General features: G+C 37.5%; 38 protein-coding genes and 1 tRNA gene. 25 read left to right on the forward strand and 14 right to left on the reverse strand.

Features of this window, described 5'->3' with window-relative positions; all coding sequences use genetic code 11:
• A partial coding sequence (locus IPH52_10060; protein MBK7055383.1) for a hypothetical protein occupies nt 1-6,025 on the reverse strand: 6,025 nt, incomplete at its 3' end.
• Nucleotides 6,025-7,410: a caspase family protein gene (locus IPH52_10065; protein MBK7055384.1), complete on the reverse strand. Its 1,386-nt coding sequence runs from the start codon at nt 7,408-7,410 to the stop codon at nt 6,025-6,027. The genes IPH52_10065 and IPH52_10060, both read right to left, overlap by 1 nt.
• Before the next feature lie 766 nt (nt 7,411-8,176).
• Between IPH52_10065 and IPH52_10070 the strand changes: the two genes are divergently transcribed.
• Nucleotides 8,177-10,456 carry a hypothetical protein gene (locus IPH52_10070; protein ID MBK7055385.1) on the forward strand — a complete coding sequence of 760 codons (2,280 nt, stop codon included), beginning with the start codon at nt 8,177-8,179 and terminating at the stop codon, nt 10,454-10,456.
• Nucleotides 10,457-10,517: 61 nt separating this feature from the next.
• Here IPH52_10070 and IPH52_10075 read toward each other — a convergent pair whose 3' ends face one another.
• Nucleotides 10,518-12,008, reverse strand: a complete 1,491-nt coding sequence (locus IPH52_10075) for an IPT/TIG domain-containing protein (protein ID MBK7055386.1) — start codon at nt 12,006-12,008, stop codon at nt 10,518-10,520.
• A gap of 78 nt (nt 12,009-12,086) precedes the next feature.
• On the opposite strand from IPH52_10075, the gene IPH52_10080 reads away from it, so the two are divergent.
• The 3 genes from IPH52_10080 to IPH52_10090 all read left to right on the forward strand — a co-directional run bounded on the left by IPH52_10080 (nt 12,087) and on the right by IPH52_10090 (nt 15,915).
• Nucleotides 12,087-12,326 carry a hypothetical protein gene (locus IPH52_10080; protein MBK7055387.1) on the forward strand — a complete coding sequence of 80 codons (240 nt, stop codon included), beginning with the start codon at nt 12,087-12,089 and terminating at the stop codon, nt 12,324-12,326.
• A 140-nt stretch (nt 12,327-12,466) separates the two neighbouring features.
• On the forward strand, nt 12,467-12,631 hold the full coding sequence (locus IPH52_10085; GenBank protein ID MBK7055388.1) for a hypothetical protein: 165 nt from the start codon (nt 12,467-12,469) through the stop codon (nt 12,629-12,631).
• 11 nt (nt 12,632-12,642) lie between these two features.
• On the forward strand, nt 12,643-15,915 hold the full coding sequence (locus IPH52_10090) for a caspase family protein (GenBank protein ID MBK7055389.1): 3,273 nt from the start codon (nt 12,643-12,645) through the stop codon (nt 15,913-15,915).
• A gap of 949 nt (nt 15,916-16,864) precedes the next feature.
• On the opposite strand, the gene IPH52_10095 is transcribed toward IPH52_10090, so the two are convergent.
• Nucleotides 16,865-17,719, reverse strand: a complete 855-nt coding sequence (locus tag IPH52_10095; protein MBK7055390.1) for a hypothetical protein — start codon at nt 17,717-17,719, stop codon at nt 16,865-16,867.
• Nucleotides 17,720-17,844: 125 nt separating this feature from the next.
• On the opposite strand from IPH52_10095, the gene IPH52_10100 reads away from it, so the two are divergent.
• The 12 genes from IPH52_10100 (at nt 17,845) to IPH52_10155 (ending at nt 30,142) form a co-directional block, all read left to right on the forward strand.
• Nucleotides 17,845-19,443 (forward strand): FAD-dependent oxidoreductase, encoded by a 1,599-nt coding sequence (locus IPH52_10100; protein ID MBK7055391.1) that lies wholly within the window; start codon nt 17,845-17,847, stop codon nt 19,441-19,443.
• A 151-nt stretch (nt 19,444-19,594) separates the two neighbouring features.
• Nucleotides 19,595-20,134: a 5-formyltetrahydrofolate cyclo-ligase gene (locus tag IPH52_10105; GenBank protein MBK7055392.1), complete on the forward strand. Its 540-nt coding sequence runs from the start codon at nt 19,595-19,597 to the stop codon at nt 20,132-20,134.
• A 63-nt stretch (nt 20,135-20,197) separates the two neighbouring features.
• The gene (locus IPH52_10110; protein MBK7055393.1) at nt 20,198-20,650 is read left to right on the forward strand and encodes a purine-binding chemotaxis protein CheW; all 453 of its coding nucleotides are present in this window, start codon (nt 20,198-20,200) and stop codon (nt 20,648-20,650) included.
• A gap of 14 nt (nt 20,651-20,664) precedes the next feature.
• Nucleotides 20,665-23,883, forward strand: a complete 3,219-nt coding sequence (locus IPH52_10115; GenBank protein ID MBK7055394.1) for a chemotaxis protein CheW — start codon at nt 20,665-20,667, stop codon at nt 23,881-23,883.
• Between the two features lie 19 nt (nt 23,884-23,902).
• Nucleotides 23,903-24,970 (forward strand): chemotaxis response regulator protein-glutamate methylesterase, encoded by a 1,068-nt coding sequence (locus IPH52_10120; protein ID MBK7055395.1) that lies wholly within the window; start codon nt 23,903-23,905, stop codon nt 24,968-24,970.
• Between the two features lies 1 nt (nt 24,971).
• Nucleotides 24,972-25,334: a response regulator gene (locus IPH52_10125; protein MBK7055396.1), complete on the forward strand. Its 363-nt coding sequence runs from the start codon at nt 24,972-24,974 to the stop codon at nt 25,332-25,334.
• 11 nt (nt 25,335-25,345) lie between these two features.
• Nucleotides 25,346-26,119, forward strand: coding sequence for a segregation/condensation protein A (locus IPH52_10130; GenBank protein MBK7055397.1), 774 nt, complete (start codon nt 25,346-25,348; stop codon nt 26,117-26,119).
• A gap of 2 nt (nt 26,120-26,121) precedes the next feature.
• Nucleotides 26,122-26,712: an SMC-Scp complex subunit ScpB gene (gene scpB, locus IPH52_10135; GenBank protein ID MBK7055398.1), complete on the forward strand. Its 591-nt coding sequence runs from the start codon at nt 26,122-26,124 to the stop codon at nt 26,710-26,712.
• On the forward strand, nt 26,705-27,784 hold the full coding sequence (gene pheA, locus IPH52_10140) for a prephenate dehydratase (GenBank protein ID MBK7055399.1): 1,080 nt from the start codon (nt 26,705-26,707) through the stop codon (nt 27,782-27,784). Before scpB ends, pheA begins: the two co-directional genes overlap by 8 nt.
• On the forward strand, nt 27,781-28,686 hold the full coding sequence (locus IPH52_10145; GenBank protein ID MBK7055400.1) for a prephenate dehydrogenase: 906 nt from the start codon (nt 27,781-27,783) through the stop codon (nt 28,684-28,686). The genes pheA and IPH52_10145 overlap by 4 nt, the downstream gene beginning before the upstream one ends.
• Nucleotides 28,687-28,735: 49 nt before the next feature.
• Nucleotides 28,736-28,809, forward strand: a tRNA-Ile gene (locus IPH52_10150).
• A gap of 151 nt (nt 28,810-28,960) precedes the next feature.
• Nucleotides 28,961-30,142 (forward strand): hypothetical protein, encoded by a 1,182-nt coding sequence (locus IPH52_10155; protein MBK7055401.1) that lies wholly within the window; start codon nt 28,961-28,963, stop codon nt 30,140-30,142.
• A 4-nt stretch (nt 30,143-30,146) separates the two neighbouring features.
• Here the strand turns inward: IPH52_10155 and IPH52_10160 are convergent, their stop codons facing one another.
• A complete protein-coding gene (locus IPH52_10160; protein ID MBK7055402.1) occupies nt 30,147-31,061 on the reverse strand; it encodes a hypothetical protein in 915 nt (304 codons plus the stop codon).
• 74 nt (nt 31,062-31,135) lie between these two features.
• Here IPH52_10160 and IPH52_10165 point away from each other — a divergent pair, with 74 nt between their 5' ends.
• Nucleotides 31,136-31,717, forward strand: coding sequence for a bifunctional nuclease family protein (locus tag IPH52_10165; GenBank protein MBK7055403.1), 582 nt, complete (start codon nt 31,136-31,138; stop codon nt 31,715-31,717).
• A gap of 10 nt (nt 31,718-31,727) precedes the next feature.
• On the opposite strand, the gene IPH52_10170 is transcribed toward IPH52_10165, so the two are convergent.
• Both IPH52_10170 and IPH52_10175 read right to left on the reverse strand, forming a co-directional pair.
• On the reverse strand, nt 31,728-32,843 hold the full coding sequence (locus IPH52_10170) for a hypothetical protein (protein MBK7055404.1): 1,116 nt from the start codon (nt 32,841-32,843) through the stop codon (nt 31,728-31,730).
• Nucleotides 32,836-33,435, reverse strand: a complete 600-nt coding sequence (locus IPH52_10175; GenBank protein ID MBK7055405.1) for a hypothetical protein — start codon at nt 33,433-33,435, stop codon at nt 32,836-32,838. Before IPH52_10175 ends, IPH52_10170 begins: the two co-directional genes overlap by 8 nt.
• Nucleotides 33,436-33,604: 169 nt before the next feature.
• Between IPH52_10175 and IPH52_10180 the strand changes: the two genes are divergently transcribed.
• Entirely contained in the window at nt 33,605-35,218 is a 1,614-nt protein-coding gene (locus IPH52_10180) for a fumarate hydratase (protein ID MBK7055406.1), read from the forward strand.
• 250 nt (nt 35,219-35,468) lie between these two features.
• Here the strand turns inward: IPH52_10180 and IPH52_10185 are convergent, their stop codons facing one another.
• Both IPH52_10185 and IPH52_10190 read right to left on the reverse strand, forming a co-directional pair.
• Complete coding sequence (locus IPH52_10185; protein MBK7055407.1) at nt 35,469-36,230, reverse strand: hypothetical protein; 762 nt, start codon at nt 36,228-36,230, stop codon at nt 35,469-35,471.
• A 105-nt stretch (nt 36,231-36,335) separates the two neighbouring features.
• Nucleotides 36,336-38,276 carry a hypothetical protein gene (locus tag IPH52_10190; GenBank protein MBK7055408.1) on the reverse strand — a complete coding sequence of 647 codons (1,941 nt, stop codon included), beginning with the start codon at nt 38,274-38,276 and terminating at the stop codon, nt 36,336-36,338.
• Nucleotides 38,277-38,433: 157 nt separating this feature from the next.
• Between IPH52_10190 and IPH52_10195 the strand changes: the two genes are divergently transcribed.
• The 4 genes from IPH52_10195 to IPH52_10210 all read left to right on the forward strand — a co-directional run bounded on the left by IPH52_10195 (nt 38,434) and on the right by IPH52_10210 (nt 44,589).
• Complete coding sequence (locus IPH52_10195; protein ID MBK7055409.1) at nt 38,434-39,441, forward strand: NAD(P)-dependent glycerol-3-phosphate dehydrogenase; 1,008 nt, start codon at nt 38,434-38,436, stop codon at nt 39,439-39,441.
• Nucleotides 39,442-39,742: 301 nt separating this feature from the next.
• Nucleotides 39,743-41,530 (forward strand): mechanosensitive ion channel, encoded by a 1,788-nt coding sequence (locus IPH52_10200; GenBank protein MBK7055410.1) that lies wholly within the window; start codon nt 39,743-39,745, stop codon nt 41,528-41,530.
• Nucleotides 41,531-41,786: 256 nt separating this feature from the next.
• Nucleotides 41,787-42,941 carry a DUF1577 domain-containing protein gene (locus tag IPH52_10205; GenBank protein ID MBK7055411.1) on the forward strand — a complete coding sequence of 385 codons (1,155 nt, stop codon included), beginning with the start codon at nt 41,787-41,789 and terminating at the stop codon, nt 42,939-42,941.
• 67 nt (nt 42,942-43,008) lie between these two features.
• Nucleotides 43,009-44,589 carry a CAP domain-containing protein gene (locus tag IPH52_10210; GenBank protein ID MBK7055412.1) on the forward strand — a complete coding sequence of 527 codons (1,581 nt, stop codon included), beginning with the start codon at nt 43,009-43,011 and terminating at the stop codon, nt 44,587-44,589.
• 45 nt (nt 44,590-44,634) lie between these two features.
• Here IPH52_10210 and IPH52_10215 read toward each other — a convergent pair whose 3' ends face one another.
• A complete protein-coding gene (locus IPH52_10215) occupies nt 44,635-46,197 on the reverse strand; it encodes an NHL repeat-containing protein (GenBank protein MBK7055413.1) in 1,563 nt (520 codons plus the stop codon).
• A 148-nt stretch (nt 46,198-46,345) separates the two neighbouring features.
• Here IPH52_10215 and nifJ point away from each other — a divergent pair, with 148 nt between their 5' ends.
• Nucleotides 46,346-49,936, forward strand: a complete 3,591-nt coding sequence (nifJ, locus tag IPH52_10220; protein MBK7055414.1) for a pyruvate:ferredoxin (flavodoxin) oxidoreductase — start codon at nt 46,346-46,348, stop codon at nt 49,934-49,936.
• Entirely contained in the window at nt 49,932-50,936 is a 1,005-nt protein-coding gene (locus IPH52_10225) for a dihydroorotate dehydrogenase-like protein (protein ID MBK7055415.1), read from the forward strand. Before nifJ ends, IPH52_10225 begins: the two co-directional genes overlap by 5 nt.
• 170 nt (nt 50,937-51,106) lie before the next feature.
• Here IPH52_10225 and IPH52_10230 read toward each other — a convergent pair whose 3' ends face one another.
• The 4 genes from IPH52_10230 to IPH52_10245 form a co-directional block, all read right to left on the reverse strand.
• On the reverse strand, nt 51,107-52,501 hold the full coding sequence (locus IPH52_10230) for a hypothetical protein (GenBank protein MBK7055416.1): 1,395 nt from the start codon (nt 52,499-52,501) through the stop codon (nt 51,107-51,109).
• A gap of 61 nt (nt 52,502-52,562) precedes the next feature.
• Nucleotides 52,563-54,080 (reverse strand): AAA family ATPase, encoded by a 1,518-nt coding sequence (locus tag IPH52_10235; protein MBK7055417.1) that lies wholly within the window; start codon nt 54,078-54,080, stop codon nt 52,563-52,565.
• Between the two features lie 5 nt (nt 54,081-54,085).
• Nucleotides 54,086-55,024 carry a 5-bromo-4-chloroindolyl phosphate hydrolysis family protein gene (locus IPH52_10240; GenBank protein MBK7055418.1) on the reverse strand — a complete coding sequence of 313 codons (939 nt, stop codon included), beginning with the start codon at nt 55,022-55,024 and terminating at the stop codon, nt 54,086-54,088.
• Nucleotides 55,025-55,027: 3 nt separating this feature from the next.
• A complete protein-coding gene (locus IPH52_10245; GenBank protein ID MBK7055419.1) occupies nt 55,028-56,071 on the reverse strand; it encodes a toxic anion resistance protein in 1,044 nt (347 codons plus the stop codon).
• Nucleotides 56,072-57,010: 939 nt separating this feature from the next.
• Between IPH52_10245 and IPH52_10250 the strand changes: the two genes are divergently transcribed.
• On the forward strand, nt 57,011-57,601 hold the full coding sequence (locus tag IPH52_10250; GenBank protein MBK7055420.1) for a chalcone isomerase family protein: 591 nt from the start codon (nt 57,011-57,013) through the stop codon (nt 57,599-57,601).
• Nucleotides 57,602-57,671: the final 70 nt, after the last annotated feature.

Raw genomic sequence — 57,671 nt, forward strand, 5'->3', positions numbered from 1 at the left:
CAACCGTGTTGATAGTTGCAGTGGCTGGACCTAAGTCTACACCACTTCCTGTAATTGTGACTGCTTCAGAAATAATATTCGCATCACTAACGCCGGTCATCGTAACTGATTGCGGCACATTCCAGTTAGTCGCATTGAATGTTAAAGTAGAAGTTGAAAGGGTAATAGCGAGTAGGTTACTAGAAACTAGATTGAGTGTTCTTGCTCCATTTGGATTTCCGGAAAGTTGAACCATTAACACTGACGTTCCGTTTTCAGTGACAGTAGTTGCACCCGTAAATACAGCCCTACTGTCGTTATCCGCTGTGTCGATATTGAAAGTTGCGTTTGGTGTAGCAGCTGCGGTCGCTGTAATTGCAACTGTCTCTGTTGTTTCATTTACATCTTCAACACCAGTCATTGTCACTGTCTGCGCTGTGCTCCAACAATTTGGTCCGGGGCAAACGTTATCGAATGTAATACTAGCAGTTCCTAACGATACAGAACCAACTGTTCCTGATGCAAGTGAAACAACAAGAGAAGGAGTAGGCTCAGCGCCAAGCTTCACGGTAAAGTTCGCAGTCCCACCTTCGTTAATGCTAGTTGGATTTCCCGCGAGGATAATGCTCATTGTGTTCACATCGACTGTGTTGACAACGGTGGTTGCAGATACAAGTCCAACTCCGCTTCCTGTGATAGTGACTGCTTCGGCGATTATATTTGCATCGGAAATTCCTGATACAAGAATTGATTGCGGTATATTCCAATTAGTCGTATTGAAGGAAACAGTCGTTGGTAACACGGCTAAAGCAAGAGTGTTTGATGACGAAAGGTTTAAAGTTCTTGCTGCTCCTGGATTTCCCGTTAAGGCAACAGATAGAAAGGCAACCCCACCTTCTGTAACAGAAGTCGCACCGGTAAATACCGGTCTAGTATCATTTTCAATGGTATCGAATGCAGAGCTTGCACTTGTGACTGATGGTGCAGTTGCCGAAATGGTTACGTTCTCGGAAGTTTCGTTTACATCTTCGACGCCAGTGAGTGTTACCGTTTTGTTTGTGCTCCAGCAATTCACACCGGGGCAAACGTTGTCGAATGTTAATGTTGTAGTGGATAACGAGACGGAACCTACGTTGCTGGTTGCGAGTGTGACTGTGGTAGAAGGGTTTGGCTCTGCACTTAATTTAACATCGAGAGTCGAAGTTCCCCCTTCTGCAACTGTCGTTCCACTAGGTGTGAGGATAATAGCGATTACAGTGGAGTCCACTGTCGAAACGTTAGTAGTTGCCCCACCTAGGTCAACTCCACTTGCTGTGATGGTAACAGTTTCGGCAGAAGTATTTGCATCCGCTACTCCAGTCATTAATACAGCCTGTGGTATATTCCAATTAGACGCGTTGAAGGTAAGTGTAGCAGGTGTGATTGTGATTGCTGCTGTGTTTCCCGAAACTAAATTCATCGTCCTAGTTCCATTCGGATTTCCGGAAAGAGCAACGGAAAGTAAAGCCGTTGAGCCTTCGTTGACCGAAGTCGCACCGGTGAATACAGCCCTACTGTCGTTATCCGCAGTGTCGATGTTGAATGTCGCGTTTGGAGTAGCTGGCGCTGTTGCAGTAATCGCAACTGTTTCCGTTGTTTCATTCACATCTTCGACACCAGTCATTGTCACAGTCTGTGCTGTGCTCCAACAATTTGGTCCGGGACAAACGTTGTCGAATGTAATTGAAGCTGTTCCGAGGGAAACTGATCCAACTGTTCCTGATGCGAGAGATACAACAAGCGAAGGAGTTGGCTCAGCACCAAGTTTTACTGTGAAGTTAGCAGTCCCGCCTTCGTTAATGCTTGTCGGATTTCCAGCGAGGATAATACTCATTGTGTTTATATCGACTGTATTGATTGTCGCAGTGGCGCTTCCTAAGTCGACGCCGCTTCCTGTAATCGTGACTGCTTCTGAGATAATATTTGCATCACTAACGCCGGTCATTGTAACTGATTGCGGCACATTCCAGTTAGTCGCATTGAATGTCAGGGTAGACGTAGAGAGTGTAACAGCGAGTAGGTTACTAGAAACTAGATTGAGTGTTCTTGCACCATTGGGATTGCCTGAGAGTTGAACCATTAACACTGATGTTCCGTTTTCAGTGACTGTAGTTGCGCCTGTGAATACAGCCTTACTATCATTATCGGCTGTGTCGATGTTGAATGTTGCTGCTGTTGTTGCCGGTGCAGTCGCAGTAATCGCAACTGTTTCCGTAGTTTCATTTACATCTTCTACACCAGTCATTGTAACTGTCTGTGCAGTGCTCCAACAATTTGGTCCGGGGCATACATTGTCGAAAGTGATGCTGGCTGTTCCGAGGGAAACTGATCCAACTGTTCCAGATGCCAGCGACACGACAAGAGAAGGAGTAGGTTCTGCGCCTAGCTTCACGGTGAAGTTAGCCGTCCCGCCTTCGTTAATGCTAGTAGGATTTCCCGCGAGGATAATACTCATTGTGTTCACATCGACTGTGTTGATTGTTGCAGTTGCTGAACCTAAGTCTACCCCGCTTCCTGTAATTGTCACCGCTTCTGAAATAATATTGGCATCGCTGACGCCGGTCATTGTGACCGATTGCGGCACATTCCAGTTAGTCGCATTGAAAGTTAGAGTAGAGGTTGAAAGGGTAATAGCGAGTAGGTTACTAGAAACTAGATTTAGAGTTCGTGCGCCATTTGGATTTCCTGAAAGCTGAACCATTAACACTGACGTTCCGTTTTCGTTCACAGTAGTTGCACCCGTGAATACAGCCCTACTGTCGTTATCCGCAGTGTCGATATTGAAAGTTGCGTTAGGTGTAGCTGGTGCGGTTGCAGTAATCGCAACTGTCTCAGTAGTTTCATTTACATCTTCGACTCCAGACATTGTAACAGTCTGTGCTGTGCTCCAACAATTTGGTCCAGGGCAAACGTTGTCGAAAGTAATTGAAGCTGTTCCGAGGGAAACTGATCCAACTGTTCCAGACGCGAGTGATACGACAAGAGAAGGAGTAGGCTCTGCGCCAAGCTTCACGGTGAAGTTAGCCGTCCCGCCTTCGTTAATGCTAGTAGGATTTCCCGCGAGGATAATACTCATTGTGTTCACATCGACTGTGTTGATAGTTGTCGTTGCGCTGCCTAAATCAACTCCGCTGCCAGTAATTGTCACTGCTTCGGAAATAATATTTGCATCACTAACGCCGGTCATTGTAACCGATTGCGGCACATTCCAGTTAGTCGCGTTGAATGTCAGGGTAGACGTAGAGAGTGTAACAGCGAGTAGGTTACTAGAAACTAGATTGAGTGTTCTTGCGCCATTTGGATTTCCGGAAAGTTGAACCATTAACACTGACGTTCCGTTTTCGGTTACCGTAGTCGCACCAGTAAATACCGCCTTAGCGTCGTTATCCGCTGTGTCTATGTTGAAAGACGCTGCTGTTGTCGCAGGTGCCGTTGCATTAACAGCAACGGTTTCAGTTGTTTCGTTTACGTCTTCTACGCCAGTCATTGTAACTGTCTGTGCTGTGCTCCAACAATTTGGTCCAGGACATACATTGTCGAATGTTATGGAAGCTGTGCCTAAAGAAACAGATCCAACTGTTCCTGATGCGAGTGATACGACAAGCGAAGGAGTTGGCTCTGCGCCTAGCTTCACAGTGAAGTTTGCTGTCCCTCCTTCGTTAATGCTGGTCGGATTTCCGGCGAGGATAATGCTCATTGTGTTCACGTCTACTGTGTTGACTACAGTGGTTGCGGTTATTAAACTTACACCGCTTCCGGTAATTGTGACTGCTTCGGCAATAATATTTGCATCAGAGACACCTGTAACTAATACCGTTTGTGGTATATTCCAATTAGCCGAATTAAAAATTAATGTGGCTGGAGTTAGAGTCATAGCAAGTGCATTGGAAGAAACTAAGTTGAGTGTCCTTGCCGCTCCCGGATCTCCTGATAAAGCAACAGTGACTAATGCTGTGCTATTTTCGGTAACTGTGGTAGTACCGGCAAACACTGGTTTTGTGTCGTTTTCAATCGTTGCATAATTTTGTGTTACACTCGTTACCGCTGCGGCAGAGGCTGTGACGGTTGACGTTTCTGATGTTTCATTTACATCTTCGACACCGGTGACTGTAACGGTTTGTGCTGTGCTCCAACAGTTTGCACCCGGGCAGACATTATCGAAAGTAATACTTGCTGTGCTTAAAGAAACAGAGCCTGCAATACTAGAAGCAAGATTTACTGTTAAGGAAGGAGATGGTTCTTGGGTTAAACGAACAGTAAACGCCGTTGTTCCCCCTTCTGATACTTGGTTTGTTCCGGCAGTGAGTAGTATATTCATTGTGTCATCGTCTACTGTAGATATATTCGTATTAGCCGCAGCAATTAAAGGAGTTCCTGATGTTGCAGAAAGAGTAACTGTCTCGCTGACTATATTTGCATCTTGAACTCCACTAATTGGAATGGACTGAGAATAATTTCCAGGACTAAAGGAAAGACTTGTTGTGCCAAGAGTCATTGCAAGTAAGTTACTAGAGCTCAAAGTGACTGTTCTTGCGATTCCGGGATCTCCCGAAAGAGAAACGGTTACAATAGATGAGTTGCCTTCATTTACAGAAGTAGCACCGCTGAGTAAAATCTTTGTATCATCATCAATAGTTGTAACGTTATACACTTGCATAGGAGCACTCGGAGATGTGAGGATAACAGTGAGATACTCCGCAGTTTCATTTACATCATTCAAGGCACTCACTGTTATTGTTTGGTCTATATTGTAATTAGCCGCATTGAATGTAAGTGTAGAAGGAGAAACGCTGAGAGAAGTGCCATTGCTAGTTGTAACATTGACTGTTACATTCGAAGAAGGAGAATTAGTAAGATGAACTAGAATAGGTCCACTTGTATTTTCATCTAGAGTTGGTATGGCTCCTGTGACGACTAAGTTTTGTGTGTCAATGTCTATCGTAGTTACCACAATTACAAGGGGTGCCATGCCTGTAGTGGTTAATGTCAAACTGACTGTTTCGGATACAAGGTTTGCATCTAGAACGGCTGCGAGGGTTACGATTTGGTCACTTGTGGAAGATAGAGGAGTATAATTGAAAGTAGCCGATGCACCTCCGTCTACTGTGATTGCCGCGGGATTGCTACTTGTAATTGTAATAGAATTATTTGTGAGTATAGATTTTGAAAATCGAATTCCCATTGTAGCAGAAAGACCTTCTGTGATGGACGAGGGTGGACCTGTTAATTGAATTACGTTGTCATCTATAATCGTTAGATTGTAGGTTACGTCTGGTATGCCGGTCATCTTAAAAGTCAAAGTCGTTGGGTCATTGGTAGAGTTAGCATCTATCAATGCTAAAATAGAAATGTCCTGCGAAGTATTATAATTGCTTGGGGTAAAGGTAAGAGAAAGAGAGGTTGTTCCGTTGATTGTAACTGCATTGTTGTTGAGGCTAACAAGAACAGTTGCATTGCCTGAAGGCTTTCTAGAAAGTCGAACTCCGATGGTAACATTATTTCCTTCTTGCAACGTGGGAATAGTGCCGGAGAGGATAATACCTGCTGTATCCGAAACCAGAATACTTGTAATTACCTCCGTGAGTTCAGGCGCCGTGCATTTTAAACTTGCTGTATCACTTATATCATCATTGTCAACGACTGTAGTGAGGCTAATGCTCTGTTGCTGCGAATAATTAGACGGAGTAAAAATAAATTCTGCTTTTTGGGAACCATTGATTAATAAAGAAGGGTAATCGGTCTGGCAGGTAACAGTGGTTTGCTTGTAGGGATTGTTTTCTAGTAAAATTCCCATCGTCGCAGATTCACCTTCTTGAATTGTGTTGATTGGAGTAAGCATAATGATTTTACTTTTAGGCGGAGGATTTAGTTTGAATGGATCAAGGCTTAAATAAAATCCTAAAAAGCTTTTTGGATCTAAAAGACTTTTTTTGATTGCTCCAACACAACTAGATGTAAAGAAAAGAATCAGTAAAAATAAGCCTACTTTCTGCGTTTTACTTTTCATTAGAACCTCACTGTCATTTGGATGTCTGTCTTTTTATCGAATTCAATTGGCGAGTTTGCGTAAACCGATGGATTCGTGGTAGGCGCGACACGGAAATTGATCGCCCAAAAGAAATTATTCCCCTTATAGAGAAATAAATCAAGCACATTCCATGCCCAAAACGCCCCAACTAATCCTATAGATAAATTAAAATTATTTCTGGCATGATTGACTGCTGCATACTTAGGCTGAAATAAAAAGTAATTTAAAGCGAGTGTGTCTCCCTGACCGGGAGTTGCGGGTAGTAGAAGCGTGCTTTCGTAATCTGATTTTGCTTTTGCATAAGGTCCATATTGATAGGCAGAGTTTCCGAGTAAGATAAGGAAAATAGAAAAATAGCTGAGTCCTTTTTCATTACCACCGTTATACCACTGCCCCCATCCTGGAATGAGCGAAGAACGGATAACGGCTGATAGCCTTGAATTTGATCTGGGTAAATTATTTTCCTCTACTAGACTTGTTACTTTGTCTACACTAACTGTAATTGGAATTTTTCCCTGTTTGTCTCGGTGATAATTTACAAATGGCTTTTGTTCTTTGTCGTTTTGATCTGACCAACTAACGACTCCTGCTCTGACAAATTCTTCTAGCTCAGAAAATGTTACGATTCCATCTTGATTTGCATCTGCCTTACCTTCCATTCCATGGGCTAGGTATTTTGTGAATACACCGAAATTTGATTTTGGATCTTCATAACTATAATAGCCTGTGCTAGTAGAAAAAAAAGTAACCGGTATATCTCCGCTTGCATATTTTTCTGACTTGAATCCTTCTTTAGCAAATCCTTTTGCGTTTGAACTCGATAGATCGCGACAGGCATCTAAGAATAATATGGATTTGCTCACATTTCTAGATTTAATTTTGCGCATAATATCATTTACCTGTATGGAAGTAATTAGAGATTTGTCGATCGAAGTATCAACGGATAATAGATAACCATTTCCACTTGAGTCAGAAATTCCATGACCGGAAAAGAAAAATAAAATAGTATCTACAGGAGTGGAATAGTCTAGCACATGATCGATCTTAGCCTCAATATGAGCGCGGGTAGGATAGAGAGGACTCTTAGGGGAAATGTCATCTGTCATTAGATGGACTTCTTCGAATTGACCCTGCTCTTCTAAAATTTGCGCAATTAATTTAGCGTCATTTCTCGCCTTCTGTAAAGGGGAGATGTCTTTGTCAGTGTATTCATTGATGCCTACAACAATCGCCCATCGTTTAGCACCCATTTCATTTCCTGCTAGAGATTTTTTCTTTTCGACCGGTTTTTCAGGCTCTTGCGGGTGTAAATCTAAAGCAAGGAATGAAAGTAAGAAAGCCAATATTAGAAAATAGATATTCATTTTTCGATCCTTTATGATAACAGAAAGGTCTGCTTTTCTATGTCACATTCCTTTCAAACTAAATATTTCTCTTACTTATTTAATGACTCATTTTATACACAGAATATGGTTCGTCAAGATAAGAATTTCGTCGCCGGATTTTGTCACCGATGATTCGCGGCTTTGCGTGCGGACTTTCTTTTACCTATGAACTAGAGCCTACCGTTATGGAAACCTTCACTCTTCAAGCGAGGTAGAAGGGACGTAAGAGCCACATAGAAGCCGAAGTTGGCTTGAAGATAAGTCTTAATTTCGATTTACCTTGCTTTTAGACTAATCGCCTAACACAAATTAAAAGTATGTAACATTCAATCAATAAATTATTTGCGACATAGTTCGATTGTCGCCGGGTAAGTTGAAGAGCAAAAGTAGGAAGTTTGAGAAGATAATAGTGAATAACCTTTTTCCGTTTTCACATACTTCGTTTTCTTTGCGGTTAATATGTCTTATTCCATATTAATATTTGTTGTTTGGAATCTCTATAAACGTTAGTGGAAAGAGGATTATAGTGACATAACATTTTGATAAGAAAAATTAATTAAAATATTATTATTGTTGACCTTTTTGGTATGTGATTTAGAACCCTGAGAGTAAGTACAAATTCTGCATTTTTTAACAATACTTTAGCCAATTTTTAAGGTTTTTGAAAAAAATCCTAATGAGGCATTTTTTGGATTATGTCGATATAAGTACAAATAGTTAATTTAACACTAGAGGTTTTTATTCAATGAGTTTAGCAGTCAAAGTCGAAAAAAAAAATAAAGATATCAATACAGATGTGATACTCGGGGCTGTTAAGAGCAATAAGCCAATAACTATTAAAATATATTATCTCACCGAATCAACCGAAGAGCATCTACGAATTATCATTGGACTGGCTCTAAAGAATTTTGGAAGAACCGATTCAATTGAGACTTGTTATAACTCTGTTCGGGGGCTAGTGGCTAATGCGACTAGGGCTAATATCAAACGAGTCTTATTCAAACAAATGGGTCTTGATATTTCTAATCCAACAGAATATTTAATTGGAATGGAAAAAATTGAAAAGCAATTAGTAGAGACAAATTTTCCAAAATTTAAAAACGAACTTACAAGACAAAAACTAACTGTAGAAACTACCTTTCATTTTAGCTCGGAAGTTTTTACTGTGAAAGTAAAGAATAATTTCATTTTGCTCCCACATGAATATCAACTCCATGCCAAGTCTGATTTCGAGAAGCCAAATAATACAGGATCGGATTCAGCCATCCGAGTCAAAGAAGTAATTGCCAACGGGCAAATAGCGCATACCCCCTCAAAGGTTGTATCTCTCAATCAATACAAAATGGATCAGCAGATTTTCAGTCATGTCTCTAACGAAGACACGAAGGAAACTATTTTCAAGCTAGACATTGTATTAAAAGATAAAAATACATTTAACACAGAAAACTTTGGAACGGAGATGAGTGCTCTCTTCAAAAGTTATAAAGAAAAATTTGACCAGGCATTCAAAGAAAATATCGGAAATGGATTTGATGAAAAGAATTACCTTACTGTTTCCAAAAATCTATCTGGAAGTTTAGGTGGGGGACTGCGTGGTCGTGGGGAATTTCATAACCTATACAATCGAATTCAAAATCTAGATGCACAATTGTTTAAAGAGCAACAACAATTACTCGCTAACTACGGGGAAAATGTTTTCAAGACAATTCAAGAAAAGTTAGCAAAGGCAAAAACTGAGTCAAGCGAGTATGTTGCGCATATACAAAAAGTAGGACAAGAAGTATTTGAAATAAACAAAAAACAAATTGAAGCATTTATACAAACAAGAGATGCAGAAATTGAAAAGCAAACTTCTGAGCAAATCGAAAAGCATAAAAAGAAACTCGAAGAATTTAATACTAACTTAGATAAGAGAATTGATAATCAAAGTGTTATTTTAAAAAGCCAGTTAACCCAACATCTAGATCATATGAGTAAAGCTAGCATTGATCTAATCGAGACTGCAAAGCAAGATATTACAAAGGCAAAAGAAGAATTGAAGGCTGACTTACAAAGTGAAATCAATATAGCCGAGTTAATGAAGCATGATATTTTTACAGAAATCAATTCAGAAAAAGAAATTCTCGAAAAGTCTCTTAAGATTGTAACAGAAGAAATTCGAAAGGTAGAAAAATTCAATACCAATCGAGATGTAATGGAAAACTTATCCAAGCAATCAGAAGAAGCCTTCTGGAAGATGTCTTCGAATATTGAAATCATCAAAGCAAAAGAAGAAAACATCAACACCTTCATGAATAATATCAATTTGCTTGAGACAGCTATTAAGAATACAGAACAAGAAATCAGAGAACTAGATCACGAAAAAACAGAATTCTTAACCGAAAAAGGAAAAGTAGTTCAAACGATTGATTCACGCATTAAGCAGATGGAAAAATTTGGAGACGAGATCAAACAAAAGCTAGTAGAGATCAATAGCTTCGAGCGCAAACTCAATGTTATCTCCGGTGCGTTAACAGAGCAAGTAAAAAAGACTAAGACTGTAGACGATCAATTAGTTAAGTTTACGAAAGAAGTTTCTACATTAGAGTCAAAAAGAGATGAACTCAGTCACTTCGTATCCCAAGTAGATCAAAAAGTTGCATTGATTAACAGTAAGACTGCTGATATTAAACTTCTTGAATCTAAGTTTAATAATATTGAAAGTATGATGATTGATCTTTCCGCTCGTCACAAGCAAATTGCGACAATGGAAGTTAGACTCGACGAAGTTAAGTCTAATATCGAAAAGCTCCTCGGACAAGCAGAAGAGAAGATGAATCAAATGAGTGCAATCGTTATCTCTGCTGATGCAAAGGGCAACGGAAGAGGTCGTCCTAAGAAATCTAATGGTAAGTATTCTGATATTGTTAAAGACATGAAGGAAAGCGTTCTTAACCTTAAAAAGAAAAAACTATCTAACCAAGAAATCGCATCAAGTCTTGACATAGACGAAGAAATGGTTTCTTTAATTTTAGGGATGCAATAAGCTCCAACGGAGCGCAATACCTTTCTGCATAGCCTGCAAGGGCTATGCAGTGTATTCCTATCTAAACTTCCTTCTTCTCTTCTACCGGTTTATCTTCGTTAGCCTTTACAGGTTCAACGGTTTCTTTTTTGTCTTCTTTTTTATCATCTCCAGTAATTGCTTTACTTCCTAGATAACCGCCCTGACTTGTGAGAAGCATGGTGTGTAGGGTTTCAGGAATTCCGGGAAGACCGTTTAACACATTGGCTTTGAATAGATAAAAGATATATACGATAATGGAAATGAGGGTAAAGCCGAGTAGCTGCAAGCGGGAGAGGCTAATTCCACCGTCTGGATCAGAAATTAAATCTTTTAGTTCCGGTTTGTGTTTTACAGTTCCTGTATCTTTCTTTTTTCTATCTAAATAACTAGAAGTTAAAAGTCCTCCGTAGCTAATACCCATTAGCCCGATGAGGGAAAAATTAAAATCAGGAAGCTCTGATTTGTCTAGGATAATTCCTGAACTAATCGCTACATAAAAATAACTTCCGATAAATACAATCGTCCAGGCAAAGGACTGAAAATTAGAAAGGCTATAAGAATTTGTCTTTGCATCTAATAAAATTTCATGAGTGAAATTTACTTTCTTTAAGACAAAGGCAATGCTTATTAGAAAAGAAGCTGTGACAAATATACTAAAACTTCCTGCAATCCATTTCCAATACGATTTAAGTAATACAAGATTCTCAGTTGTAGACGGACGGTAATTCGCCATTAGCTTGATAGACATTTTCTTTCCGAAAATCTTTTGGTTGAATTTATATCCATCGTATTCGCTTTTTAAATCATAAGCAGGAATTGTAAATTTTAGTTCTTGGATTCCTTTTTCGTTTTTTTGGGAGAGATAAAAAGGCAGTATCGTATACTTTTCCTTATCCCCATATTCATATACAGGGTCTTGGTCTTCGTCAATGATGTAAATGTAAATATTGTCTAGATTGTCCTGAAAGTTTTTGCCTCGAATTGTAATTGTCTCTCCAATGACTCCAGCGTTCGGAGTAATCTCAGTAATTAATGGTTGTTCGCCTGCATTTTCATTTCGATCAGGAATTGTATACGGAAACGTAGCGAGTAATTGGTATTTGTCGTCGTAGAGAGAAATGCATGTCGCACCGCTTTTATCGTTGATTGCAGAAATAATTTCATAGGAGAGAACAGATGAATCTTTTTTATGAAAGTAGCTTCCCGAAATTCTTCCTGCTTCATACGAGCCAATTTTTGTGATAAACTTTACCTTCTCAATGCTAGTAGCTCTTGGGTCATTGTTTTCTTTGGCTCTATCAAAATCAGTTCTATCCTTTTCCGTTTTAAAATCAATTAGACCTGGAAGGCTTTCTTTATTTTTTGCTTTGATTGCGATGTGAAATAAGTTTCTAGAAAAATCTTTTACATAAAAATCTTTGATAAAGAAATTACTTTCTACTTTTTCACAAGAGACATTTCGTTCAACGTCTTGTGCGAGCATGGGGCTAACAGAAATTAGGAAGGTTAAAAACAGGAATCGTATATTCATAAACACTAATTACATTTCCACTTGTAAAAAATCATCCTTAATTATAATCTGGAAGAAATTTTTTTAAAAGAGGTTTCTATGAAACAAGTATCCACCTTACTTATGAGCCTAAGCTTATTGACTGGCTCTCTACTTTTCGCACAGGAAGAAGATTCCTGCAAAGCATTTACCAATAAAAAACAATGCCATAAAGAAGGAAAATCAAAATGCACATGGCTTGAATCCAAAGAAATGTGCAAAAGCAAAGATGCAATAGCCAAGGAAAAAGAAGCCGAGAAAAATCTAAAACGTGCTAAGTCGGGAAGTGGGGATGAGTAGGTAATTGTTAATTGTTAATTGCGAGGAAACTCTTAGAACAAAAGCTCCAACGGAGCGAAATACCTTCTGCATAGCCTGCAAGGACTATGCAGGTAGTTATATAAGTTTGACAAAAACAAACTACCTTTCATCGTCTATCCATGAAACTCTTTCGACTATCGTTTTTCCTTGTTCTATTTTACAGTATCGAGTCAGGCATTATAGGAGTAGATACAGGTCTCAGACCTGTATCTACGCAAACAACAACGGATACCAATACCAACGTAGGGAACGGTTTGAAACCGTTCAGTTCAACGATTAATTAACAAAATCCCGCATCGCTTTCCTTGTAGGGATTAACAGTTATAAGGCGACGACTTCGCTGAAATATGCGGTAGGCGACAGCGAAGCAATTGAAGACTTGCTTCTAAGAACAGGTAAGTATGACAAGCTGATAAAGTTAAACGATAGTGGAAAGATTATTACCACCTATGATCCAAAGACAGATTCTTATAGCAGTAAAAACAATCCCACAATCAAACCAACCAAAGCCAATATCGAATCGACTTACAAAGAAGTTTTAGCGGATAATCCAGATATGCTACTCTTCTATTATTCAGGACATGGATTTATAGAAGGGGAGGGTGGAGAGAACTACATTGCACCGAAAGATGTAGATGTGAAGTTTGAAAAGAAGAAAGTCGGAAAGGAAGAAGTTAAAATTCCAGTTCCCTTAAATGGAATTTCTCTTAAGAAGATGGGAGTCGATGCGGCTAAGGTTAAAAAGGTTGTGTTCTTGATTGATGCTTGTCGTAGTCCTTTGCCCGAAGAGGAAGAAGCTGATGTAGCTCCAGCAAAAGATGCGGGGAAAAAAGAATTAGGAATTAACGAAAGTGATGGGGGGAAGGACACGAAGAGCACGAAGGAAGCAAAGAATGCGAAGACTGCTTCTTCTAAAGATGCCAAGATAGAAGAAGAGAAAGAAATCATTCGTAAAGCTAACTTTTTAAGAGAAGGGGAATTGCCTAGACGAGTTCTTGAAGCCGAAGGTATAACGATGTTAATCGGTGCTGCTCCTGAGGTGAGTAGCTTAGAAGATGAAGATTTTAAAAGTGGAATCTTTACTCATTTTCTAAAGAAAGCATTTAACGGTGGAGTCCAAGACGAAAACCAAGAAGAATACATCACCGAAGAAAATCTTTCGCGTTATATCGAAGACCGGTTCAAACACTACTACGAACTTCGTAAGAAAGAATCAGAATTAGCCGCAGAGCCAAAACTTTACAATCTGACGTTTGATCGTGGTAAGAAGGGGGAAATCCTGATTACCTACCACAGACCGATTGTAGGAGAGCAGAGAATTGACAAACCGGTTTATTTTGATGAAGTAAGAGAGCGAGAGGTAAATGGCAAACTAGTCTACAACGAAAAAGGAAAACGAGAAGACCTACGCTTTTTCGCAAAAGACAAACAACGCGACCAGTTCTATCCCGATAGCCTTAACGGTGTCCACAAAATGAAATACGCATTCGAAAACGACAACAAAGGCGAATTAAAAAAATTCGAAGCCAAACAATTCAATCTAGAAAACCAAGAAGTATTCCAATTTGGCACAAAGCTCATCCCCGACAAAGGCTGGGAATATCGTGGGGTGTATGATGTCGGTAATACGGTTGCTCATCGTAAGGACTTGATTAATCAAGTCCCTACGATGATGCAACCCGTCCATACGATAACGCAACCCCAAGATACTACGACCAACAAAATCCGATACGAACGCCAAATCTTTGATTTCAACGGAAACAATATCTTACAGGAATACTTTGATAACAAAGGACAATTATTAGAAATAGACGGAGTAGCGACAGTCGTAAGAGCCTGGGATTTCAACGGAGAAAAGACACTCGAAGAAACCTACGACAAAGACAAAAAGCTCATCGACAAAGACGGATTTGCCCGTTATACTGCCGTCTATAAATCAAAAGGAAATCCAATCTCCGAAAACTGGTATGGAAAGAACGGCGAGTATGCGAACAATAAGTCCGGCTATGCAAGGATACATTCTATCTACGACGAACAGGGGAGACTGACTAAAAAACTTTTCTATGACAAAGACAGCAAACTCGTTGGCGACAAATGGGGAGTAGCCACATATACTTATTCCTACAATCCAGACTGCATCCGATTCTATGAATCCCAACTCTTTGCAAAAGACGAAGAAGGAGACGAAGACCCAAACAAAGAACAATCCAGAACAGAATGGAAACTAGGAAAATACAGACTCTGTCTCGCCGAAGAAATCCACACAGACAAAGAAGGAAAACCCGCTGGAGATGAAAAAAAGATTTATAAAAAGCTAAGAACCTTCAACACAAAAGGCTTCCTAGTCTCCGAAGAAAACTACCGCCCCGATGACGAGAGACGACACCTAGAAAACGGAGTGGCTAAGGTAGTGTATTCGCACGATGAAGAGGGAAATATTATTTCCAAAAAGAATTTCGGTGAATACGTAGATCCAAATACCAAAGAGCCAACACCAGTCTCCGATGGAAACGGAGTGCATGAATATAGATATACGTATTTAGAATACTATAAAGATGGAACTCCGCTTTTAAACGAATGCATGTATCATCGAAAAGATAAAGGAATTCTAATAGAGCCTTACGGCTGTGCGTTGAAGATAGAACACTTTGGAATCAATGGCAAGCCAATTGAGGATAAGCGGGATGTGTTTAGGACTAATATTTATTATACGGGTGCTTATCAGGTGGAAGCGAATAGGCATTATTATTCCATAAATAGTAAATGGTTATCGGTAGAAAAGAAATCACAAACTTATAATCCCTTTGGAAGCAAAACTTTAGATGCAGGATACGAAACGAAAAAGGAAAAAGAATTTCTTGTTTGGAAAGAAGAATATAAATATGATGAAAGAAATAATATGATTTTATTGGCTTACTACGAAACGAAAGAAGGAAAAGAATATCTTGTTTGGAAAGAAGAATATAAATGTGACGAAAAAAAAAACATTATTCTACGTAAAAGATACCAAAATAAAGACGGAAAAGAAGTTCGAAAATATGAGTATAAATATGATGAAAAAAATAACATGATTCTATTTGCTTACTACGAAACGAAAGATGCAAAAGAAGTTCCTGTAAGTAAAGAAGAGTATCAATACGACGAGAATAATAATAAGACTTTATCTGTATATTATGAAATCAAAGGCGGAAAAGAAGTCTCCGTCAGTAAAAAAGAATATAAATATGACGGGATAAATAAGAAGATTTTATTCGTAGACTATGAAATGGAAGAAGGAAAGGAAATTCTTAATAGCAAGGAAGAATATAAATACGACGAGAGAAATAACATGATTCTGCGTGCAATGTATGAGAATAAAGACGGAAAAGAAGTTCTTAATAGCAAGGAAGAATTTCAATACGATGAGAGAAATAACATGATTTTGGGTGCAATATATGAAAAGAAAGAAGGAAAAGAAGTTCTCGTTATGAAATCCGAATATAAATACGACGAGAGAAATAACATGATTATATGCATACTACGTAAACAAAGAAGGCAAAGAAGTTCTTATTTGGAAGACAGAATATAAATTTGGTAATGGTAACAACAAGGTTTTATATGCATATTATGAAACGAAAGAAGGAAAGGAAATTCTTGTTAAGAGATCTGAATATAAATACGACGAAAGAGATAACAAGACTTTAGAAGAATTCTATGAAACGAAAGAAGGAAAAGAAGTTCTTGTTGAGAAAACAGAATATAAGTATGACAAAAAAAATAATAAAATTCTAGAAGCAAAATATGAAAGAAAAGGAGGAGAGTTGGTTCCTAGTTATAAAAACAGTTTTGATTATAGATCGGATGTTTTCGCAGGCGCGGTGAGTCATTATAAGCCACAAATCAATGAAACGGAAGCACGTTTTGTAAAGACAAGATACAGCAAAGACCCCAAAGACGAATCCGAAAAAAAATCTCTCAACCAAAAACTAGAAGACCTCAAAAAAGAATTCGAATCTAAAAAGAAAAATACACTCTCACGGAAGAAAAGTTTGGCGAAAACGAAAAGCTTGAGTCTGCTTCCTACAAGCTACTCTTCTTTAACCCCCGCGGTCCTGCTGAGAAGCGTCTAATGCGTGTTGACCTCGATCAGTTCTATCGTCCTGTGAAGGTGGGGTTTGAGGAGAAATAATACCAAACCAACCGAATCGTATTTGTTTCATCTAACCGAAATTACCCCCCAAGACTTCACAAGGCAGGGGTGACTCTTTATTAATCTCGTTTATAATAAACGGAAAGAGGACTTTTTAGTTTAGAATTTGCAAGTAGTAGAATACTTTCGGCAAATACTAATTAGTCACATCTTTCCTCTTAGGAAAGGGGTTTTAAGCGTAAAGAATTCGGCAATAACGGAAAAGTTGGGGATAGGTAGAATTCGACAACAACAGAAATATTTGCCTGGAAAAATAAAAGCTCCAACGGAGCGCAATACCGCCTGCATAGCCTGCAAGGACTATGCAGATTGTTTATAAAAGTTTAATTCAATCCCCGTAAGGGTTCTTAAACTTATACAATATCCATGCAAATAAAGCAAGTGAGATGGTAGAAAAAATTCCGAGCAGGATAATTAGATAAGGGCGGATGAGGTTAATCCTTAGTATGTTCGGCTTGTAGACTAATGTGATTTTCTTAGTTCCCGGAATGATTAGTTTTGCCAGGCTATAAGAGTCGTAGATATTGAGAGGAATTTCTTCGCCTTCCATGATTTCTATTTGTAAAGGGAATAGGGTGCTTGTGGTGGCGATAAAATTGTCTAGTTCATTGGCAAATATCATTATTCCGTCAATCATTGGTTTACCATGATTATCCGCTAAACACGTAGTTGTGACGAGGTAGTGTTTTTCATTGAAGAATATGATATTATTACTTACACCTTCTTTTCCACTTTGCAGGCTAAATAGATGAGCGATTAGTTTTCTTTCGGGCATTCTCTTTTGTCCGGAGCCTTCGCTCCATTTGGTTATAAAATCTTCGTTTGGATTTAAGTAGATTGCGAAGAAATCAAATTGTTTATCAATGCTTGGATCGAGTTGGAAATTTAGATAGGCTTTGTCATTTTTCTTTGTTTTGATTAAATCCCAGACATCAGGCCAGTAGGCATAGCTTCTGACCTGGCTCAGATGTAATTTCCAGGTTTCTTGGAAGGAAGCGTCTATTCCTTTTACATATTCCTTTTTGCGCTCTATCTCTAATCGTTCAGCGAGTAGATTTCCGATTATTTTTTCTAGACTAATCGATGTGGTTAATAGGCAGAAGGCGAATAAGAAAAAATAGGTTTTGTATTGGTTTTCTTCTATTTTGAGACGAATAGTTGTTACAAATGCGCTAGTGTTCATAGGGTTACTCTTTTTTTAGAGATTCTATTCAATGTAAAACTCGTGACTAAAACAACTTAGCCCGTATATAAACATTGACCTAAGGAACTTTTCTGTGTTTTTAGTCTAAGTCAAGGGATTATTCGGTGAATCGTAAAAATTTTTTAAGTCTAAGTGCTATGGCTTTCTCTATGGCTGCTCTTTCAGGGAAATGCAATCCGTTATTTGGTCTACCCAGAAATGAATACGCGGGAAAGTTTACTGGTGATAATTTTTCTACAGCCCATAAGCTTCTCTGGAAAATTGATGAGAAAGACTTTCAGGATTTAAAATCAGAAGCGGAATTTGATTTAATTGTTGTAGGTGGGGGCTTGTCCGGATTATCCGCCGGTTACCTGTCTAACGCGGAAAGGGTTCTAATCTTAGAGCAGGCGGCAAGCTTTGGTGGAAATGCAAAATCGCAAACTTGGGGTGATGTTCGATACTCAATTGGCTCTGCTTATATCACTGAGCTTTCTAATACCGATCCGATTTATAAGTTTTATATTTCCCTGGGGCTTGATAAGCACTGGAAAAAAATCGGCGAAGAGGATGAAATTTATTTTCATCCCAAAGGAGTTTATCGAAAGCTACAGGGCATAGATGATGTTCAGTTAAAAAAGCTTCCCGAAATTATGAAGAAATACACAGGCTCTCTTTTTCCTGAACTTCCCTTTAGTGGTAATTCGATATTAACCAGAAAAGTATTTGAAAGCCTGGATGACTTTTCTTTAATTGATATTTTAAGAAGAGAGTTTAATGCCAATTTGTCTCCAGACTTGCTTTCCTATTTACAAGCCTATGCGAGGGCTTCATTTGCTTCCCGTGCAGAAGATCTTTCTGGATACGCAATGTTAAACTTTCTAAGTCCCGAATTTGAAACGAGTATTTATTGTTATCCCGGTGGCAATAGTTTTATGGCGCGCGTGATGGAAGAGAAATTGATTGAGCGAAAGTATAATCTTAAAGCTTCAAATCCTGTTCTATCTGTAAAGAATACTTCAGAAGGAGTAGAGGTTATTTCCTATGATATTTCTAATCATCGTTATGCGAAATACAAAGCTAAAAAGGCAATCATTGCCTCGCAGAAGTTTGTTGCCAAGAGAATTGTAAAAGATATTTCCATTGATCAAAGAAATGCAATGGATTCGCTTAAGTATAAGACTTATTTCGTTGCTAATATTCTCTTGAAGAATCGTCCCAAGCAAAGTTGGTATGATTCCTATTTTTTAACTTCTAATGATAACTGGGCGAGTGATGTTGTAATGGCTGATTATCCGATTTCCCCTGAAAAAAGAAAAGAGTATTCCGTTCTTACCGCCTACATGCCATATACCTCTGATACGAAGAGATCAGAAGTTTTATCTAAATCAGCAAGTCCTGAACTAGAAAAAAAATATTTTACAGAGTTGAGTGATATGATAACAACGGAAATCTCTCAATTGCAAGACAAATATGGATTTGCCGCTAAAGACATTTACGATATCAACTTAACTAGATGGGGTCATGCGTTAATTTTTTCAGGAAAGGGAATGTTTTCGCGAAATATTTTTGAGAAAGCATCTGCATCAGTGGATAATATCCATTTTGCGAATCAGGATAGAATAGGCACACCCTCCGTCGAATCGGCATTTACCGCATCGATGCTTGCTTTAAAAGAAGCAGGGATGCTGCAGAAAGCATTTACCACAGATGAACACGGATGAACACGGATGGGTTTTATTGCAGTCATTTCGAACATCGTTATACGATTCAGCTTGGCGCTCGATGGAAATGGTTATGTGAGAAATCTATCTTGCTTAGAACGAGAGTATGCGAACGGAGGACGATGAAGATGTTCGATGTGGGAGAAAAACCATGACAAAAGAAGAGGCTAGAATTTTTCAGAAGAAAAGAATATTAGAAATTAAAGATCGAAATTTAAAAGAAGATTTGATTCGGAGAAAATTGATAAATCGTTTAGCTGGAAACAAAAAAGTAATTTGTTATCGAGCAGATAAATGGGAAGTCGATTTGGATTTGGTTTGGAAGAGTCTCGAATTGGAAGGAATTGATTTTTACTTTCCGCGTGTGATTTCTAAATCAGAAAGGCTTATGGAATTTGTAAAACCGACAGAATGGAAAACAGGAAGTTATGGAATGCAAGAGCCAGTGGGAGATGATTTGCTAATTCCTGAGGAGGCAGATGTTTCCATCATTCCCGCACTCGGGTTTCATAAAGAAGGTTTTCGATTGGGAAGAGGAGCTGGATTTTACGACGGGGCGTATGCAAGTGTAAATCCTAAAAAAATGATAGGAATTGGCTTTTCGGAACTTTTTTCGATTGATTTTCCCTATAGTGATTATGATATTCGAGTGGGCGAGCTTATCACTGATACAGATGTTTTATTTTTCTAGACTAACTGTAATGTTTGACCGATAATTAAAGAAGCCTAGGCTTTAGAAGGATTTGCATTTTCAATGGAACAAACAGAAATAATTCAATCAGAAGAAGTAATCCAGTTCTTATCTTTTTCTGTCTCAAATGAAATTTTTGGTATAGAACTAGTGCATGTTCACGAAATTTTGCGCCCGGTTTTTATTACGCGCATTCCGAATGTGGAAGACTATATCTTAGGTGTCGTCAATCTTCGCGGCGAAATTATTCCCATCGTTGACTTAAAGAAAAAGTTCGAGCAAGGTTTTGTTGAAATTAACAAGAACACTCGTATTGTGGTCTTAGAAAACAATGGAAAGCGTTTTGGCTTAGTCGTTGAAGAAGTGAAGCAAGTTATAAAAATTGTAAAAAGTTCCGTTAGTGGCATCAATAATCATATGTCCTCGTCTTTTAATAACATGATTGATTTTGTTGGTAGAAGCGGTGAAACCATTGTATTGATTGTAGAATTAAAAAAATTAATCAGTTTTGAATAATCAGGAGCGAAAAATTGTCCGGCATTTTAGGTGAATATACAGAAATTTTTCTCGAAGAATCGGAAGACCAGATTGAAGAGTTGAATGCTAATCTCCTGCGACTCGAAACCGATCATAACAATCCCGAAATTATAAATGATATTTTTCGCGCAGCTCACTCTTTAAAGAGCTCTGCTGCTTTCGTAGGATTATACAATCTTTCAGATCTTTCTCATAAGATGGAAAACCTTCTTCAAAAAATTAGAGAAGGTAAACTATCTATCAATGTCAATCTAGTGAATCTCTTATTCGAATGCTTTGACTTAATCAAAGAAGTAATTGATGCAGTGGGTCGAGGTGAAAAAAAAGATAATTCCTATTCAGAAATGATTGGAAAGCTTGAATCCTACGAAAAGTCACAGGAAGCCCAGGGCGGTCAAGTGATTTCATCTGGTGCAAGGCAATCTATTCAAACAAAGGAAGAACCAGTCGCTGTTATCCCTGAGCCTGTAACTACAGTTGCTAATGTATCTTCGTCGTCATTAAGTTCAGACCCTCATGTTCCACTTAAATTAGAGGAAGATGAATTAAGAGAACTAGAAGAAGAATTAAAAATCAGAAATGCCAAGGCTTATGATGTGAGAGTAGCTCTTAAGAGTGATACTCCGATGAAAGGCTTACGGTTTACACTGATTCTTCAGAACTTAAAGCTAAACGCTGTTATCTACAAATCTGTTCCTGATGTAGAATCTCTTGAAAGAGGAATCGATCAAAATTTTATCAACTTTATTTTGATTACGCAAATCTCGGATGAAGAAATTCACAAACTCATCATGGTGGACATGGTGGAATACATTGATATTTCGCTTCGAAATATCCAAGCCCCTGTTTCTACAACGCAAGATAAGACCGAGAAAATAACGCAAGAAGCTAAGAGAGAAAGAACTGCAATTCAAGAAAAGGAATCAGACAAAGCACTTACTAAAAGTATAAAAGTTTCCTCTGAAAAATTAGATCAACTCATGAACAATGTGGGCGAGCTTGTGATTACAAATTCGGGCTTCCAAAAAATCTATGATGATTTAGTTCGTAATTTTGGAGATGATACTATCTTCTCTGAATTGAAAAGTAAAATTGATCAGATCAATCGGATTTCAAAAGATTTACAATCTGGAATTATGAATACTCGAATGGTTCCGATTGGATCTGTATTTAACAGATTTTCTCGCTTGGTTCGAGATTTATCAATGGAGACAGGAAAGAAAGTTCATCTCAACTTAATGGGAGAGAACACAGAACTAGATAAGAAAGTTGTTGATATGATTGGGGAGCCGATGCTTCACCTGATTCGAAATTCTATTGATCATGGAATAGAGACTCCTGCTGAGCGAGCAAAGGCTGGTAAACCCGAATATGGAACTGTTGAACTAAACGCATACCAAGGTGGAAACAACATCATGGTAGAAATCAAAGACGATGGAAAAGGACTTAATAAGAGTAGAATTCTGAAAAAAGCGATTGAGAATAATCTAATCTCTGCTTCGGATGCTCAGAATTTAGCAGACAACGAAGTATACCAGTTCATATTTGCTGCCGGATTTTCTACTGCTGCTGAAGTAACTGATATTTCCGGACGTGGTGTTGGAATGAATGTTGTTAATAAACTCATTCAGGATTTTAAAGGTAAAATTTTAATCAATACTACGGAAGGGTTTGGAACATCGTTTACTCTTTGTTTTCCGCAAGCGTTAGCCATTATCCCTTCGATTCTTGTTTCTATGGAAGAAGAGATTTATGCATTTCCTTTGTCCGAAGTATTTGAGACCATTCGAATTAAAAAGGATCAAATCAATACTCTTGAAGGGCATGAGATCATTAACCTTCGCGGGGAAGTGTTGCCTATTTACCGCTTGAATAAAATTATCGGGCTTGCAGATAAGCTTGATATGGAAGAAGCGCCTGTAGTGATTGTAAATTATAATTCTAGAAAGTTGGGTTTTATTGTCGATGAGCTAATCGGTAAACATGAGACTGTAATTAAAACTCTCGAAAAGAATTATAAAAATATCAAAGGTCTAACCGGTGCATCTATCATGGGTGATGGGACTATTATTCTCGTCTTAGATATTGGTGGACTCATTGATATAACGACAGCTTCTTCTGTATCTTCTTCGCACTTAGTAGGCAAAGAAATGATGCGGCTGAATACGAGTAGATCTATCGATGTAAATACATCGAATGTGATATTTAAAACGCAAAGCTCGACGAACCTTTTCAATAATAGTTTACTTGGTTTACAATTAGTAGATAAAACTAAGAGGAAGAAAGATAAATCAGAGCGAAAAAAAGTTGTATATGAGCCGGAGCAAATTACACGGGTTGCAGAAGTTTCCGAGCCTCCTTCTGAGGAAATAACACCTGTTCAACCTACTAAACCAGAGGAAATTAAAAAGGAAAATCAATATTTAATAGTGCCAGAGACAAATCTCCCGGAAAAGAAAAATATGAATGTGGAACAGAAGCAAGTTAGTAATAGTGTGAATATTGAAAATTTAGCAGACTCTTCAGAAGATGATCATGTAAAGGCGAGAGAATTACTAAAAGGTTTTTCTGACCAAACAAAGAAGCGAGTAGAGCAGCTAATTCCAGATAGACCGATTAATGAGATGCTCAGCAAGGAAGAAATTCGTAAATTAGAATCAGTAGTTAATACTGGAATGATGAATGCAGGTCTTGTTCTATCTCAATTGGTTGGCTCGAATGTGGAATTGTTTATGCCAGAGATTATGCTTACAGATAAGGACGAACTTGTAAATGAGGTCAGAGATTCAAATGAGCATTTCTTTGGAATGAAAGTAAGAATGAACGGAGATTTAAACGGAAATCTTTTAATGATTTTCTCGGAAGCACGCGGAAAAGAACTAGCAGGCAAGTTATTAAAAGAAAACGAAACATCGGATTTGGCGAAGAAGCTTTCTGATGATTCTCTTTCTGTTTTAATGGAAATTTCTAATATTGTTTGCTCAAGTGTAATGAATTCGCTTTCCAACAAAGCTAAGGCACAGATAATGCCTTCTGTTCCTGAGCTAGTTACTGGAAATTTCAAAGAAGTATTGGATGTAGTGAAGCCAGAAAAGACAAAGTTCTTAAGCATGAATACTGAGTTTATTTATGAAGGTGATAATTTAATTGGAAACTTATTGTTCTTACCGGACTTTGATGAGCTAGTTAAGTTAATATCTAGATTGGCTTAAGTAATGAAAGGAAGTTCAGTTGAATAGTGTAGATTTTAGCAGAAAAATTAGAGCAATTGTAATTGATGACTCTGCATTAGTTCGAAGCATTTTAACTGACCTCCTTCAATCGGATGGGACAATTGAAGTAATTGCAACTGGTAAAACTGGTTTAGAATGTGTTCAGTTGGCTGAAAAACTTTTGCCAGATGTAATTACACTAGATATAGAGATGCCGGTAATGGATGGCTTAACTGCACTTGAGAATTTGAGTAAAAAAAATATTAGAGTTGCAGTTATAATGCTTTCTGTATTAACTCAACATGGAGCGAAAGCAACGTTTCAAGCATTAGAGTTAGGTGCCATTGATTTTGTGCCAAAGCCTTCGAGTGCTATGCAAATGGATCTACAAGAGATTGGTTCGATCCTAAAAGCTAAAATACTAGGTTATTTTGATCATGAAGTAAAGCGAAAAGCCCCTAGAGTAAAAGTTAAAGTTGGAAATTTTCCAGAAAAGAAACATGTGCCCATTCGAGCTGTTGCTATTGGAACTTCAACAGGTGGTCCGAATGCGTTACATAGTCTTTTTAAGCAGATACCGGCGGATTTTCAGCGTCCAATTTTTGTAGTGCAGCATATGCCAGCAGGATTTACAAAGGCTTTTGCTGAAAGATTGGATGAATTTAGTAAGATCAAAGTAAAAGAAGCGGAAAATGGGGAAAATGTAGTTTCGGGCACTGCCTATATTGCTCCTGGAAATTATCATATGAAAATTCAAAGAAAAGATCAAACTGTTTCTATTGAATTGGAACAAGGACCCTTAGTAAATGGACATAGACCATCAGTTGATGTAACATTTGACAGTTTAAGGGCTTGTTATGGTAATGCATTAGTGGGAGTAATTATGACGGGTATGGGAAAGGACGGAGCGGATTCTATAAAAAGAGTCAAAGAAGTAGGAGGGGTTACATTGGCACAAGACGAAAAAACATCTGTGATTTATGGAATGAACAGGCAGGCGATTGAAGGCGGTGGGATTGATCAAGTTCTTCCATTGGCGGAAATTGTTCCTAATATTATACGTATTATTAAAGAAAGAGGAAATTAAAATGGCCAAGATTTTGGTTGTGGATGACGCTAAATTTATGCGAACCCTAGTAAAGGATGCCTTGACAGCAGTAGGTCATACCATTGTTGGAGAAGCGGAAAATGGGAATATTGCGATAGAGCAATATAAACTCTTACGTCCGGATCTTGTTACTATGGATATAACGATGAGAGAGAAAGATGGTATTGTTGCTACCGGAGAAATTATTAAAATGGATCCAAAGGCAAAGGTCATTATGGTAACTGCTCTTGGTCAAGAAGATTTATTAGCGAAAGCTATTAAGATGGGAGTTAAAGACTTTGTAGTAAAGCCATTCCCACCAGAGAGATTACAGCAGGCGGTAGCTAAGGCGCTTGGAATTTAGAAATTGAATCAATGGAAGTTACAGATGCACAAGAAGAAAAAGATTCTCTTCCATTTACAATCCGATGGAGTAATCCAGAAGGGGGTTATTCCGAAGGTCCTCTCTCACTTTTATGGAGTCTAATCGAAAGTTATAAAGTAGATATCTTTGATGTTTCGCTTTCTAAAATTACGGAAGACTTCATTCAATTCATAAAGCTATCTAAGACAATCTCCATAGAACTTAGCACTGAATTCATCAAAATGGCGGCTAATCTCGTTTATCTCAAGTCCAAGTCGCTATTACCAAATCCTGGCTTTGAAGAAATTGAAACGGATACAAAGCTTCCAAAGGAATTAGTAGAAAAACTTTTAGAACATAAGAAGTTTCAATTGGCGGGCAGAAAGTTAGGTGAGATAGATGAAATTAGTGCAGGAGTATTCAGAAGAGAATCAAATCAAATATTAATCGATTTTCCGACCGATGAAAATTGGTTAGATTTAGATTTACTTGATCTTATTTCTGCATTTAATAATATTCTTGAGACAAGAGCGGTTAATGAAGAAATCCCCAATTTATTAGTAGCGGATCAAGATTATTCTATTGATACAAAAATTAAGACGATAGAAGAGCTATTAGATAAAAGAAGAGAAATTGATTTTTCTGATATATTTGATTCTACTGAACCGGATACATATGATGTCGTCTTTTCTTTTCTAGCGCTTTTAGAGATTGTTAAATTAAAAAAAGTTGGAATTAAGCAACATAAAATGTTTGGAAATATCAAAATATATTTGGTCAGTTGATATTGGAAAATAATCAAAATACAAGAGAATATAACAAGGGTTTAATCGAGGCATTGATTTTTCTTTCGGGGGAACCTGTAAAGCTAGCCAGCCTTGCTGATTCAATTAAACTGGAAAAAGCATTCGTCAGAGAACTACTCGATGAACTAATACTTGATTATTCTGAAAAGAACGGTGGATTTCTACTAAAAGAAATTGCTGGAGGCTATCAGTTCTTAACCAACGAAGTATACTATAAAATCTTAGGCAATATTTTTAAAGAAAAAAAAAGAGAGACACTTTCTCGTGGAACTCTTGATACATTAGCCATTATCTCCTACAAACAACCAATTACTCTTCCTGAGATTGACGAAATACGCGGAGTATCCTCTCGTAACATGGTATCTACTCTGATTGCTAAAAAGTTAGTAAAAGCGGTAGGTCAAAAAGAAGTTCCCGGTAGACCTACCTTATACGGAACTACGAATGAATTTTTAATTCATTTTGGACTCAATAAACTTTCTGATTTACCAATGCCTGTCGAAGTGAAAGAATTAAAGTTTGAAGATTTAGATGACCTAAAGCCTGAAAAGGAAGAAATATTCGATGAATGAAGACCTATCAAATTTACGATCTAGAATAGATGAACTTGATACAGAGATTGTAAATAAAATTCAAGAACGAGCTGCTATTGCCAGTAAAATTGGCGAAGTGAAGAGAGCAAAGGGAGAAGAAATATTTCGTCCTGATAGAGAGAAGGATGTGTATAAGAAGGTAACAAAGAATAACCTCGGACCTCTTCCCGATCAAGCATTAATTTCTATTTACCGCGAAATCATGTCAGGCTCTATAGCAATCGAGAAGGCTTTAGATGTTGGCTATCTTGGACCGGAAGGATCTTTTTCCAATCAAGCAACTAGAGAAAGATTTGGAGCATCTATTAAATCGACTCCCTTTTCCTCTATTCCTGAAGTCTTTAAGGCGGTAGAAGCTAGAAAATGTGATTATGGTGTTGTCCCGATTGAGAATTCTACGGAAGGTCTTGTCAACTCTACACTTGATATGTTTCTAAATTCGGAATTATTAATCTATTCTGAAATATACATGAGAATCTCAATTCATCTTTTAGGATTCGAGACTGATTTATCAAAGATTAAAACGTTATACGGAATACGCATTGCCAATTCACAATGTAAGAACTGGATTTCTGCTAATTTGCCTAATGTGGAAATAATTGAAACTTCTTCGACTACCAAAGCAGCCATGATGGTTGCAGAAAAAAAAGAAGGCGTAGCAATTGCTTCTAAAATCGCTGCTGACATTTATGGATTAAATGTTGTACGTGAGTCTATTGAAGATTTGCCGAACAATACTACAAGATTTCTTATCATAGGTAAGTCTCAGTGTCTTCCTACGGGAAATGATAAAACCTCGATTGTATTCTCAGTAGCTGATAAGCCCGGCTCACTTTACACTGCACTGAAACCTTTCTTTGAGAATAATATTAATTTGACGAAAGTAGAGTCTAGACCGACAAGAAGAAATTCATGGGAGTATAACTTCTTCATTGATTTCAACGGTCATGAGAAAGATGAAATTATTAGTAAAGTCTTAGGTGATTTAAAAGAGAAAGCAACCTTCTTACGTATCCTAGGATCTTATCCTGCGACAGAGCCTTTGCTTTGAACTCACCATTTAATAAAATATTAATCTATGGGTTGGGGCTAATGGGTGCTTCTCTTTCTTTAGCCATTCGAAAGAAAGAACTTAGCTGTGAGGTAATTGGCGTTGTCCGCTCTGAGAAAAGTCGTTTAGAAGGAATGAGCCAGAAGATTGCGGATAGGATTTTTTTAGAAGAAGATTTTTTAAAATCAAATTCATGGAATGAATATGATTTAGTTATTTTTTCCTTACCGGTTGATTTAACATGCGATAAGATTGATTTGATTCCTGAAAATTATAAAGGCTTTATTACCGATCTAGGCTCTACTAAAAAATTCATTATAGATAAAGTAGAATCCAAATTTAAAGCAGGGCATAATTACTATTCGTCCCATCCAATGACTGGCTCCGAACAATCAGGGATGAGTTACGCAAAAGCTGATTTATATGAAAATCGTCTTTGTATTTTGACTGAACCAAAAGGAACTTCCAGGGACGCAATTCAAAAGATGACTCATTTCTGGAAGATGATTGGATCTATAACAATAGAGATGAGTGCTACAGAGCATGATGAAATTCTTTCTTATCTTTCGCATACTCCGCATATATTGTCTTCCATTTTAGTAAATTGGGCATATCAAAATGAAAAGGTAAAATACTATACTGAAAAATCTCCTATTCCTATAACCGGGGGAGGCTTCCGAGACATGACTAGAATTGCTGGCTCGAATCCAGAAATGTGGAATGCAATTATTAATACGAATAAAAATTCAATACACGATTCTTTATTAGAGTTTAGAAAGGAAATAGATTGTCTGATTCAATCGCTAGAATCTGTTGATGAAAAGTCAGACCAAGAGTTTTGGAAGAAATATTTTTTAAAGTCGAAAGAGTCGAGAAGCCAAATCTTTAAGATAAACCAATAAAACAGTTGCGAATTCCGTAATTCCTAAAAAACTGGCAGCATACGTCTAAGGGCCTATAGCTCAGTTGGTTAGAGCGGCAGACTCATAATCTGCGGGTCGAAGGTTCGAGTCCTTCTGGGCCCATACATGTATTTTTTTGTTATCAAGTGAATTGAAATTGAAAAGTAAGATTTCGATAGATTCGGTCTCAAATTTCAAACTTTTAAAAAAAAATCCAATTATCCTATTGATTCCTGCGCGAATGGTAAATGCCCCACTTGTCTAAAGATTCGAATTGCAAATAAAACTTAATCCCAATCCTATCGCTAAAGCTATGCATTCTTGGAACTTAAAAAAAATACAACAAACGATTTTGTTTTTTCTTCTAATTTTCATTCTTACAATTTTACCCGGTTGTCTTTTTCAAGAAAGAAAGAAGACAAACAGCAAACTGCATGGGAAGAAAACGCAAACTGAATTCTTGACTCCAGAGAAAGCTTTGCAAAAAGCTAAGACAGTAAATGAAGAGATTTTTTCCAAGCAAGATATATCGGATGCTAGAAGTGTTACTGTAAAAGACTTACTAGACCAATTAAGAATTAAAAAAGATGAATATTGCAGTAATAAGATAAATGATCTAGATGATTTTCCGGTTGATCCGGCGAATATGTGTTGTGATCTAAATTTTATGAATATCGATCCACGAAAGGGAAAGATTCATTATGGTTTTGATATTCCATTAGGAATTGGAACTTCGCTGAAATGTCCTGATAAAGAAGATTGTCTTGTGGTTCGAGTGTATCCTGAATGGGTAACAAGGGATGGAGTGCCCAAACAAACCATTTACGGCGAATCGTTGTTAGTCTACTTTAAGAAGGCAGGCTACTTTGGATTTTACGCTCATTTAAAAAAAGTATTCGGTAGACAGGGACGCATTTTTAATTATAAAGAAGTAATGGCTCTTTCCGGCAATAGCGGGAGCTTATCTACTGGGGCGCATTTGCATTTTACTATTTTTAGAAATCAAGATTGTTCTAATGGAGTCTTTGATGAGAAGATGCGTCTGGCTGTCTTAGATACAATCGAAGAGATTAAAGTATTCGAAGCAAAAGAAAAAGGAATAGATCCTTCTTCTTTAAGCTTAGAAGAAAGAGGGGCAGCCGAAGTTCTAAAACGATGTAAGGTTAATCTCAGCCAAGAGGCGAACCGTGCTTGTATCGTAAGAAATTTTCCGCGCGATTTTATTGATCCATTAGAAGTGACATCTGATCATACCATTCAAAAGCTGGTTTTAGAAATCAACCCCAAGCGTATGAGAGACAGGGATGTATTAAGACTATTTTCTTATCATCAAAAAGTAAGAAACAATTCAGGAATTCATTCAGACATTTTAAAAGTAGGGGAAACAATTCCGACTAACGCTACCGATCTAAGAGAACTCTTGCGAGATGTAAATATCTTAGGAGAGGAGATGTAAGGTGTTAAAATATAGGTCCTTCTATTTCGACTGTTGCTGTGTCTAATCCTGCTTTGCCGCCAATTACTTCAATTTGTTTCGTTGGTTGTTGGATATGAAAGATCACTTTAAAAACGGAATGATTGTAACTTCGAAAGAGTTCTAAAACTGTAATTGTCTCGCCTTCTGCTATTAAGATTGGAAATTCAAAACTTGAAATAAGGTATTGTAGGTCATGTTTGAGCGGAAGATTTATTTTCTTAATTGGTTTCATTGTAAACTTATAAAGCTTATCGTCTTCTGCTTCTTTTTTTTCCGTATAGATTCCGCTGTTTTCTTCGAATAGATAGGCGTTCTCTTTCAAGAAAAATTCGTGAGGTATATACTTATAGTGCAGAGTTTTAATTTCAGGAAAAGGAAATTCTTTTAGTGGATTAATATGATAGAAAAGAAATCCAATGCTTAAGACTAGAGCAGGAATTTGTATTTTGATTGGCTTAATGAATAGAAGTAAAAGACCACTGAGTCCAATGATTGGATTTTGTGTTTTAAGTAGTGAGTAAGAAATAATCTTAATTTCCCCGAAAGTAATTTCCTCGAATCCAAATAAAAGAAAGAAAATATAGGGAGATAGAAGGACAGATAATAGGGGGGCATAAAAATCGAAAGATTTCTTAGTTACGTAGACAACTATCCCAATTACAACCAACAGAGCAAGAATTGTATAGCCGTTGAAGTAAATTGATTTGCATAGAAACAGTTTTGTATCGAAGCGAGAACTCAGATAAAACAAAGAATAGAATGAAAGCGAGAAACCTAGGAAGACGGGAATTTTTTTAAGTTTGTCTATGAGCCTTTTATTTTGAAAAGAAAATAGATTCCAGAAGAGGCATGTAAAAATACCCAGATTGAAAGAAAATGAAATAGCTTCGAGTAACATATTTAACCGAAATTTGTTTAATGACCATATTATTTTGGCTTTAAAAAAAACTAACTACAATAATATTGTATTTAATGGACTTGATAGAAGTAAAAATTTCCGATATCACTCTTACAAATGTTGGGTTTGCCGTTTTTTTGAAGCCAAAAGAAGAAACCGCTGACTCTAAAGTTGTCCCGATTTTTATCGGTCCTCTTGAAACACATGCAATTACAAGTGTTTTAGACGGAATCACCCCACCTAGACCGATGACACATGATCTGATCATGATGTTTATTCCTGTTCTTGGAGCGCAGGTTATTAAAGTTACCATTGACGAAATTATTGACAATACTTTCTACGCAAAAATTTCCATTCGCAAAGATGAAGAAATCTTTCTAATTGATGCAAGACCTTCCGACTCGATTGCGATTGCACTTCGAGCAGAGGCTCCGATTTTTATTACGCAAAGCGTTCTCGATGAGGCGGGTGTAGTTATGAAAGGGGGAGAAATTCCTTCCGAGTCAGGTCTAGATGAGCTTACACCAGTTGAGCCAGTTCCAAGAACCCAACTTCAAATTTTAGAAGAGTCTCTTTCTGTTGCAATAAAGAATGAGGACTACGAATCCGCTGCTCGAATTCGAGATCAGATAAAGAAGATTATCGGAAATTCTTAATCCAAATTCCTTACTTGCTCTTTTGCTTAACTTGTTTATATAGGTCTAAAAGTTTCCAATCTTCTGGAGAAAATTCCGTGCTTGTAAGAATGAGTTCTTTGTTATTGTTTTCATAGATAATATAATCGCGAGCGACTACCCAGAATTTGTCGGCGATTACTGGATAGACTCTTTTCTTGATTGACGTTCCCCATTTATAAATGCTTCCTGATTTGCCGGAAATAAATTCATTTGCCTTGGTAGTTGGGAATGGATTTATTTCGTTGTAGGTAATTGGAAATCCTTTTGTGATGCTTGGTTCTCCGTAAGAGGTATATTTAATTTCTCGTAGCAGAAGAGAGCCAACGACTCCTGATAATACAAATGCATTTTTTCCATTGCCGTAATAAAGCTTAGGAGTAAGAATTTCGGAGGCTAATTTTGTTATGCTACTATCTTTGGGATTAAACCAATATAGATTGTAAACACCTGCATTTCCGAAGAAGATTAGAAATGTTTTAGCAATGGAGAAGATATGAGTTCTATTTTTTATGTTGGGGTAAATCGATTCAAACCGCTCTTTTGTGACAAGTAGTTTTGGTTTTTTTGGCTCTTTGAGGGTTTCTTCGTAAAGGTTTTCATTGATAAAATAGTATATACTTGAACCGTCAGACGACACAGCTGATCTATTCTTACAAGAAACATACGTATCCGAAAGATAAGATGGCTTTGGCTCTATGAGAGATACATTTACCATTCTACAACCCGCCCCATTGGGAAGTTTGAATAATACAATCGCATATTCCGCTTCAGAGGATACACTAATCATTTCGGGGACATCGGGAAATGTTAGACTTTTGCTTAAAGGGTTTGCTAAATCTCTAAATGTGATTTGTTTGTCTTCTGTCCAGACCACTCTATTTCTATCGTTGGATACTTCTATTATCCGCGGATTCGTTGGCTTTTTGTTAGAGAGTATTTCGTCTGACGTTCGTTTGCCTTCTAGTTTACTCTTTATCTTATCTTGAGCTAGCGAAAATTTTTCATCTTCAATTAGTGTGTCTATGTCTTTTACGATTGCCTCATTCTTGTTCTCGCAGGAAATAAGAAATAGAAGAGTTAAACAGTAGATTAGCCGCTTATTCATTGGCTTGTGTTATTTCTCCCGATTCAATTAAAATATCTTTCGCAAAAATCCCACTCGCTGTAGCAGCTACATACTTTGTATCTAAGTAAGTTAAACCACCGGTTAAAGCAGCACCTAGAAGTGGCAGCCATTTTAAGAGTTGCGTTCGAATTAATTTTTTAGAAAGATTCATTCCTAGTTTTTCTAAAAGAGATTCTATGAAGCGAATCGTAGTAGGGCGGATAATGATCTTTGTCCCCACATCCTCGAGTAGACGCTCAACTAGATGAAGGCTAGTCTGTTTGAACATACAGTAAATCAAAAGTTCTTTGTTGACAAGTGCTTCCTTCCCATAAAGCGAAGCTATGTCCTTAATCAAATGTCCCTGGATTCGGTATACCATAAAGAGTTCTGGAAGGATTGTGAATATGCTGAATAATCCCGTTGGAAGAGAAAGCCCTGCACTAATACCGGCAGTCTTTAAAGCCGCCGACTGTGTAAGCTCTTCTGCAATTTCTGCCGGATCGCCTACCGTTTCTGCATACGGACTATTGTAGGCTTCGATTCCTGTGATTAAATCAAAAGCACGCTCAGTAAAATTATCTTTCGCCATAAGTTAAGTTAAAATTACAATAAGCCTATTTGGCAATAGAAAATTTTCTGACTACTCAGTCTGTCTTTTTCTTCTTTTTGTGGAAGGGGAGAGTTTCAGTTGATTTTTAAGTTTGAATCTACACAGTAGTCTTAGAAAATTCATTTTATATTATTAGAGGAAAACCCCCATGCCTGATTTCATTTATTCCGATCCATTTCCAACGGGAGCTGATACGACTCCTTACAAATTACTGACCAAGGATTATGTTTCTACAATTCCATTTGGAGATAAAGAAATTCTCAAAGTGGAGCCGGAGGCTTTAACATTATTAGCAAAACGGGCAATGGAAGATGTTTCCTTTTTCCTACGTCCCGGACATCTCGAAAAAGTTCGCAAGATTTTGGATGACCCAGAAGCAACCGACAATGATAAATTTGTTGCCACAGCTCTTTTGAAAAATGCCGTGATAGCTGCGGATATGCAATTGCCTTCCTGTCAGGATACGGGAACTGGAATCGTGATTGGCAAAAAAGGAGAGTATGTGATTACGGGAGGCGGAGATAGTGAGGCGATTTCCAAAGGGATTTTCCAAACCTATGTTGAGCGTAATCTGCGTTATTCTCAGGTTGTTCCACTTACCATGTATGAAGAGAAAAACTCTGGAAGTAATCTACCCGCACAAATTGATGTTTACTCGACAGATGGGAATGAATATAAATTTTTATTCCTCGCCAAAGGAGGAGGCTCTGCAAACAAAACCTATCTCTACCAAGAAACAAAAGCATTACTCAATCCAGACTCTCTGGAGAAATTTATTATTGATAAAGTAAATAATTTGGGAACAGCGGCTTGTCCTCCCTATCATATTGCTGTTGTGATCGGTGGCACTTCTGCTGAGATGACTTTGAAAACTGTAAAGCTTGCCTCTACGGGATACTTAGATCATTTGCCTACTTCGGGCGGAAAAGAAGGCTATGCATTCCGTGATATAGAACTCGAAGAGAAAATGCTAAAAGCAGCCCAAAAATCCGGAATCGGAGCCCAATTCGGTGGTAAGTATTTAGCACACGATTTTCGAATCATTCGCTTGCCGCGTCATGGTGCATCCTGTCCGGTGGGACTCGGTGTAAGCTGTAGCGCCGATCGCAATATCAAAGCAAAGATTACCAAGGATGGAATCTTTCTCGAACAATTGGAATACGAGCCAATCAAATATTTACCTAATTTCGAAAAGATACAAATCTCCGGTGACTCGGTGCATATCAATCTAAACCAACCCATGTCAGAGATTCAAAAAATACTTACCAAATATCCGGTTAAGACTAGAGTCATGTTATCGGGTAAGCTAGTTGTAGCTCGGGACATTGCCCATGCCAAATTAAAAGAGAAACTGGATAAAGGAGAAGCCTTACCGGATTATTTCAAAAATCATCCTATTTATTATGCAGGCCCTGCAAAAACTCCAGAGGGAATGCCATCCGGTTCTTTCGGTCCAACCACAGCTGGACGTATGGACAGTTATGTTCCTCTGTTTCAGGAAAAAGGGTATTCTATGGTAACTCTCGCAAAGGGCAATCGCTCCAAGATTGTAACAGAAAGTTGTAAGAAAAACGGTGGGTTTTATCTCGGCTCTATTGGGGGACCTGCGGCACTACTCGCGAAAGAAAACATCAAAAAAGTAGAAGTTTTGGATTTCCCAGAACTAGGAATGGAAGCAATCTGGTCGATTGAAGTAGAAAATTTCCCTGCCTTTATAGTCGTTGACGACAAGGGCAATGATTTCTTTCAAATGCTAACCTAAACAAACGCTCCAACGGACTGTGTAGAACAAATCTTTTTTTTACACAGTCCCAGTCCCTCGGTTGTATATCTAATCAAACTCATCGTGATGTTTTCTTTTTCTATTCTATCCCACAAATTTAAAAGGTTAAAACAATATCAGATTGCTCCTTACTCATAAAAAGGTGTTTTGAAATTAACGGGGTAAATTTTTGTCTCAATTTAAAAGCTTTGCTGTTTGCTCCTCTTAAAGGGTATAGGGTAAAATGCAACTAGGTTGTCTTTGTTGTAGTTGCCTGTTTTTTTAGAAAGGCTACATAGTCGTCCAAAGAAAGAAAAAGATTTGTTGTATCTTCTAGATTGCTTGAAGCGATTATAAAACCCATATGCTTCCCCGCGATAATCGAAATTTTCTTATTTCCAAAAAGACCTATAATTTTTTCTAAAATATTGAGTTCGTCCATGATAAGATCCGGCAAATCTCGAATATCCAGACTTACGCTTTTGGGAATTAAACTTTTTAAAAATTCTGGATTAAAGATATTTCGAATTTCTGGTAAAACATATTTCATTCCTGATTTAAAAGAAATCAAAGTAATAGTATCTGTTGGGTTTTCAATGACAATATGGTGCTTTCTAAAAATGATATTGTCCTTTTTCTGTTCTCGTGCAACGATCAAAAGGCTTTTTACCTTTTCAATGAATTTTACCTTGTTGACTGGCTTTACGAAATAATCATGAACACCCGTCTTGCGGATATTTTCTAACAGGTTTCTATCATTGGATCGAATCGTTGGGATGATAGGAATATCCTTAGTGATAGGATCCTTTCTTAAAGCTAAGAGAGCTGCCATCGTTTCCCGGTCGTTGGATTCGATTGCTATAACAATCAGTTCAGGCAGAACGGATTTTGTCAGCTCGATTCCCTTTTTGATTTCGTGAATTCTCACTGTCTTATATTTATAACTCTGTAGGAAAGCGTCAATGTCCTTGGCTTCTGGTTCGTTTGTATCTATAATTACAATGGTTTGCATTTCTAATTTATTACCTAATCTTCCTAATGTGACTTAGTCCAGAATAATATTCTAGAATTCGTGTAATTTAATGTGAGCCCAAATAAAAGCAAGTCTTTTTTCATTTCACCTTGCAAGTTTAATTGATAACGGTCTGTAGAGTTTACTTAAGGTTATCTTCAAGAAATTTTTCGAATTCTTGATTGGATTCGGAATAAACACATAGTAGACTGCCCTTGAAAGAGTATTTTTTTTGAACAATTCCCACGCAATTTCTCGCTTAGTTCCGAATTCATAGGAATAGGAATGCCTGCTGTGCCTTGTGTCATCTGCCTGAAAATTTTCGACAGACTTAATTCGTCCTGATTCATCAAATAGAGAGATGGTCTTAGCGATTTGCTTCTTATTTGGGCAGGGCTTTTGGTTGGAATCAAAGTATTGAATGAGAGAATAGCAATCTTCTTCCTTTTTGGCTTTGGCTAAGCAGGCTTTATTATATTGATAATTGATTTTTCCAATTCCTTCTGAATTATTAGTAGGAGTAAGATTTGCATTCAAATACAATTCCTCGGTTTTATTTCCGTCACCGTTTAAAGTTACCATCATTTTTGCGAAGCCCAGGTTACTTTCTATGTATTTATTTTCTGAATTAAAGTTTTCAATTGATATGAGTTTGCCATCTTTATTAAAGGTTCTAATTTGTTTTGCAAATCCATCATCTCCCTCTGTTAATTTTCCATCTAAACTATAATACTCTTCGGAAAGCATTTCTCTTCCTTTGAAAGAAGCGGTATATTTGGCATAGCCGTCACGGGAATTGATTGGTTTATCATTGCCATCAAAGTATTCTTCTAATATTTCATTTCCAAATGAGTCATACTTTTGCAGCATAACAGCATAACCCTCTCCACTAAATTTGGGTTTATTCTCTGTATCGAAGTATTCTGTTTTTATTTCTTTGCCTTCTCTAGAAATGGTTGTAGTCGTTTTAACAATAGCGACCTCCAATACTTCGTTTATTTTTAATTTGCCTTCTGTGTCAAAGAACTTAGTCGTTTTAATAGTTGTGTCGTCTTTTGTTTCCATTTCGGAAGTCGTGCGAGCGATTCCATCTGCCGGGTCTAATTTCAATTTGCCGTCTTGTCCGTATTCTTCTTCTAGAGTCACAATACCATCATTTGAATATTCAAAAATATATTTTGCAAACCCTTTGCCGTCTTCTTTTAATTTTCCATTGGCATCTCTAAATTCTGTGTAGATTTTATTGCCTTTGTTGTCATATTTAAAAATGGATTTTGCAATTCCTTTTGTGTTTTCTTTCGCAAGACCTTTTTTATCAAAGCTTTCTTGTAAAATGAGTTTCCCTCTTTCGGAAGTTGTATAGTCGTATGTAAATGATTCGCTGGCTATTCCTTCTTTGTTTTCTTTTGGCTTTTCATTTTCTCCAAAAAAATTGGAAGTTAAACGATTTCCCCTTGCGTCGTAGGTATATGCGTATTTTGCGATGCCGCTGGAGTCTTCTTTGTATTTACCGGCGGTGTCAAAGTATTCTACAAGAGTTCTTTTTCCATTCAGATTGTATTTGTATTTTATTTTTGAAATCTTATGTTTGTTTGCATTTGGTTTTTTATTTTCATCTAGAAATTCTTCCTGCGTTTTATTTCCAACTGAATCATAAAGAATTTTTTTAAATATTGCTTTGCCATTTTTTTTCTTACCTAAAAAAGTAATCAGTTCGAAGCCATCATTTAGTATCTTAACTTTATTTGTCAATAGGAGGTTCTTGTCTATGTCATATTCTTTGACTTTGAAGGTCTTGTCTTTTTCATCGTATTTTATTTTTGCAATGGCAAGTCCGTCCATCTCAACTAGGTGTTCACTGTCTTGTTCTACTTTGATAAATGAAATACTTTTTCTTTTTCCATACTTGTCATACTTTACTTTGGAATAAGTGGGGCTCTTACCTTTTGTGGAAAATAAAATATTCTCTTCTTCCTCGGCTAGTATAAAAGAAAAGGAAAAACTAATTGCGAAAATAAATACGGAAAGGAAACGAATTGTAAACATTGAATATCTCCTGCATGTATAATTAATTTACAAAATGTCATTGTCAATCGAATATGTGAAATTAAATTCTTTCTTTGAGAAAAGAATTTAATTTGAAAATTTATCTTGCCCGCTTTCCTATATGTTAGATTTTAATGTATTTATGAGAGGATAAAAAATGCTGGAAGTAAAACAAATTGGAGTGATTGGAGCCGGATCTTATGGAAACGCACTAGCGTTACACGTAGCGCGCAAAGGCTTTCCGACCAAAATCTGGGCTTATGAAAAAGAAGTTGTAGAGGATATAAACACGAATCATGAAAATTCTATTTTTTTAAAAGGGTATAAATTGCCTGAGAATTTGACTGCGACAAATAATATCGAAGAGTGCATGAATTTTGGAGAGGCAATCCTTTCCGTGATGCCAACGCCACATGTAGCAAGGATGATGAGTCAAATTACTCCGTTTATTAGGGAGGGGCAATCCATTGTTAGCTGTTCAAAGGGAATTGAAAATGAATCCCTTGAAATTCCATCTGAAATTATGGAAAGAGTTTTACCTGAAAAATTTCATCATCAATTAGCCTATCTTTCTGGACCATCATTTGCTAAGGAAGTTGCCGGTGGACTTCCGACTGCTGTTACTGTTGCAAGCGCAAATTTAAAACTTGCCGCTCATGTTCAGCAATTTATGTCAAATAAACATTTCAGGTGTTATACAACTTCGGATGTTACTGGAGTAGAGCTTTGTGGAGCTCTGAAAAACGTAATAGCGATTGCTGCCGGAATTGCGGATGGACTCGGATTTGGATACAATACCAGAGCTGCTCTAATTACGCGTGGGCTAGGCGAGATTAACCGCATAGCAGTTGAAAAGAAAGCCAATCCACTTACGATGCTGGGTCTTGCCGGTATGGGAGATTTAGTTTTAACTTGCACGGGGGATTTGTCTCGTAACCGCACCGTCGGTTTTAAGATTGGACAAGGAGAAAAACTAAAAGATATTCTAGATCATATGCGAATGGTCGCAGAAGGCGTGTTAACCTCTAAGAGTGCTTATTTGCTAAGTAAGAAGCTTGAAGTGGAAGTTCCCATCATGGAGCAAGTTTACCGTATCCTCTACGAAGACCAGGATCCAAAGAGGACAGTGGAAAATCTAATGTCAAGAGAACTGAAAGGAGAATAGGCAATATTTACCTAGTCTTTTTAATCATCTTAAATAAGTTGTTTTAAAGACTGGGTTCTTTTTATATAACTAGACATTTCGGCTGTGAATGCCGACTATTCACCGGAACTCAGGGGTTGTGTAAAAACAAAGATTTTAATAAACCACGAAGAACACGAAGTTCACGAAGGTTAAAATTTCCTAGGAAATTTTGTTTTTTTCTTCTTCATGTCCTTCGTGCTCTTCGTGGTAAAAAGAATGTTTTTACACAGTCCCAATGTAAGGTGAGTAAATAAATCATTTTTAGGAGCAAAAAATCATCATGCAACAATTAGACAAAAATATAATATTTAAGCGTCCATTTTTACGAAAGGCTTTCTTATATCGTTTCTTCTTTTGGATAAATCTAGTGTGGGCAGTAGGGGCTAATGCACAAAATCCGCTCACACCTTTAAAGCTCGATACGCCTAGAGAAACTCTGAAGATTTTTATGAACTCAATGAACGAATATAAAAAAGGAGTCGATAAAAACGATGAACAAAAAAAACAACAAATCGAAAATGCCACTCGCTGTTTAGATTTGCGGGAAATCAGTCCACTTCTTAGAGAAGAAAAAGGTAAAGAGGCAGCCATTTTTTTAAAAGAGGCAATCGATCGTGTCTATGTTGTTGACTTAAGTAAAGTTCCAGATACAGAATCTTTGGTGAAATGGTCTATACCTGACACTGAGATTACAGTTTTGAAGAATGTCTCTGGTTCCCGTGGGGGTGAATATCTATTTTCCGCTGAAACAGTTTTAAATGCAGGGGATTACTATCGTCGCACTAAACATCTTCCTTTTCTTGCAAGAACCGGTGGGGGAGCTTCGTATTCTCTTCCCTGGATGGAGACAATTTTCCCGCAATGGGCAAGACAAAAATTTGGAATGTTTCATATTTGGCAGTGGTTGGGGCTAATTCTTGCTATCCTCCTAAGCTTTTTAATTCGATTTATTACAAAACTTTTTTTCCATTTATTCATTAAAATCACTCGTAAGACTGCTACAACTTGGGATGATAGAATCGTTATAACTCTTGCAAGACCTGTCGGATACTTTGTAGGAATTTCTTTTTGGTTTTTGTTTTTATATGCTACTGGCTTAGAAGGCAAATTATATAACTTTTTTAATTTTATTTTAAAAGTTTTAATTGGTGCTAATTTTATTTACTTTGTGTATAAAATATCCGATCTAGTCGTGCTTATCTTAAAGGATAATTCTATCAAAACAAAAAATCCAATTGATGATCAATTAATTCCATTGTTATCCAAGACATTGCGGATACTCTTTGTTACACTTGGATTCTTAATTGCCTTACAAAATTTAGGAATCAATGTCATGGGCTTGATTGCAGGACTTGGAATAGGAGGACTTGCCATTGCACTTGCTGCCAAGGATACGGCGGCTAATTTATTTGGATCAGCTATGATTTTTATGGATAGACCTTTTAAGATTGGAGATCATATTTTACTTGATAATAAAGAAGGAATTGTAGAAGAAATAGGATTTCGCTCTACTCGAATTCGAACATGGGAAGATTCTATTGTGAGTATTCCCAATTCTGTCGTTGCAAATGCGGACATTGAGAATATGGGCGTTAGACGCTGGAGGAGAAATGTTATTATCCTGAGCCTCACCTATGATACCTCTCCTGAAAAAATGGAAGCATTCCTAGAAGGAATTAAAAATATTGTTAAGAAAAACCCTCTCGTTGTAGCGGATACTATAAATATTGCGTTCAAAAGCTTTGACTCTTCTTCTTTAAATGTTCTTATGCAGTTTGGTCTTGCTGTTGATACTTTCCCAAAGAACTTAGAAGGTAGACAAAAAATATTCTTGGAAGTGATTCGTCTTGCTAAAGAATTGGGTGTTGACTTTGCTTTTCCTACTTCGACATTGCATGTAGAAACTCTACCGGATAAAAAACCAGCTAGAGTTCCAAAAGAAAAACCGATTCCAAAATACAAAAATATCGCAGCAGAATTTGGAGAGGGAGGAAAACTTTCTAAACCAAATGGAGCAGAAATATTTGTTGCTCCTTACCATGAATTACCGATGGAAGATAAAAAATAGTAAGAATTGATAAAAAAAATACGTATTAAAGATTGGTTTTGTCAATTTATTATTGACTCTATGTAAATAAATTTACTAAATAATCTAAACCTGTTTCAAGTAGGAGATTGTGTAAAAGCAAGATTTTCTCACAGAGCACTCGAAGTATAGAGTCAATACTCTCTGCGAGAGATATTTTCTTTGCTTTTACACAGTTCAATTACTTGAAATTATTTCTAAAGAAAGGAGAAGTCTTTTAATCACAAAGGAAAAAACTATGCAATACACTGATAAACAATCGCGGGACATTGATGTTGTGACTTCAACAGAGCAAAAAAATCATATTCTATCCAAGTATTTACTCGATAAGGAATTGCTTTTACGCATGGATCCGTTTGATCAAAAAGTCACACTAAAAAAAATTCTAAATGGTGGGGAGAGAATCTTAGTGTATCTTCCACCCGAATCGGATTTTTTCTTTCCGACTAACGTCCAATTGTTTAAGATGCTTGCAAATTACATTCATCTAGATTGTGATTTCATTCATTATGTCGATCCCACGCTTGTTTTATTGCAAGTCAACAAGTTAGAGATTGCTAAGAAAAATCGGGAAAATGAGCGTATACCGCTAGCGCCCGGAATTGCATTTGCTACTAATATTATTTCTACAAAGATCCATCTAGAAGCGGATATGTTTAATATTCCGAATCTAGTTAGAGTCAATTTTGAAGACTATGAAAATCGTCTCTCACTGAAGACAGAAGATAAAGTTCGCGTTGATGTATTTAGATCTGATTTAGATATTCGATATGACATTGTCAAAAAAGCGCAGAGACTTATCTGGATTCCAGACACTCAGAATCCCAAATCATACGGGTCTTATTTCCCTGATCAAGTAAACTATGCAGAAGAAGTAGATGAAGATATTCCTGCAGTGATGCAGAAATTTAAAGAGCAAAAAATTTTATCGGAGCTAATCGTTCCTATTCTCTACACAAGTCAATTTGACGAAAAAATTTGCATTGGCTACCTCTCTCTTCAAAGTAAAGACAAAAGAATTTCCTTAGAGACTTTAGGGGAGTTTAAAAATTTACGAGTAGAGATTGCCAATAGAATTAAAGAATCAAATACCGTCAAGACAACTGATCGATTTCAGATTTTAGAAGTCTCACGTCATGGATTAAAGATTCGAATTACAAATCCCTTTTTGATTGAGAGTTTGCAAAAGCATGATCGTTTTGTATTTGATATATTTTTTAGAATGCAGGCTCCCTTTACAGTTTCTGGTTTAATTCGATGGACTTCAAAGGACAAAGACTCAAAGAGGTTGGATTTAGGAATTGAACTCATTGGAAAATCATCATTAGCCGGCGAGAGAGAACGATATTACAAGAATATAGAATTAGCTAGAGAAGGAAAGTTAAACGCATAATTTTTGTCTTGCCAAATTTGTAAAAAAAGGAAAAGCTAGGATTCTAATTTCAAATTAGGGGAAATACATGAGAATCACTAAAAAAATTCGTAGGCTTTCCTTTATTGGGTTTCTTTTTTTGTTCTCTCTGACCGGGTATTCTGAATCTTCCAATCTTTCTTCTTCTGTGGCTCAAAAAACGTTTGAAGCAATTCGAACGGCTAACAAGGTGTATACTTTCTGTGCAAGCTGTGGTGATTCAAAAGCAAAGGTTCTCTATATGAATGAGAGGGGAATTGAGCCCGTCAGTGATGGAAAGAACGGATATGAATATCGATTTTACCTAAATAAAAAGCAATATGTAAACATTCTAGATTTGTATTTTCAAATGGAAAACAAATGGATTAATCTAGGACTCTATTCGGGACTTGTGAATCCTTCAATCAGTTACGAATTGAAGTCTTCCCAATTGCCCTTTGATATAGAAGTAGAGGCAGAAAAGAATTTCAAAACGCCTTCCGATTTAAAACCCCTCACAATTTTAGAAAAACAAATCTTCGAAGAAGTCAATCTTGTTCGCACAAATCCAGCGGATTACGCGAAGAAACTCCGCGAAAGAATTCCATTCTTTGAGGATACAGTCTATCGTCCCTTAGATCGCCGACCGCGGCAAACAAGAGATGGCGCAAAAGGAATAGAAGCTGCTATTTCTTTTTTAGAAAAAATTTCTCCTATGGAGCCTTTCGTATTTTCCTCGGATGCAAGCCTTGCCATTCAAGAACACTTGAAGAATAAAATTCAATATACAAGTCGATGGAGAGAGTTAAGAGAGCGTTATGGTAAATATATCAAAGATGCCGAATTGATAAACATCATGGAAGGAGAATTCTATGGTTATAACATTGCACCTGATTTAATTACATATATTTTAGTGAGTGAGGGAAATGCAAAAGGACAATTTAGAAATTCTATCTTTGATAGAGAACAGCGATACATGGGACTCGGTTGTCAGACTGATTCTCGTTACGGTTATAAATGTCATTTGCTATTAAGCTCAGGTCTAGTGCCAGAGGATAATGTCCGTAAGATGCAACTAGACAGAGTTACAGTTTCTAATATTTCTTATCTTTCTGAATTTGAAAAGAAGGTAATTGAGGAAACAAATCTTTTGCGAACAAAACCGAAAGAATATGCTGAATTTTTAAAAGCACGAAGACCTTATTATAAAGACCTACTTTATAAAGAACCATTTCGTTCTCCAGTAGTGATTGTAGAAGGAATATCTGCTTTAGAAGAAGCGATTGCCTTTTTAGAGAAAGTAGAGCCTGTATCAACTCTAAAGCCTGCCGAAGAATTGTCATTATCCGCTCGAGATCATGTGAAAGATTCTGGATCAAAAGGCATTACAGGTCACTATGGGTCTGATGGATCATCGCCCGTAACCCGCATTCAACGTTATAGAAAAGATGCAAAACTTGCCGGCGAAAACATTGATTATGGTTGGGTTGATCCGAGAGAGGTTGTGATTTCTTTATTTGTGGATGATGGAATTTACAATAGAGGTCATCGAAAAAATCTATTTCAAAAAGACTTTGTATACATTGGAGTCTCTTGTGGGTTTCATTTGGATTATCCGCTCATGTGTGTTCAGAACTTTGGAGCCTGGTAAAATATTTCTAATTATTCAACAAGGTCGGATAATATATATTTACCTCTAATACATCAATACTCTATTATTGCCTGTATCTACAACGTATACATTTCCATACACATCTACATTCACAGAGTGAATTTCCGAAATATTATTTGCATTGACTGAACCAAAAGCCACGCAGCTTCCGTTATTATTTTTCGCACCACATGTGAAATTATTAAATTGTCCGTAAACTCTTGTCGCAGTCGTTGACCCTTTTGGAAAAAACAATAGTCGATTATTATTGTAATCTGTTGCATATAAATTATCATAAGGATCAATGGCTATCATCCATACTCCGTTAAAAGTAGAAGCAGTAGTTCCTGTTACTGCAGTGTTAAAATTTCCAGATTGACCATAGACTACTGTTGCTGTCGTTGTTCCCGCGGGATAATAGAGTATACGCTGATTATTGCCATCTGTGATATATAAATTTCCGCCAGAATCTAAAGCGATGCCAGTTGGTCCACTTAAACTAGTAGCAGATACTCCCCCGTTATTCGCAATTGCGGATGTAAAATTAGGTTGACCGTAGACACGAGTAGCCGTTGTGCTTCCGCTAGCAAAATAAAGAACTCTATGATTACCAGGATCAGTTATATACACTCCACCCAATTTATCTGTTACGGCCTGTTGCGGAGACTGTAGATTATTCGCACTACAGGTTGATGAATTGCCAGCACCATCATTATTCCCCACTACCCACGTATAGTTATTGAATTGACCGTAGACTCTTGTTGCAGTCAGGCTACCTGAACTTGGAAATAGTGTAACACGAAATTGTGCTTCTGAAATATATACATTTCCACTCAAATCCATTGTTGCAGATTGTGGGGCGTGTAAACTATTTGCAGAAGGTCCTCCATTATTGGAAATTGCAGTTGAAAAAATACCTGCCTGTCCATAGACTCTTGTGGCCGTAGTGCTACCGTATGGGTAATACAAAACACGATGGTTGCTATAATCTGCAATCACAAGATTTCCAGCACCATCGGTTCCTAGACCGGCGGGCTGGTTGAGGCTAGTTGCGGATACTCCTCCATTATTCGCGGTTGCAGATACAAAATCAGGTTGCCCGTAAACACGATAGGCGGTAGTGCTACTGATTCGAATGCTAATAGAAGCGGTTGCATTTCCGTTTGCGCTTGTTGCCGAAATTGTGTAGGTAGCTGAAGGAGTTTGTGTTGTGGGCGTGCCGCTTATCGCACAGGTTAATCCATCTAAGGCAAGTCCTGTTGGCAAAGTAGGAGTAACCGCACAAGTCGAAATAATTCCAGTTACTGTAGGTGACAGACTGGTTAGGACAATATTTGCAGGAAGAACGTATTCTGTTAATGAATAATTAAGTAATAATGCTGGCTGAGTAGGGGTAGTAGGCAAAGTAGGAGTAACCGCTGTTGTAGTTGTAGTAGTTGTCGGTGACGTTACAGGCGCCGGAGTTGAAGCAGTTTGTCCGACTGTTGTATTCGATGGCGATAGGACTCTTGATAACCAAGTATATTCTAACGGGCTTCTGTCTATATTCGGAACACATGCATTTAGAAAGAGTATTAAGTATAAGAATTTACACAATATTGGTTTCATGCTCGTCATTGTATTAGATTTTCAGAAAAGTCAAATCCTTTTAAGATTAGTGGGTTTATTTGGACTATAAAAAAAAATCTTCTTTTTATGATATATATCATGTTTTTAAGGGCTTGCATTTTATAATAAAAAAGATATAATTATTCTTATGGAAAAAACGTTTTCAGTATTGGATGCAAATGAGGCAGTCGCAGATGTCGCCTATCGATTAAGTGAGGTAATAGCGATTTACCCCATTACTCCTTCTTCGCCTATGGGAGAGTGGGCAGATACTTGGATGAGTCAGGACAGAAAGAATCTCTGGAACTCCATTCCTTCTGTGATAGAAATGCAAAGCGAAGGCGGAGCGGCTGGGGCATTACATGGAGCACTTCAGACTGGTTCCTTTGCTACAACATTTACTGCTTCGCAGGGGCTAATGCTTATGATCCCCAATATGTATAAGATAGCGGGTGAATTAACCTCAGCAGTAATTCATGTTGCAGCTAGGTCGCTCGCCGCACAAGGCTTATCGATATTTGGCGACCATTCAGATGTAATGGCAGTGCGTCAAACTGGTTTTGCCCTTTTTTGTTCTGATTCAGTTCAATCTGCGCAGGACTTTGCACTCATTTCCCATTTGGCTGCCTTAGAAGGTAGAATTCCTTTTTTACATTTCTTTGATGGATTTAGAACTTCTCATGAAATTTCTAAAATTGAATTAATTCCAGATGAATTAATCAAAAAAATGGTTCGCGAAGAATTTCTATTTGCGCACAAAAGAAGAGCCTTGAATCCAGAACATCCAGTCCTACGCGGAACTGCTCAAAATCCCGACGTATATTTTCAAGCAAGAGAGACGGTAAATGCGTATTATCCGAAATGTGCTGCTATTGTAGAAAGACTCTTGAAAGAGTTTGAAGAGCTTACTGGCAGAAGTTATAAACTGTATGAATACTTCGGTTCCCCCGATGCAGAGAGAATTATTATCCTTATGGGCTCCGGTGCCGAAGCAGTTCATGAAACAGTAGAGTATCTTTTAGATAAAGGGGAAAAAGTAGGGGTAATCAAAGTTAGACTCTACAGACCTTTCCTGAATGAAAAAATTCTCGAAGCAATTCCTAAAACGGTTAAATCTATTTCTGTCTTAGATCGAACCAAAGAGCCAGGTAGTGCAGGAGAGCCTCTTTACTTAGATGTTGTGAATGCATTTTTCCAAGACCAGATGGGTAAAGAAAAAAAATGGGATACACTTCCCCGCATCGTCGGTGGAAGATATGGATTATCCTCCAAAGAATTTACTCCAGCGATGGTGAAAGCGATATACGATCAATTGAAATCGGATAGTCTTAAACATGGGTTCACAGTTGGAATAGTAGACGACTTAACAAACACGAGTATCGATTATAATTCAGATTTTAGCATAGAAAAAAAAGACACAATTCGTTCCGTATTTTATGGGCTTGGTTCCGATGGAACGGTTGGTGCCAATAAAAATTCTATTAAAATTATAGGAGAGAATACTGATAATTATGTGCAAGGTTACTTTGTGTATGACTCAAAGAAATCTGGCTCGATGACCATTTCTCATTTACGATTTGGAAAAACTCCTATACGCTCTACTTACTTAGTAGACCATCCAAACTTTGTAGCTTGCCATCAACCAATGTTTCTAGAAAGATTTGATATGCTCGCTGGAATTGAGGTTGGTGGAGTCTTTTTATTGAATACAAATAAATCTTCCAATGATGTTTGGGAGTCATTACCAGGAAAAATTCAAAAAGATATTTTAACTAAGAAGTTAAAATTTTTTGTTATTGATGCTTATAAAGCGGCTAATAGTGCTGGGATGAAAAATCAAATCAATACGGTAATGCAAACTTGTTTCTTTTCTATTTCGGGAGTTCTTCCAAAAGAAGAAGCAATTGAGGCAATCAAAGAAGCGATACGCGATACATATGGAAAAAAGGGTGGCGAGATTGTTGCGCGTAATATAAAAGCTGTTGATGATACTCTCAAGTTTTTATCTCAAGTGGATTATAGTAATTATGCGGAAATTTCTAAAGAAATTCTAGAAGTAGGAGTTCCTATTTCTGATAAAGCTCCTGTTTTTGTAAGAGATGTATTAGGGAAAATGCTTTCTGCAAAAGGAGATTTGCTTCCCGTCAGTTCAATGCCTGTAGATGGAACGTATCCTACTGGAACCTCTAAATGGGAGAAAAGGCGAATTGCGCAGGAAGTTCCTGTCTGGGATAAGAGTGTTTGTATTCAGTGCGGCAAATGTGCGTATGTCTGTCCTCATGCTGTCATTCGAGTGAATGCATTTTCTCCTGATACAATAAAAGATGCGCCTGCGAGCTTTGAAATAGTAGATTCTAAAGTGCCGGACTTAAAGGAAAAAGGTTTTAAATTTACGCTGCAAATTTCAGCAGATGATTGCACCGGTTGCGGAATCTGTGTAGATATTTGTCCTGCAAAGAACAAATCGGAAGTGCGGCTAAAGGCAATCAATATGACTCCGATAGAAAATATTTCTACTGAAAGCACGGCTAATTGGGAGTATTTCCAAACCATTCCTCCTATTGATAGAAGTCTTCTCAATATTCATCAAATCAGACAACAACAAATGCAAGAGCCACTTTTTGAATTCTCGGGTGCCTGTGCGGGATGTGGTGAAACTCCTTATGTAAAATTAGTCTCTCAGTTATTTGGAGATAGAATGGTAATCGCAAACGCAACTGGATGCTCTTCTATTTACGGAGGAAATTTACCAACCACTCCTTGGACAAAAAACAAAGCGGGAAGAGGACCTGCCTGGTCGAATTCTCTTTTTGAGGATAACGCCGAGTTTGGCTACGGGTTTAGAGTATCAATCGACAAACAAAGAGAAGCTGCCTTAGAATTAGTGAATCTATTAAAGGACAAAATCGGTATTAGCCTTGCAGAAGAAATTTTAAATGCAAAAGAATCCGATGAGGCTGATATTTTCGAACAAAGAAAGCGAGTGGAAAAACTAAATGAAATCCTGAAAGCTCATTCTGCTAGTAGTGGAGAAGTAAGGCATTTGTTAGAAATCTCCGACTCACTCGTTAAAAAAAGTGTATGGATTATCGGCGGTGATGGCTGGGGCTATGATATCGGCTACGGAGGATTAGACCACGTTCTTGCAAGCGGTAGAAATATAAATGTATTGCTACTCGATACAGAAGTTTATTCGAATACGGGCGGGCAGATGTCTAAGTCTACTCCCAAAGGTGCAGTTGCGAAATTTGCTACGGGAGGAAAGCCAGGTGTAAAGAAAGACCTGGGGCTAATCGCGATGAGCTACGGGAATATTTATGTAGCGACAGTGGCAATGGGTGCAAAAGACGAACAGACGTTACGCGCTCTAATGGAGGCGGAAAAGTATAACGGACCATCCATCGTAATAGCGTATAGTCATTGTATTGCGCATGGAATAAATATGACGGAAGGAATGAAACATCAAAAGGCAGCAGTTGATTCAGGACAATGGATTTTATATCGTTATAATCCTGATAGAGTAGAGCAGGGGTTAAATCCATTAGAGATTGATTCAGCTCCTCCTCATGCGCCTGTGCGAAATTATTTCGAAAGTGAAAATCGTTTCAAAATGCTAACAAAGAGTAAGCCTGAGATTGCTAAGAATTTATTTCAGCAAGCACAGGAAGATATTAATATCCGCTATAAGCATTTCGAATTCCTAGCCGGTAAAAATAAAGAAGAGGAAAAACATGATTAACCTTTCAACAAAGTATATGGGGCTTAATTTACGAACCCCACTCGTAGCATCAGCAGGTCCGCTTTCCTATCATCTAGATGATATAAAAAAAATGGAAGATGCTGGAATTTCCGCTGTTGTTTTGTATTCTCTTTTTGAAGAGCAGATCGAAAAAGAAAACCAGGAACTGCACCATCATTTAAGTTATGGAACTCATAGCTTTGCTGAGGCTATTACCTATTTTCCGGAAGCGGGCGATTTTGAATCAGGTCCTGAGCAATATTTGGAATACATTCGCAAAGTGAAGCAAAGCGTGAGTATCCCCATCATTGGAAGTCTCAATGGTTACACTTCCGGTGGATGGACAAACTTTGCAAAGCTTATACAAGAAGCCGGTGCAGATGGGATTGAGTTAAATCTCTATAACGTTCCAACCGATGCAAATGTTACAGGAAAGGAATTGGAAGAAGACTTTGCAGAGACTCTATGGCAAGTTCGCAAAACTGTTTCTATTCCAATTGCATTAAAACTCAGTCCATATTTCAGTAATCTAATGAACTGTGCCAAAAAATTTGCCAATATGGGTGCCAATGCTCTCGTTCTATTCAATCGTTTTTATCAACCTGATTTTGATTTAGAGCATCTAGAAGTAAAATCCCATGTGCAGCTTTCTACGCCAAATGACTTACGGATATCGCTTCGTTGGATTGCGTTACTCTATACGAAAGTTCACGCTGATTTGGCTGGCACAGGTGGGGTGCATAGAGCCGAAGATATGTTGAAGCTTCTCATGGCAGGGGCTAATGTCGGTATGCTCTGCTCTGTATTGATTCGAGAAGGAATCAAGAAAATTTCTGTGATAGAAAAGGATATGATAGCTTGGATGGAAAAGCATGAATACGAATCTGTAACGCAAATGCTCGGAAGTATGAGTGCGGCTAAATACCATACTCCATTCGAATATGAGCGTGCACAATATATTAAAGCATTACATAGTGTGCACGTTCATGCTGAGAAGTGACTTACCCCTGTCACCTCGAACATCGCTTGGCGGTTGTGGCGATAGCGGGTGGAACATCGTGAGAGGTCTATCTAGCTTAAAACTACCGTTCTATTGCCAGATAGATTTCTCACATCGACCCATTTGCTCTGTCGCAAACCCTTTCGCCAAGCTATGTTCGAAATGACTGATTAAAGTCTGTCTGTAGCGTATAACGCTTCTCTACTCTTGAGTGCCATGTTGGAGAAGTGAACTGTTGAATTGATATCTTTCAATAGATTAACAGGATAGATGATGCGCGAGTCTTTTCTTGTGACGATAGGATAAAATCTTTTCTGATCCCGGTAAGAATACGTTGTGAGGATAACAGCATTATCCCCAAAGACTTCATCAATATGGCGTGTCATTGTGTGCATGCGGGAAGAAATGGTTTCGTTTACATCTTCCCAATTGACTAGTTCTCCACTGATTTCAATGTTCAAGTGAATAATCATTGCGAAGTCTTGTGATTTCTTAGAGCGATTTTTATCCAATACTTTCTTTGCTACTTGTAAAGCATTTACATCATCACCACGCCCTGTCTTTACTAGAACTGTTTTATTTCTGGGAAGAAGTTCGAATCCATCTCCATAGCAAATGAGTTCCTCTGCGTGATCTAAGTGGACATTTTTCTCTGCCTCAGGCATTGACAGAAGTTTTTTCTTTTGGTAAAGGGAATATCCAATGTTCCAAAAGCATTGATACAAAAAAGGAGCAAGTAGAGTTCTTGGTAAAGATTTTATTTTTCCAAGAGAAGATACAAGAGCATTTAGAATATCAGGCTGAATTAATTTCTGGGAAGGGTAATCGTTCTCATAAACAATCTTTGAAATCTCAAGCAGTAAAAACGATTTCATAGCGAGTGAAGTCTGAAAGTTCGTATGAAACAAAGGGAGGCTACCTTGCATTAGCTCCTCCGGTGTCTTAAAGTTTACAAAGCGAGCCGTAGCTGGATCTTTGATAGGATATTTTAAAAATCCTTTATAGAATACATCTGACAATTCATTCAAATTAAAATCTTTCATAATCTCTTCTGCACTGATGCGAATCGAATTTTCAAAGATAAGAGTCTCCGCCATCGTGTCTGTATTCGTTATGCCTTCTAACACATACAGTCGTTCTGGCTTAAAAACCTTTCGAATGGCACTCGTTTGATTTATGATTGCTTTATAGGCTTCTTCTTCATTGTTATTATGCGCGGCACATCCAAGACCAAGATCAGACCGATGCATATAGGCAATAAAAATGGCAGGCATTTCAGGAGTGTTACAATGAGCGTTATTCGCCACATTATCAATGCGATTCCAGAACCAGTAGTTGTTTTTATCTGTTGAAACATTATTTCCATCGGTGCGTCCGAAACGAATTGTTGTGGCAGGATAACCTTTTTGTTTACTACCATGCACTCGTCCGTCAATGCATTTTGTTACAAGAATCTTTGGAGCACGAGCGGCAAATTCCGATATGACGTTCTTCATGCTATTAAGAGTTTCTGATTCGTTAATATTATCTTGCAAGTATTGGTCTAGATATTGTTCTGTATTCATTTTAACCGATCTTTACGCCTAACGTTATCAAGGGCAAGCAATTTTCTAATCAACTTCGCTATTACAAATCAGAAATGTCTTCAGTCGCAATTGTGCAGAGTCCCTCTTCGTCTAGATTGGTGACAGTAACTAATCTATTAGCTTGGTTTCCATAAATCTTCTCGAAGAGGTTACGGGCAAATCGACCGTTGCCAAACTTTTTATCCCGTTTATCGTAGTGGGATTGTAAAATTTCTTTTACCTTTGTTGCGGCTTCTTCTGTGAGTTTGAGTTTTGATTTTGTAGTGATAGACGAGAAGATTGCAAATAATTCTTCCGGGCTATAGTCGTCGAATACAATGTATTTATTGAAGCGGGATTGTAGACCTGGATTTTTATTTATAAAGGTCTGCATATTATCCGTGTAACCCGCAACGATTACGATGAAGTTGCCACGATTGTCTTCCATGAATTTTAGAAGTGTGTTGATTGCTTCTCGACCAAAGTCATTCTCGCCACCTTCTGCGAGTGCGTAGGCTTCATCGATGAATAATACACCGCCGAGTGACTTCTGGCAAATCTCAATTGTCTTTGCAGCGGTTTGTCCTACGTAGCCTGCGACTAGTCCCGATCTATCTGTTTCTATCAAATGACCTTTTTCTAAGACGCCTAACGCTTTAAATATCTTTGCGATGAGTCTTCCGATTGTAGTCTTTCCTGTTCCCGGGTTACCGGTAAACACCATGTGAAGGCTTCTAGTTGGAACGGGAAGATTTTTTTCTTTGCGTAGCTTTTCTACTTTTAATACATTGACTAAGTTTGTGACTTCGCCCTTAACCGCAGAAAGACCAATGAGTTCATTTAATTCTTTCATGAGTTGGTCTAAATCATAAACTTCTTCTTTTCCTGCTTCCTGCACATTACCCTGCGGCTTATTCTCTTTTGCCTCTTTTGAGGAATTGTCTTTACTTCCAGAATCTTTCTTGATAGTTGTTGCAACACTTCCGAAGAAGTCGTTAAAGACTGAATTTAGATTGAGATAGTCTTTTTTTGTTCCCGGTAAATCGGAATACAAATCTTCGTTTGATTCGTGTAGAATTGACTGGTAACGGGTAAGTAACCGCTTCTCTATTTCAGTCACGACTCCATCTTGTTTTACAATTAGATTTAGAACTTGAAATAAAAAGTTTGCTACGATATACATATTGTTTGTGAGAAATACTGAATCGTAAAATTTTACAACACGAAGTAACATCGGAGGGTCTAGCTCTTCGATGACTAAATTCTTTTTGCCCTGTGGTTGGTTTTTTATATAGAGTTCAATTTCTGAGAGTAATTTTGATTTGTCGTAGCGAGTGGAGGAGTCAATTTCTTTTAGAATTTCTGCAAACGTAGGAAGGGTCTTATCTACTTCTTTTGGATCGTTTGCGTAAAGGTAACTCGCAATACGAATCATCTCAGAGGCTAACAAATGTTCTGCGTAGATGACTCGTTTTTCGTAATCAGTGATGTCTTTAAAATTTAGCCTGTAGTATTCTGCGAGTGGCTCAACTAGTTTTAAGATTTCTTTAATTTGTGTTTTGATTAAAAGTAATTCCAAGGATGTTACATTCCTTCCATTTTCAAGGTTTTGTCCATGACTGTAATCTCTGCGTCTAAGTCCATGATGTCATTTTGAATGAGTTTATCATGGTGCTTTTGAAATGCATCTATGATAGAGACTAAAAGCTCATCTACTCGTTTCAAAGATTCTTTTAGTTCAGGTGAAATTACTTTTTGCGAAGAGAGATCTATATACTTGCGGATAATCTTGATTGTAGTGTCGAGGTAGTAAGAAAGAAACTGTCTAGAAATTTTTATATCTTCAGGGTCGTTCTTAAAGTTCTCAAAGATTTTTACTACTTGTTCTCTGATTTCTAATACTTTTGCTTTTACAGATGGGTCTTGTATTTTTGCTGAGAGTTTGTCTATTTCGGCTACTCTGTCTTTGCCGATAGCCATCGTCTCTTTGAGCATACTAGCTGTTACCTTGTCTAGATTCTCAAGAGTGCGAAGCTCTGCCATCTGTGCTTCAAAGTCAGATCTATCTTTTTCTAAGTCAGGTTGTTTGAAAAAACTCATTGGGTATTTGATTAGACTTTTGTAAGAGGCTTTAATTGAGCCTGTTATCGTTGCACCAAAATGATAAATTCCCATCGAGGTATAAGAGAGAATTTGCATGATAGTGCTGCCTGTAGGCAAATTACCGTCTATCACTTTGTCACCACCCCATAGATAGCTAACCCCTGCACCGAGTGTTGCCATAAAGCCTTGCATAAAAATCGCTTCCTTTGCATGAGATGCGACAAATTTAGATTTGCCCCCTTTGGTAAATAAAATATACAAAGGAACAAGCATGGCTCCAAGCATCGCAATCGGAAAGGCAAACGCAACGCCTTTAGATAGTAAAATGAGTAGAAGAGGGTAGGCGAGAAGCATAGACAGGTGAGAGCGTCTACCCCATTTTACCTCTTCATCGGTAATTTTATTGTTTTCTTCTGGCATGGCTTACAGTGATTTTGTGTTCATGAGTTTGGTTTTGATTTCTTCTTCCATCTTGATAAGCTCTACTTCTACCGCCTGACGTTTTTGCTTACCTTCGGTTTGAATCTTTAAAGTCTCATCTAGAGTAAAAATTAAATCTGTATTGATTTTTTTCAGAGTTTCGATTTCTAAAATTCCTTTCTCTGCTTCTTTGGCAACTTCGATAGTTCCCATTTTTAGCATTTCTGAATTTTTAGAAAGAAGTTCATTCGTAACAGAGGTTACTTCTTTTTGCACGCCGAGAGCTTTTTTTTGTCGCATCAGACCGATTGCAATCACGAGTTGATTTTTCCAAAGTGGAATTGTGTTGATAATAGAGCTTTGGATTTTTTCGACCAATACTTGGTTGCTGTTTTGGATAAGACGGATTTGTGGTCCTGTTTGGAGAGAAAGCATTTTTGTTAATTTCAAATCATGCAACTTTTTTTCGAAGCGATTTAAAAGTTGAATATAATCCTGATACTTTTGAGCGTCTACTGGGTCGTTGCCTTTCTCTGCTTTGTCTTTGTATTTTGGTAATTCTTTTTCGCGGAGTTCGGCTAATTTCATTTCGCCGGCGAGAATGTATTGGTTTAATTCTTTGAAGTAGTCTAAATTTTTTGCATAGAGAGAATCAAAAAGTGTGATGTCTTTTAGAAGCATCATTCTAGATTTATGAAGTTCATCTACAATCTTTTCGATTTGAACGCTGAGTGTATCGTATTGCGCGATAAATTTTTGAGAGGACTTAACAAGAGAGCCAATGAGCGGAATCTTGGAAAGAAAACTATCTTCATCGGAAATACTTTCTACATCCATGTCTTTTACTTTGAGCATTAGGTCTGTTAGAATTCTTCCCGTCTCACCTGTGTCTTTTGATTTGATTGAGCTTAAAATCTGATCAGAAAAATCAGAAATTTTCTTTTGTGCTCCGGAGCCATACTGTAAAACAGACTGCGTATCCTCTATATTGATTTGTTTAGAAAGTTCGATAATCTTTGCTTGCTCTTCTTTGGATACGTCTTGCATTGTATCTGCTGGTTTAAGTTCTACTTGTGCTTGCGTCTGTGCTTGTGTTTCAGTGGAAGAATTTTCTGCCATTTAATTGCTCCTGTAATCGTAATTACGAACTTACACTTGCAAATCAAATAGGCAAGAAATTTTTTCTATTGATAAGATTGCATACATTACTAGGATTGCAGTTGTAAGGGCAGCATATGGCAGGTGAAATAGAAAAAAATTAAAGCAGTTAGAAAAGCCCGAAAGAAACATTGAAAAACGTTTTCGTAATATAAAAGAACTAGTCCTAATTATCCTGCTTTGTTTCATAAACTGTGGATTTTTCCCTTCAAAGCCTGGACCAATATTAAAGCGGAGCGTGTTTTATGATACCTGCATCCGCACCTATATTTATACAACACCATCTAAAGCGTACGATAAAAATTCTAATTCTGATTTATATTCAAACAATACTTTAATTTTTATGCTTACTTTATGCAAATACATTTAGTAATGATCCAACTGATTGTACATCCAATGACTTTCGTAGATTTTTAGAGAAGAATAATATACTTGAAGCAGGGGGATGTCCATCTAATACGAATCGTGAATAATCTATGGAAAACACAGAATTGAGAGTTAAATCGGTGTTATCCGTGTTCATTCGTGGTAATTTCTACAATCTATTATATATTTCCCGAAACTTATCATTGCTGACAAGATTTTCACTGGATAGATCAGGACGAATTCCGTTCACATAATTCTAGTCAACGTTAAGTGGTATTATTTGCCCTTTACTATCCTTCGTATCAAATATACTATCAATGATACTGTCATGTTTACTATCAAAGATACTGAAAAACGATTTTTGAGTATCTTTGATAGTATTCTAGAGATTAATGCTGTCAGTATACTTCACTTATAGGCACTCAATACAGATTCGAAATTTTTTCATTGGGAGGAACATTTTTGAGTATTTTTTTTTCTCTTTCTATTGAATACTTGTCTAAGTTTAAGTCAACGGAGGATTCAATGAAAAAAATGATTAGTTCAATCGTATTAGGAATTTCCCTTTTGGTTTTGGGAATGGAAGTTTCCGCTCAAGCGGCAAATTTTACAACAACAGGCTCAGGTATCAGAGTAAAGAAAATAGCTTTTGTTAGTGTGAACGTGTATGCAATTACTCACCAGATGAAAGATGTTCCAGAAAATCGAGCAGCCGCAGAATTTATCAACGCGGAAACAGATAAAAAGTTTATTTTGAAGATGAAACGGGATGTGGATTCGGCAAAAATTGTTTCTGCGATTAATGATGCTTATGCGCTTAATGGTTATTCTAACAAAGCAAACCAAGATAGCTTTAGTAGTGTTTTGACTGGAGACCTGAAAGAAAATGACACCATCACTATTTCGTATAACGCTACATCTAAAAGCGTTACATGCAATTATGCCGGGAAAACATCTACTGTTGCAGGCTCTGATTTCATGAAAGCAACCTGGTCTATCTGGTTCGGAAAAATTGACCAACCAGCCCTTACCACAGCTCTCGTCGGAAAATAATAAATTTAAAAGACTATCACCGAGGTCACCGATAAAAGATACGATAGATTGTCATTTCCATTATGCTTCG

The organism is Leptospiraceae bacterium, assembly GCA_016708435.1.
Taxonomy (GTDB): domain Bacteria; phylum Spirochaetota; class Leptospiria; order Leptospirales; family Leptospiraceae; genus UBA2033.

Bases quoted from the DNA above. Each gene is read 5' to 3' on its own strand.
- IPH52_10065 (MBK7055384.1), bottom strand. From the start codon at position 7,410: ATGAATATCTATTTTCTAATATTGGCTTTCTTACTTTCATTCCTTGCT.
- IPH52_10070 (MBK7055385.1), top strand. From the start codon at position 8,177: ATGAGTTTAGCAGTCAAAGTCGAAAAAAAAAATAAAGATATCAATACA.
- IPH52_10075 (MBK7055386.1), bottom strand. From the start codon at position 12,008: ATGAATATACGATTCCTGTTTTTAACCTTCCTAATTTCTGTTAGCCCC.
- IPH52_10080 (MBK7055387.1), top strand. From the start codon at position 12,087: ATGAAACAAGTATCCACCTTACTTATGAGCCTAAGCTTATTGACTGGC.
- IPH52_10085 (MBK7055388.1), top strand. From the start codon at position 12,467: ATGAAACTCTTTCGACTATCGTTTTTCCTTGTTCTATTTTACAGTATC.
- IPH52_10095 (MBK7055390.1), bottom strand. From the start codon at position 17,719: ATGAACACTAGCGCATTTGTAACAACTATTCGTCTCAAAATAGAAGAA.
- IPH52_10105 (MBK7055392.1), top strand. From the start codon at position 19,595: ATGACAAAAGAAGAGGCTAGAATTTTTCAGAAGAAAAGAATATTAGAA.
- IPH52_10110 (MBK7055393.1), top strand. From the start codon at position 20,198: ATGGAACAAACAGAAATAATTCAATCAGAAGAAGTAATCCAGTTCTTA.
- IPH52_10125 (MBK7055396.1), top strand. From the start codon at position 24,972: ATGGCCAAGATTTTGGTTGTGGATGACGCTAAATTTATGCGAACCCTA.
- IPH52_10130 (MBK7055397.1), top strand. From the start codon at position 25,346: ATGGAAGTTACAGATGCACAAGAAGAAAAAGATTCTCTTCCATTTACA.
- pheA (MBK7055399.1), top strand. From the start codon at position 26,705: ATGAATGAAGACCTATCAAATTTACGATCTAGAATAGATGAACTTGAT.
- IPH52_10160 (MBK7055402.1), bottom strand. From the start codon at position 31,061: ATGTTACTCGAAGCTATTTCATTTTCTTTCAATCTGGGTATTTTTACA.
- IPH52_10165 (MBK7055403.1), top strand. From the start codon at position 31,136: ATGGACTTGATAGAAGTAAAAATTTCCGATATCACTCTTACAAATGTT.
- IPH52_10170 (MBK7055404.1), bottom strand. From the start codon at position 32,843: ATGAATAAGCGGCTAATCTACTGTTTAACTCTTCTATTTCTTATTTCC.
- IPH52_10175 (MBK7055405.1), bottom strand. From the start codon at position 33,435: ATGGCGAAAGATAATTTTACTGAGCGTGCTTTTGATTTAATCACAGGA.
- IPH52_10180 (MBK7055406.1), top strand. From the start codon at position 33,605: ATGCCTGATTTCATTTATTCCGATCCATTTCCAACGGGAGCTGATACG.
- IPH52_10185 (MBK7055407.1), bottom strand. From the start codon at position 36,230: ATGCAAACCATTGTAATTATAGATACAAACGAACCAGAAGCCAAGGAC.
- IPH52_10190 (MBK7055408.1), bottom strand. From the start codon at position 38,276: ATGTTTACAATTCGTTTCCTTTCCGTATTTATTTTCGCAATTAGTTTT.
- IPH52_10195 (MBK7055409.1), top strand. From the start codon at position 38,434: ATGCTGGAAGTAAAACAAATTGGAGTGATTGGAGCCGGATCTTATGGA.
- IPH52_10200 (MBK7055410.1), top strand. From the start codon at position 39,743: ATGCAACAATTAGACAAAAATATAATATTTAAGCGTCCATTTTTACGA.
- IPH52_10205 (MBK7055411.1), top strand. From the start codon at position 41,787: ATGCAATACACTGATAAACAATCGCGGGACATTGATGTTGTGACTTCA.
- IPH52_10210 (MBK7055412.1), top strand. From the start codon at position 43,009: ATGAGAATCACTAAAAAAATTCGTAGGCTTTCCTTTATTGGGTTTCTT.
- IPH52_10215 (MBK7055413.1), bottom strand. From the start codon at position 46,197: ATGAAACCAATATTGTGTAAATTCTTATACTTAATACTCTTTCTAAAT.
- nifJ (MBK7055414.1), top strand. From the start codon at position 46,346: ATGGAAAAAACGTTTTCAGTATTGGATGCAAATGAGGCAGTCGCAGAT.
- IPH52_10230 (MBK7055416.1), bottom strand. From the start codon at position 52,501: ATGAATACAGAACAATATCTAGACCAATACTTGCAAGATAATATTAAC.
- IPH52_10240 (MBK7055418.1), bottom strand. From the start codon at position 55,024: ATGCCAGAAGAAAACAATAAAATTACCGATGAAGAGGTAAAATGGGGT.
- IPH52_10245 (MBK7055419.1), bottom strand. From the start codon at position 56,071: ATGCAAGACGTATCCAAAGAAGAGCAAGCAAAGATTATCGAACTTTCT.